Origin of the sequence: Runella zeae DSM 19591 (assembly GCF_000423565.1) — a bacterium.
GTDB classification, from domain to species: Bacteria; Bacteroidota; Bacteroidia; order Cytophagales; family Spirosomataceae; genus Runella; species Runella zeae.
The window spans coordinates 97,982-155,652 of record NZ_KE384041.1 but is presented as its reverse complement, the minus strand read 5'-3'; the positions used below and the strand labels follow the sequence as shown (position 1 = coordinate 155,652).

Sequence of the window (57,671 nt, the reverse complement as noted above, 5' to 3'; positions counted from 1 at the left end):
GCATCAGGGGTTTTGATTGATGATGTACACGTAAGTGCCATTACGGGCTCAACTGGAGCAGGGCAGGCTTTGAGTGCTACGACTCATTTTACATGGCGCAACAACAACATCTCTATCTACAAAGCTTTTACACATCAACACCTCAAAGAAATCAAAATGAGCTTGACTGCTCTTCAAAGTGGTTTCGATAAAGAAGTAAATTTCATCCCTTATCGGGGAGATTTTACCAGAGGTATCATGGCCAATGTGTATACCAAATACAGCGGCACGCTCCAAGAAGCATTAGAGCTCTATCAGGCGTATTATGAATCTCATCCTTTTACTCACGTTAGTACCCAGGATATTGATTTAAAACAAGTAGTCAACACCAACAAATGCTTGATTCAACTCCAAAAACACGGCGACAATCTATTGATTACGAGCGAGATTGACAATCTTACAAAAGGAGCTTCGGGGCAAGCAGTCCAAAATCTCAACCTGCTTTTCGATTTTCCCGAAGATACAGGTTTGAGACTCAAAGCAGCCGCCTTCTAGCACCGCAGAGCTGCTCATTGTTTTTCAAAATTTGCCTATTTTATACCCATAATCAGCATGAGTAAATTCGCTTTATCATTAGGAAGTGTAGTGCTTATGCTGATTTTTATTGCTTGTGGTATCATTGATGGTTTTAATAAGCCTCCAAGTACGTGGGAAAATGAGCGATGCGATACCACCCTCCGCCTAGCGCAATGGGACATCATTGATTTGGTCTCTCCTTTCTCGCAGGCTGATACCCTCAAAGATGCACTCATTCTTCCTCCTCAAGTCTGGTTAGTAATCATAAAAAATGGTAAAATACAGCAATCAAATGCTGTTTTTGCTCCCACTTTTCAAGCTCTTCCCGCTGAACTTATTTCATTGACTGATAGCATCCGATCAGATACGCTTTCGTGGCTCGACCGAGCTTATTTATGGACACTTGCGGATCGTCCTGATTACCCTTATCATCGTTATGAACGGTTGTTGGGGTCAACAAGAAAGAGATTTATCGAAAAGCGGGATTCGATGATGAGTGATTATCTAGGACAATATCCAAAGTATAAACTTCGAATAAACTCTGATTTACGAGGCAATCGCTCCCAAAAACGGCACCTCACAATGGGTAAGAGTGTATCACCCCTTTCGCAGCATCAGTTTGGTTTTGCCTCAGATGTGCCCATTATTTACCGAGGGCGTCAGCTCCAAAACATCCGTTATTATAAAACTTTCATGGACGAAATAGGTGGAAAATACGGCCTTACTTGGGGTGGTACTTTTCGGGGGTTTATTGACCCTAATCATGTCCAGTATTTTAAAAATTCTTCGGAAATGCTCAAGCAATTTCCAGAACTACGATATGAATATGAGGCTTTTGGGAAGTATTTTAAGAATCGGGTCAAAACCATGACCGCAGCCGGAAAAGCCGACAAAATAGAAGACACCCAAGCGCTTTTAGCGACGTTACACGATTTGCACAAGGGTAAAGCTTGCGTATGTGATAGCTTGGCAGAGCGCCCCACTCCTACCAACATCACTAAAATTAGTACGGATTTTTATGCCTCAAAATTACAATCTCAACGAGACATTCTTTTAATAGGAGACCTTGATAGTCAGACTATTACTCTTTTTCATCCTACAGGTATTATCAAAACATTCAGATTGGGGGTGTGGCAATAACAAAAAACACAGCCGAAGCTAATGCCTCGGCTGTGTCAACTCAATCATTGATTATTCAAACCCACCAATATATAATCTAAAATGAGTTCAGCATCACGTTAAGTAAGGATAAAATCGAATCGTTGTTGATGAAAAAACGTCCACAAATCCTGCGACACCAATTACTCAGATTATTCTACTTAAAAAGCACCAAAGTGCTTGTACTCCAATTAATTTGCCTGCAAACGAGCTAGTTTAGCAAACGATTGGCTTTTGTGCGTTCCGGTCAGGGTAAGTGATACTGTAGACCCTGCTTTGGGTGCTGCCACCCCTAAATCCGCCCAAGTTTTGGTAAGCGTAGCTTTCCCACTAGCATCTGTGGTAATATCAGCAATTTTTACGCCGGCACGCGTCGTTACTGAAAGTGCCAAGCCAGATACCGGAATTGAATCAATTCCTTTTTTATAATCTAGGATATTGGTCTTATCCAACTCATAAATCCGTACACTTAAGGTAGCGCTTGCCAAAGTAGCTTTGGAAGTGACAGTAGGCTCGGTCGTAAAACCACCTCCATCTCCAATGGCATTGTCAAATACCAAAAGTACAGGTGCTACTACCCGATCTACAAAAGGGTCATCTACTTTACAAGAAGCCACCGCAAAAGCAGCCACAACGAAAAGGAATATTTTTGCAGTCTTCATAGTTCTCATCGGTTTTTTAAAGTTTGTTGAATAAGTGGTCAATGCGACAACAAGTGTAAATGACTTCAAGAATAAAAAAACAAAGGCTCTTTATTGTCGAAGAATATTAAGCTTTAGAAAACTTTACAGATGCTTTACCGATTAAGTTTGGGATGATGCCAATACCGATAAAAATCAAACCTGTAATAATTAAAGTGGGCAAGTGAGCAAAGAAAGTACCCGCCGACAAAATCCCAAGAATCAATAAGGTGGAGAAGGGCAACGAAAAGGCCAATACCAACACCGCAAGTTCGGCATCGAAGGTGCGACGTTCTTTGGGTAGTCCACTGTTTTCTTCTCGCAAGTTGAAAGCCGAAATATGCGCAAAAGGCCAAAAACTAGCCGAACTAAGCGGAATAGCTACTGCCAAGAGCACCATAGTGGGGTCGTGGATACCTAATACCGAAATCACAGCCGCGCTAAAAAGCATGGTTACGCCAGCTCTAAATATCAACAAAGAGCTGATAAGGCGTTTCTTACGCTGCTTTAGTTGAACCGCTAAACCAATGAAAATCAACACCAAAGGGGTCATCATGGCACTAGTTTTATCAAACATATCGGCAATGATAGCGGGTAACGATTTGAAACTTACGCCCAAACTCAACAAAATAAGGGCAGATGCAATGATGATGTTTATAGGTTCTTTGACAAGGTTCAAAAGCAAACTTTTGATTTTGGTACTGAGATTTGCTTCTTCGCTTTTAGCATTTTTAAGAAACATATTCAAAGCCACTATGTACAAAAATATCAAGACAAAAAACTTGTTTCCGACATCACCCATTGCAGCCATTGCGACGCTTTCTTGTCCCAAAAACTCTGCGATAAAAGGAAAACAAGAAAGACCCGGTGCTAATGAAGGCAACAGCATCACCAAGGTACGGCCCGTGGGGCTGTCTTTTTCGACGCCAAAAAAAGATAAGGCAAGCGGCGTGATAAAGTACATAAAGAAATTAAATACCAGCGTCAAAGCAGGGACTATAATCAGCTTTGAATCGACTGTTACTTTCATCAAAGCAATAAAAATAGTAGAAGGTAGTGCTACTGAAAGCACCATTTCTTTAATCCCGTCGGTTTGTTGTTTGTTCTTGAATTTGGAACGTAATACTAAGCCCAATACAATCAATAACAATAAGGTAAATGCTTTTTGTAGAGCGTCACTCATAACTTTAATGGATAGTGGTTAAAATAGCAATGAACTTTCAGGTAAGTATTGGGAGAGAAATTGTCGCTCCCAATACTGCTTACTCATTGCCAAAAATTAACTTATTGATTCTAGGGCGCTTACAAATTGCTTTATTTCGTCCATAGTCCCCATACTTACACGACACCAAGGCTTACCCTGAATTTCATACCCTCTTACCATGATTCCTTTTGCCATCATTTTTTGGAGCATTTCTTTACCAGGCATATTGATTGGGAAAATCACGAAATTGGTATATGAGGTTACGTATTTATAACCTAAGCGATCTAAGTTTTTGCAGAGATACGTTTTTACTTCATGATTGAGTTTACGAGTCATATCCTGAAACTCGTTGTCGTCCATACTTGCTACTGCCGCTGCGATAGAAGTTTGGGTGATACCCATACCACCACGTGTGATTTTCTGGATGCTATCGAGAGTTGCAGGCAAAGCAGCAATGTATCCAACGCGCAACCCTGCCATTCCCATGATTTTAGAGAAAGTACGAGCAATGATGACGTTTTTCTTTTGGGTCAACAGCGACACCATACTTTGCGTATCAGCTCCTACCGCTAATTCAAGATAAGCTTCATCTACGAAAATGGGCACTTTTTCGGATACACGCGAGCAGAAATCCAACAATTCCTTCCCAGAAGTAATACTTCCCATGGGGTTGTTGGGGTTACAGATATAGACAAGCTTGGTATCTTTGTCAATAGCCGCTTCCATAGCTTTCAAATCATGCGACCAATCCCCTTTGCATGGTACGGCTTTCCACGTAGCGCCAGTAGCTTCTGCTACTTTCACAAGCGACATATAGGTAGGGTCAGCCGATACTACATTTCCACCTTTTTGGAACAATACGATCGCTACTTTTTCCAACAAATCCGAAGAACCTGGCCCCATCATGATATGGTCAGGAGTCACGCCTTCTTTTTTGGCAATTTTCCCAACCAAGTTTTCCAACTCTTTCCATGAGTAGCGGCTTCCCGTAGCTACCGATTCGGCTACTGCCTTACGAGCAGTCATAGGAGGGCCGTATGGGTTTTCGTTGGCATTGATACGCACCATGGTAGGGGGAGTCTTGGGAGGGTTTTCCAAGAAAGTCTCACGAAGAAGAGGACTGTGAAAAATATTGCCGTTGGCATCAACACGTGAGGGTACGTTGGCGAAGGCACCTACAGCAGGCATAGCTGCCATGCCTCCTAGGGTCATCAATCCTGATTTTAATAGACTGCGGCGGTCAATTTTCTGGATCATTGGTATAAGTGTTTTTTTTAATGGAAAATGGAAAATGATATATAATGTACAATTTAAGACTTATTTTTCGGCCCACCAAAGCTTTGTTTTCATATTGTCGGCGCCGCCATTGAGGGCAATACCTTTATCCAAATTAGCCTTGTTGAGTGAGTATTCACTTCCTGGATAAGGCAGGCGAGTTGGGAGCACTCCGTCGTTTTCAAATACTGCTCTTGGGTCTTTGGCAGGCATTTCGGGCAAGCCAGTGCGACGGTATTCGGTCCATGCTTCAATACCCACTCCATAAAGAGCCAGCCATTTTTGTTCAAGGACTTTGGCACGAGTCACTGCACCTACTGTGGCAAAATACGTAGCGGGTACAGTAAGGCCATATTGTTCGAAAGAAGCAGTAATACCTGCCTCAAAATAACCTTTAGCAGTACCCACAGTAATGTCACCGTCGAGGGCGGCTTCTGCCAAAATGAGATTTACTTCCGAAGCCGTCATCAACACACTAGGAGCATCAATTCTGGTGAATGCACTTCCTACAGTGGAGCTAGTCGCCAAATAAGTAGTAGCAATGGCATCGGGAAGTCCGTTGGCATGACCTACATATTTACCCGCTACAGGGTTGGCGTAAACTGTAATGCGAGTATCTCCCAAAGCGTTCATTTTATCAGCCAATGTACTGCTGATGTTCCAGTCAGTACGGCTCTCTTGGATAAGTACTTGGTGCCACTCATTGTTGCTTGGCAATACCGAAGTACTTCTCAAAACGGCATTGTCGGCGTTGGAAGTAATAATAGGATACTTAGTAGGATCGCTCAAGATTTCATTCATGATAGCCCGCGACTCATTCGGCTTTTTGGCAGCCTGACGATTGGCCAAACGCAATCTTAAGGAGTTAGCAAATCTTTTCCAGCGCAAGATATTACCATTATGCACAATATCTCCAGAAATGGCTGGACCTGACACGCTTAGCTTCTCATTGGCGATTTTAAGGTCATTCAGCAAAGCTTCGTATATTTTTTCTTGCGAATCATAGGTTGGCGTATAAATAGCCTCACCTGCGGTACCTTTAAGGGCATCGTTGTAAGGAATAGCCCCCCAAAGATCAGTTATCACTGAAAACATCCACGAGCGCATTACCAAAGCTACTCCTTCGTAGTTGGTATTAGGTGCTGTACCTTCTGGCGCACTTTCAGTAATAATCCGTTGGAAATTTACTAAGCCATCGTTGAAGAAAGCTTGCCAGTTGTTGTTTTGCATCGCTGGCGAAATCCCGTAATTATCGCCCTCGTTGGAATAAATATTGCGAGAAAGATATTGCATCCATAGCATAGCTCCGTCGAGGTTGAGACGCTCAAAACGGGTTCTCCCTCCCCAATAGCGATCAATCGAGCGCTCCAGTGCATAAGGCAGCAGATACTGAGCACTGATTTTGGTAGGGTTGTTGGGGTCTACGTTCATTTCGTCAAACTTCTCAGTACAAGACGTAGCCGTAAGAATCAAAGCCAAAGAAAGTAATATGTATTTTTTCATAATGTAAGTCTGTTTAATAAAACTTCGATGGACTTCTTGATAGGGGCAGCCCCTATCAAGAGATCATTTAGAATCCGAAAGTCAAGTTAAATCCTAAGCTTCTTGAATTAGGCAACTCGCCATATGCAAATCCTTGACGGTTTCCGCCGAAACGGTCGACCTCTGGATCGATATGGGTGGTGTTGCTAAACAAAATAGCAAGGTTACGACCCACTACTGAGAACTTCACCGAACGAATCATATAACGCTTAAGCAATGCCTCAGGAACACTATAACCAAGGGTCATCTCGCGTAATTTTACATAGCTACCGTCATAGATTACTGCTTCATGATAACGACGGGGGTTGTTGTAGCCATAAAGCTGATTGGCAGCTACAATGATATCGTTGGGAGCATATACTGCCGAACCGTCGGCATTAGTACTTACTACTTTCACGCCTTTACCGATGATACCCTCTTCACGACCTACGGCAGTTTCTTCATATTGACCTGTCCAACGGGCTGTTCCGGTACCTTCATCAAAGAAATCACCTCCCATACGTACATCAATCAAAGCTGAAAGAGAAAGTCCTTTGTAAGTAAATGTATTGCTGAGACCTCCCGTCCAGTCGGGCTGAATATTTCCTAAAATCCGAGGAGTCGTAGATACGACAGGTAGCCCGTTGCTATAGATAATCTGCCCGTCGGGACTACGTTCAAACCCAATTCCATACAAGGCTCCATAAGCTTCTCCTACGCGAGCTTCGGAGTTAAGGCCACGTTGCTGATGCAAAATCAAAGTGGTCAGCCCTTCGGCAAGTGCAATTACTTTGTTGCGGTTACGAGCAAAGTTGGCCGTAACATCCCACGTAAACCCTTGAGGAGATTTGAATGGTGTACCACTCAATACAACCTCTAGCCCTTTGTTCTGGATTTCACCCGCATTGAGGATACGGTTGTTGTACCCACTTGCTTTTGAGATTTCTACGCCTAATATCTGATTGCGTGATGTTTGGTTGTAGTAAGTTACATCTAAACCTACTTTGCCGCGCAAGAAACGCAAGTCTAAACCAAATTCAAGCCCTGTGGTGATTTCAGGTTTCAAGCCTGAGTTAGGAATCGTGGTGTTTTCATAATATTGTGGAATAGAACCATTCCATGCACCTCCCGAACGATACACTTGGTTTAATTGATACGGACGGGCGTCGTTTCCTACTTGTGCCCAGCTAGCCCGAACTTTACCAAAACTCAAAACTGAACTTTGAACATTAAACAAGTCGGTCAATACCGCACTTACCGAAGCCGAAGGATAGAAATAAGAACGAGCATCGGCAGGCAGGGTACTCGACCAGTCGTTGCGACCTGTAAGGTCTAAAAACAAAGCATTGCGCCAGCCTAATTGGAAAGTTCCAAAGAGCGATTGCATTTCGGTTTGTTCGATACGGCTTTCTACCGTATTGAGGCTAGGAACTGAGTTTGAGAGGTTATAAACGCCATCTACTACCAATTCCCCAACTCTTGTAAAGTTACGTTTGTAGTAATTTTGGCGCAAAATCCCTCCTCCTTGAGCAGCGATTGAAAAATCGCTCGTAAGAGATTTGTTAAAACTTAAGATAACATCCGAGTTAGTTTCTTGAGCGCGCAATACCTCTTCAGAATACTGTCCTGGGGTACGGTTTCCGTTGCGAACGCGTTCAAAATTGATAACATTGATACGAGTATCCGACCAAAAATCAGTACCCGAACGTGCCAATAAACTTAAATAAGGGGTAATTTTATAATTAAGTGCGATATTGCCCACAAGGCGATCTTTGACGTTGCTTAGCGGCAATTTATCATTGATAAAGAATGGGTTTGTGAAGAAAGTGTGCTGCCAGTTTGGCGGATCGCTATCAGGCAAACGCCCGGCAAGTGCCCGTTGAATGTGCGTACTTGTATAATCCTCATAGCTTTTGTGTTGCTCCCATGAGATATGGCGGTGCGCCCAGATAAATTGCTGCCCTTCTTGATAGCCACGGTTTTTGGAACCTGATTTAATATATTCAGACGATAGCGTTACGCTCAATTTGGGAGTAAAGTTATATCCAGTATTGAGTTTAAAGTTGTTACGATAAAAATCATTGCTGCGCATGATACCATCTTGTCCCATACGGCCAATCGAAAGGCGGAAATTCCCTTTTTCATTAGCTCCTGATATGGCGATGTTGTTGGTACGAGTTTGACCAGTTTCCCAATATTGCTCCCAGTTGTTTGGATTAGGTGTAAGAGGCGCGACCTCTGTACCCGACCACCAGTGACGAATCAGACGCCCGTCCATAGGTGCACCCCAGCTTTCGTCAGTACCTTCAGTCCCAAAAAGAGGAGCAGTAGGACCATAAGCCGCACGGTACTGCGCAATGGCATCGCCTGTAATTGCCCCTGACCATCCGTCAGCATACCAAGTACGGTATCCATTACCACCACCATAAATATCTTGGAAATCAGGCTTTACAAGTGGTCTTTCAAAAGTTATGTTTGAATTTACTTCTACGCCAATACCTTTAGTACCTGCCCCATTTTTGGTAGTAATCAAGATTACCCCGTTTGCAGCACGCGAACCATACAAGGCAGCGGCGTTGGGTCCTTTTAAGACACTAATGTCTTTGATATTGTCAGGGCTTACTTCCGAAAGCCCGCCTCCAAATTGTTTCTCTCCACTAGTCATGGAGTTAGAAGTACTTTGGTCGATAGGCACCCCGTCAATTACCACCAGTGGCTGGTTGTTGCCTGATACTGAGGAGGCACCCCTAATCTGCACCGTAGAACCACTACCGGGACCACCATTGCTTTGGATTCTTACCCCAGCGACCCGTCCTGCGAGGTTATTGACGACGTTGTTGGAGCGAGCTTCCACTATTTGTGAACCTTTTACTTCTTGAACTGTATATCCCAGTGCTTTTTTCTCTTTTTCAATACCAAAAGCGGTTACAACTACTTCTTGGAGTGCTTTGACATCCGGCAAAAGCTCAATGTTTATTGTTGAGCGAGAGCCCACAGTGATTTCTTGGGTGCCATATCCAATAAAACTAAAAACCAAAACAGCATTATCGTCAGGAATCGAAACTTTATACCCCCCGGTGCCGTCAGTGGCTACCCCAGTTCTCGAACCTTTAAGTAGTACGTTTACACCTGGAAGCGCTCCCTCATCTTTGGAAGTAACCGTCCCAGTGACTATCCGCTGGGCGTATCCTGCCCAGCTTATCGCACACAAAGCAGAAAATAGTAGAAGTCTTTTCATCTGGTAATAGTTTGGTTGTTTGTTTAAGTTAAGTGTAATTCACGCTATGCACCGACCGCTCCGAAACTGCTAATACAGGCCGCATAAGTATCAGCAACCGTTACGGCCGGGCAAGCGTGGCCAAGCAAGAGGACTTTTCCTCCTTTATCGTTTAGAAAATCAATTACTGAGCTTTGAGCAATTGTCTTTTCTATCCAAATTTTTTACCCTGATTTTGGCAGATTTAGTTTAGGTTAAGCTACATCATCCATCTTCTCGAAAGATGGCATTCCTAAAATGAGAAAAGTCTTGTTACTCCTCCTTTATGTCTTTTCTCAAGTTGATAAGCCTCTACAAGTGCGGCTAAAGAAGTTTACCAACGTGAAGCAAATTGTACTTTTTTTGTAAATACCGCTCGAAAGTATGTCGTTAAAAACAAATAATCAAGTTTATTCGATAGTTTTTTTTAAAATATTCAAAAATTATACAAAATATACAATTTTTTCCAATTTAAAGCAAAATTATATTCTATTTTATGGTGTTTATACCAAATTTTAAAACATGAGTTCACAAATAGCTTTAGTTACCATAAACGTTATAAAATCTATTTTTTTTGAAAAAAATTAGATTTTTAGTTTTAAAATCACCACAAAATAGCCATTAGTTTGACTTTTTTTATTTTTTTAATATATTTATATAGACAAAATATTGCATAAAAAATTATCTTTTTCTAATTTTGTTAAATGTAAATGAGTAATGAGTCGTTGCCAAGCGAGTATCCTTTTTCCTTCCCGAAAAGAAATCATTCACCCTTTACATCTTCGCCTAATGTCATCTATCATCAACCGCCGTGATTGGCTCAAATCTGGCCTACTAGCATCCGCAGGTCTTACTTTTGGTCAATCAGCCCCCTCCTATGCTAGCCAAACTTCTCAGCTGGGCATTATTAATGTATATGCCGAACGAGAAATGGAGCTCGCCAAAGAAGCTATGCTAGCAGCAGCACCTCAAATCAAGGCTAGGTTGTCGTCCAACGAAAACCCTTGGGGGCCTTCTGCTTCTGCTATCAAAGCAATCACCGAAACTGCCCCTAAAGCATTTTTGTACGCTGGTGCTATTACAATGGAACTCCGCAAAACCATTGCAGATATGCACGGAGTAGCTCCCGACCAAGTCCTGCTAGGGGCAGGGTCTTCAGAACTACTCATGGCTAGCTTAATGATGGCTGCTACCAAAGGAAAAGTCATGATGGCGGAGACTTGCTATATTTCGGGAAGAGATGCCCGCGACGAAAGCGCCAAAATGCCCACTGAAAAAGTAGCCCTTACTAAAGATTATCAGTACGACTTAGATGCAATGGCTACGCGTGTGGGTTCAGATACTGCCATGATTTATGTTTGTAATCCAAACAACCCGACCGGTGTCATGCTTCCTTCTGCAAAACTTAAGTCATTTTGTGATGCCGTATCTCCCAAATCAACCGTTTTGGTAGATGAAGCATACATCGATTATGCACCAAACCCTGCTACCGACAGCATGGTAGATTGTATCAAAAAAGGGCAAAATGTCTTAATCCTACGAACATTATCCAAGCTACACGGCTTTGCAGGGCTTAGAATCGGATATGCCCTAGGTCAACCTGAGATTTTGAAAGAACTCAGAAAATATTGTTCTGGAGGTTTTACGGTATCCGCTACTTCGGCGGCGGCGGCGGTGGCAAGTTTCAAAGACAAAGCCTTCCAAGAGATGGTGATCAAGAATACCGCAGAGTCTAAAAAGTTCCTTTATGAGACCCTGAAGTCAATGGACTACACTTATTTGCCTTCCGACGCCAATTTTGTATTGTTTCCTATTAAAATAAAAGGGCAAATGCTCGTTCAAAAAATGATGGCCGAAGGGGTTAGTGTAAGAAGTTGGGCTTTTGACCAGCAGAATTGGTGCCGCGTAAGTATTGGTACGATGGACGAAATGAAAGCATTCAAAGAAGCCTTTACCAAATCTGTTAGTTAAGCCCCTTTAAAGATGAAGTTTATTTTTATCCTTTGCTGTGCCCTATGCCTGAGTGCATATGGGCAAGAATCAAAACGTGCGCTCACTCTTTCAGAGTATGACCTCATCAAAGGCATTTCGTTTAAAAACATTGATAAAAAAACATCCATCAGGGAAAAAGGATTCTTATTTTCACGGCCTTCTACCAACGGCGTATTTTCAGTAGCTCTCAATGACGGTAGCGAACGAAAAATCTTTTTGTACAAAATCTCTGAAGGCACTACTCCCAAAGGCCTTGGATTATTGGCGGTTTTTAGTACTCCTACTAAGCAGATTCAGCAGTGTATCCCCAATACCCTCGCTCCCAAAGAGGTATGGGCTAAGTACGTAGAAGACCTCAAAAACAACAACAAAACGACCGACGGCTTTGCGGTTTGTATGGCCTATGTTTTGAGTCAACTAGGTCCCGATTTGGCTACTGAGAGTATAAAAGAAGAAGAGGATTCAAACGATTTTTGCTTTCCTGCCGAATTATTCGTCAATCTCGCCGATGGAACCGAAAAATCGATTGCAAGTATCCAAGTAGGAGATATAGTTTCGGGAATTAAGGAAGGTAAAGTAACTCAGGTAAAAAAGCACCAAGGTACATTCTCACTGACTCGCTTGCTCATCAAACCCAACAGCCAAGCATGGGTGAGTCGTAAGGTACAAAATGGGTTGATTGCCCTTGAAGTTACTCCTAATCATCCCATTCTGACCCTTCTGGGAAAAACTTCCGTAAATCGGTTAAAACAGAAAGATTGGGTGTTTGTGCATGATGTAGTCTCTGAAAGGTACGTGACTGCCGAAATTGTGGATATCCAACAAAATGCTAGAACGGTGCCTGAAGTCTATAGCCTCAGTACCGAACACGGTATTTATGACGTAGAAGGTATTGTGGTTTTGGATAAACACTAAACTACAAACTACACTTAATATTTACATTCACTTAACCACGCAGATAGCAAAATAGTGCGAATCACTTTTTCTTGATAACTAATAGTTACAACCTCTAGAAATGGAAAAGCCCTGATTTTCATCAGGGCTTTTATAATGGAAACCTAAATCTAATTGATTGATTAGAAGAATTTAGCACGATTGTCAACTATCTTGGCGCTTTCGCGGATAGCTTCATTGAGTAGGAAACTAGCCTGAAAGCTTTTCGATTGTAAGTTAGCCTTATACATCGAATAATCCCCAATCGGCGGCGCAGGAGTACTGCTAATTTGCTCCATGATAAACACGCCATTCTCACCGGTAAATACTTTTGATTTTTTACCTGGTTTCAAGCCAAAACCCCTACCCAACGCAATCGGGTCAAGTCCCGCACTTGTGAGGAAGCCTGTCGCCAATGAAATATCGTTGGCTGTTTCGACCAAAGCACCTGCGCCATATTTTTGGGCAATACCTTCTAAAGTAGGTGCTTGAATAGACGACAACTTTTTAGCGATTTGCTCAGCCTTCAACTCATTACGAACCTTCAACGTCAATTCTTCACGGAAATCGTCAACCTTAGGGGTATTTTTATCTGACTTACCAGTCAAAATCGCTACTACATACTGTTCGTCGGTCTCAAAAACAGGAGATACTTGATCTATTTTAGTATCATCATTGAAAGCCCACCGAACGATTTCTCTAGCATTTTGCATTGTATTGATGTTGGAAGCACCTTCTGGAATCCGATTTGCGGTTTGTACAAGCAAAGACTTGTCTTTCTTTGAGGCTTCATCAAAATCTGCTTTTGACTTTGAATCTAGTGCAAATTGATCAGCTTTCGCATAAATCGCATCGCGAGTGGCTTGGCTTGGGGTCATCGTTTTGCCAATTGCTGCGATTTTATACAACACATTGGTTTTGGCCTCGGTTACTTTGATGATATGGAATCCAAAGTCAGATTCAATCAAACGACCAATCAATCCCGTGCCACTCATTCCAAAAACGGCATCATTGAAAGGTTTCACCATTGCACCTTGACGGAAATACCCTAAATCACCACCACGCTGGGCCGAAGCTTGGTCTTGGCTATTGGTAGCGGCTAGTTGTTCAAAGCTAGCACCACCTTGTAGTTGTTTCAACAAATCTTGCGCTTTGGCACGAGCCACGGCTTTGGCCGAATCTCCCGTACCCACAGGACGAATCAAGATATGACTTGCTTTGGCAGTGTAGGCAGTATCTAATTTTGTACCATCATATTTATAAATAAAGTACGTATTTCCTTCACGATAAGGTCCATTGACACTACCTGGAATAAACCCTTTCACCGCAGCTTTCAATTGGTCTGGCATTTCGGAAAGCGACCAGTAAAGTTTTGTAGGTACATCAGAGTTGATTCTGGCGTAAGTCGAATCATTGGGAGCAGTAGCCAAGCCACGTGCCAATTCTTTAATTCTGTTGTATAAGTCTACGCTATCTTCTTTGGTAGGTACCACAGGAAACGAAATATACTGAATAGTGCGCGAGTTAAAGCCTTTGTATTCGTCTTTATGCTTGGCCAAATAATCCTCTAATTGAGAATCTGTCACTTTGATAGTGGTATCAAGTACAGAATAAAAAGGCACAAACAAATAGCGCAATGAAGCTTTAGTAGCTTGGGCTTGGTATTCTTTCTCCGCTTCGGCACGCGTTACATAAGTACCCAAACGTACTAGGTTTTCATATTTTTGGCGAAGACGGTCTTCTGCTAAACTCTTTTCAAAGTTTGCCCAAGCTTGCTGTTGTTCAGGTGGCAAATTTTTGAGGTTTTTGAGATAGCTAATGACCGAAGTTTTGTCAAAAACGCCCGTTTGAGGATTAGTGAATGATTGCTGAACCGCAGGGCTTACGTTGTTACCCTGCACCATGTCAATCAGCTCTTCGTTGCTCACTTTCAAACCTAGCGCTTCGTATTCTTTTTTGTAGGCATAATCTACAATGTACTGATTCCAGACTTGCTCACGCAGCGACTGCTGTTCGGCTTCAGAAGCAGCACGACCAGTTTGGGCCTCAAAAGCCTGACGTGCTTGGTCAAGTTTTTGTTGGAAATCTTTGTAGTCAATGTTTTCGCCGGCTATTTCACCTACTTTTTGGCTATTTCCACCTAGCAATGAATTGGGCCCTATAATATCTCCCCCTACGATAAAGAGAATTAAACTGACAGCAATGATGAGAACTGCAATACCTGACCGCTCCCTAATTTTGTTGATTAACGCCATAGTTGCTTGCGCGTTATTTAGTTAAAGTTAATTGTTTATTAGTTGATTAAAATAAGTAATCCTGTGGATTCCAGAAATTGACCCGCAAAATAACATCTTTTACGTCTACAATCCAACACTGATTGATTCTTTGTCAATTTTCATGCCAACGATTTATTGATTTTTAACGTATCACCCACAATTTTTGGGTTACAGCCGGAAAACGGCTACCATTGATTCTCAACATATAGAAACCTGAAGGCAAGTCTGTTACTTTGATGGGTTGAGATTTGGTGAAAGAAGGTAAATACTGGTAAAAAATAACTTTGCCTGTAGCATCAACTACGTAGATATTAGCATTTTCGATATTATTGAGGCTTTCTACCGAAAAAGCCCCATCCGTACTTGGGTTGGGATAAACAGCGATTTGGCTAACCGAGGATTCTAAAATATATTGATAATCGTCGGAAGCAGGAGAAGCACACATATGTGCATCATCAATATAATAAAAAGCCGTTACGGAATATTTGCCCGCATCAACGGCCTTTAATAAATTGTCGGTAGTAATGGTATTCTTATCTCCATAAGTCCACTTAAACTGAATATTGGGGAGGTATTCGCCAGTTGCCTCAAGCGTAAAAGGGCTATACTTTGTAATTTTAGGGGGAGCAGGAATAGGATTTACCTCTACCTTTACTTCGGGCGATGGCAAAGAGGTGCATCCCAAAGCATCTCTGGTACGGGCTTGATAGCTCCCCGAAGCAGCAACTTTTAATTGCTGACTGCTGACTTTGTCATTCCAGATGGTGGTAAGAGGAGTGTTGGCCGATAAAGTTACGGTTTCACCTTCGCAAAAGCGCAACGGGCCACTCGCTACAATAGAAGGCGTAGCAGGCAGTGGATGCACCGTAACACGGAGAGGTGTAGAATAGGACGAATAACAATTGTACTGGTTCATCGCTCTCACTGCATATTGTCCAGAGGTATTGACGGTAATAGTACCTGTTTTTTGACCACTACTCCACTCTATACTTCGGTTAGTGGCCTGGCTAGTGGCTCCTTGGACTTCCAACTCTACGCTTGCGTCAGCACAAAAATCAAGAGGGCCTTTGGCTACGACCGTGGGAACCTCCGGTACTGGATTCACTACCGCCGAAACCCCCGCTGAAAAATCAGACCAACAACCGTTTTGGTCTTTGATTTGAACCCGGTAGGCTTGATTGTCGCCAATAAATATATTTTGTGAAGTAGCTCCATTGCTCCACCGAAAACCTGAAGCATCCTGAACCGTCAATTCGGCTTTGTCTCCGGCACAAATCACCAAATTGCTCTTCGCAATGATAGTTGGCTGATTGGGTTTTGGTAAAGCTTCAAAGGTTTTGTTGGAAATATTGATGGTAGGAGAAAACAAAAAATTTCCAGCGGCATCACGCGCCTTCAATCGATAAGAACCAGGGCCAGTGTTAAAGATGTGCTCGTTCCAACCCGTGTTCCAACTGTAGGAAGAAAAATTTCCTTGCACCGTCAGTTTTACCTGACCATTGTCAGCGCATCCAATTTTGACTATAGGAATAGGTACAGGGGCTTGGGGCTGCGAACGGTTAAAAAAGTCTTGCGTCAGGCTAGCGTTCCACAACTCAGCCAAGGTTGACAAAGCTTGCCCTTGGATATGCACCCCATCAGGGCGAGGTACTTGCAGGTTGTCGGTGGCAGGCCCTTCAAAAACATTGTGGGTGGTCTGAATGACTCTATTTTGGGCATTAATCACTGCCGATTCAGTACGTGCATTATACGAAACTTTGGCAATCATCCAACTTATATCGTGTCCCGAATCGTTGCGACTTTGACTCACCACTTGCTGTAGATTAGAGACGATTTCTCCTTCTGACAAAAAAAACTGCGTATCAGCTTCGCCCTGATGCCAAAGCACAGCCCTAATCCCTGTCAAAGAAGCGTATTGCTTAATCGTAACCCTGAGTTGCGAATAGGGAAGCTGATTGGTATAAGTACCTCCAATGTAGGGGTTAGTAGCCCAGCCTGTGGTACTTTCGCGCCATGCACGACTAGTGGTACCTTCCAAAGCCGCATTGAAAAATAAAACCGGTACATTGAGCCGATTGGTGAGCATGTCTCCTAATTTACCCCAAGACCAAGCCGAATACCCATAAGGAGCGATGTAGCTATCAGAATTGAGATGCGCAAAATTTGGCTCTGGTAATTCATTTGTTTCAAAAGAAGCATTCAAAAAATTGAAGCAATTGACGCGGTCGTCGTTGGCACTAGGAGCACCGTAATTTTGTAATCCACGTGCATTGGACTGTCCTGCCACCACAAATACCTCCCCTATTCCAATTCTCTCTGTTTCGGTTTGTTCAGCAACTTGACCATTTCTGATTACCCTCACCTTCAACTTATACCACCCTCCTTGACCAGTGATTGTTCCCGAAAATATACCTCCAATGGGATTTGCCTCTAAAAGCTGCCAGCTTGTTTCGGTACCTTGCCCAGCTGCCATCGGTACCAAAGACGCCTCTACCCTTTCGGGGATTCCTTGCTGATAGGTACCAGAAACGACGAAGGTAGCAGTGTTGGCATTAGACCTTTGAAAAACGATACGCGATAATGGAAAAGTAATATTGACTTGGGCAAATGAAGTAGCTTGTGCAAACAATAACGCAGCAAATAGGAAGAAAGTAACAAATAACCGCTTATTTTTCAGGGGTTTTTGGAAATTAATCATTAAAATTTTCTAATTCTCAATGAGGTAAAAGCTTCAAAATTACTCAATTAAATCCTATTGATAAGGATAAAATGCAAAAATTATCTTTATCCACCTTTATTACGCCCTCCTAACGCCTATCGTTGCAATGAACAAGCAGGTGCTAAAGAAAATGAAAAAACGTTGGTGAAATTAAGTCAAGCACAAAATTACGAGTGCTTCCTTAGTCACCAACGTTCGACTTATTTAACGGGCCAAATCGCCCTTAGAAGTTATTTAACGGGATACGTAACGTTTGCCATTAGAGTATTTAAAATCTACACTACCGTCAAAATCTGTTTTTTCAAAAGCGACTCCATTATGAAAGTCAGCGTATTTGAAATCGGCATTGCGCTGAAAACGAGCATTGCGAAAGCTCACTTTATTACTAAAATTTGCGTATTTAAAATCGGCATTATCACGGAAACGAACTTCATCAAAATGAGCTGTAGCCGAAAAATCCGCATATTTAAAGTTGGCATAATCGCCAAAAGAGATGCCCGTAAAATCGGTTCCTTTCCGAAAGTTAGCATATTTGAAATTAGCTTGCTGCGCAAATTTGCTACCTCCAAAACGGGCTTCCTTCGAAAAAGTAGAATATTTGAATTCGCTTCCGTTTTCGAAAGTACAATTCTCAAATACTACATTTTCCCGAAAATCCGCTGAATAAGTAGTGCCTCCACCCGTAATTTCGACGACAAATACTTTGCTGCGACGACCGTTTTCTTCAATATGCTTATAGGCAATGACATCCCCTTTGAAGATACAGTTTCGAAATACCACCGGTACTTCTACCACCGTTTTGACTTCGGCCCATGCACTTTTCTCTTTTTTTACTTTACGATTCGACAACTCCGTAAAGTCTAAGTCTCCTGTCACTACAATCCCGTCGTATTGTACTGATTTGTTTTGGTCAATAGCCCTAAAAATCTCAGAAGCAGGCACTTCCTTTTGAGCATATCCTGAGGTGGCTACTACTACTGCTAACATTAGGCCAAGTAAACGTTTCATCGCTGTATGAGTTTTGTTGAATAGATAATTTACTAAATACAACCATAAGATGCCACCATGAGGCGGAAGGTTGCATGTCTCTCTATTTTTTTAAATTTTATTTTTTCACCAAAACAAATAAAATCTGACCTTTGGGAATCAATCTCGGCATTATATGATTACAGCACGTCGCATTTTATACTTTGCATTTGTACTATTATTAGTTGAAAGTTGCGCTCCCAAAAGCTTCGTTTCTTCTACCAATAGCATCCACTTAGCTTTGGGCAACCCTACCCAAGCTAATGACTCCTCTCCCGACAACTACCTCATTGTCAAACCTCAATACACGCTTTCTTATAATCGTACAAAAGGCCATGCCAATTGGGTAGCATGGGAGTTATCAAGAAATTGGCTCGGAAGTAGCGACCGTCAAAATGATTTTAGACCCGACGATAATCTGCCCCAAAGCTGGGTCAAGATTGTCCCCAGCGACTACTCCAATACAGGTTTTGACCGTGGGCATTTGTGTCCTTCAGCCGACCGAACCAATTCACCCACCACCAATTCGAGTACTTTCTTGATGACCAATATCATCCCTCAAGCACCTGAACTCAATCGAGAATCGTGGGCTTATCTGGAGGAATTTTGTAGAGATTTGGCGTTGCAAAAATACAAACTCTACATCACAGCAGGTACTTATGGAACAAGCGGCGAAGGAAGCAAAGGAAGCGCACGAAAAATCAATGACAAAGTGAATGTTCCGGCTCGTATCTACAAAATCATCGTTGTTTTACCAGAAAATGGTAGTATCAGTGACCTCTCTGCCGACACGCCCGTTATTGCAGTTGATTTTCCTAATAAAAGTAACGCCTTACAGAATACTGGTTGGTTTCGTTTTGTAACCACAGTTGCCGAAATCGAAGAAAAAACCGGTACTCGTTTTTTCTCAAGTACTACATCTTCAGTGCGTAACTCACTTATTAACAAACGTTTTGATTATCGTAACTCTAGCATCGACATTGATACCAAATGCAGTGTATACAAAGGCAACATCCTTTTTGTGGGACGAAGTGGGGGGTGTTATTACTTCAATGCCAAAGGCAACAAAACTTATGTAGAGCGCAATTTATGCGACTGTAAATAAAACGGGGGCCTATTCGCCCCAAGCCGTAATCATAAGTGTACGTGAGCCACCGTAGTTGCGGTGCTCACACAGGTAAATACCTTGCCAAGTCCCCAGCGCCAAATGACCATTAGTAACTGGTATCATCACCGAAGCACCCAACATTGATGCCTTCAAATGCGCAGGCATATCATCCGACCCTTCATAATCATGCCGATAATCGGGGTCATTTTCGGGGGCTATTTTACTAAAATACATCTCAAAATCTTTGCGAACGGTGGGGTCGGCGTTTTCGTTGATTGTCAACGAAGCAGAAGTATGCTGAATAAAAACTTGACACATACCTACTTTTAGCTCTCTCAGTTGGGGCAACGCTCTCAGCACTTCGTCCGTAATAAGATGAAACCCTCGTGAGCGTTCTCTAAGTTGTAATCGTTGTTGAAAAATTTTCATTCAGTTTTTTTAGGCTTATTAGCGTGGTTTTTAATTCCTAAACGCTGTAGGAGTCAGGTTAGTTTGTTTTTTGAAAAAGTGGTTAAAGTGCGCGGGTTCTTCAAAACCCAAACAGTAACTTATCTGAGAGATATTCCAATCGGTATGTTTGAGAAGGGCTTTGGCTTCGCTCGCTAAACGCTCCGCGATATGTCCGGTAGTAGTTTTGCCCGTACTTAGCTTGATGGCGCGATTGAGATGATTGACGTGGACATTGAGCTGACTAGCAAAGTCTTTGGCCGACCGCAACGAAAACTTTTGCGAGGGCGATTCTATCGGAAACTGTCTTTCAAGCAATTCTGTAAACACATTGGTAAGCCGCGTATTGGCATCAATGTTTTGGTATAGTCTTTCGGAAGGCTGCATTTTCAACGCATAATGAACCATTTCCATGATATAATTTCGAATTAAATCGTACTTAAAACGATAGTCGGATTGCAGCTCCTCTAGCATTTTTTCAAAAACCTGAGCCACATTTTTATCTTGCGTCTCGTTGAGCGGATAGGCAGGCTTTCCTCCAACGGCGTACATGGGCAGTTCGCGGAGGTTATTGCGCATGTATTCACTAAAAAACTCCTCTCTGAAAATACAAAAAAAACCACTGCGCGTATCATCAAGAGGCTGCATCGTGTAGGGGACTTGCGGATTGAAAAACAACAGCGTTGTTCCCTCCACCTCCAAACTTTTGTCGGCATAGTGATACACAAAATGCCCCCGAATCAATGATATTTTGTAATAATCACGTCGCGCATATTGTATAGGTGCTTTTCCGACTTTATGATAGTCTTCGAGTCGAAAAGCATTGAAATGTCCTAAATCCTGCGACAAATTAGGGGGTGTTTCGTTGAGCTTTTGCCGATAAAAATCCTCTAGCGTTTCGGTTTTTGACATGACGGTACATTTTTGATAACAAAAATAAATTAAGGCTTCTACAGAAAGCTAGCCGTATCGTTACCAAGAATAGTTTTGGTAAAGATACGGCAGCATGCTACAAACTAGGTTAACTAATTAATCTTTATACCTTACGGTCGGTGCTTTGACGCTCAATCATCCAAGCGGGATATTCGGGAGCTAGTTTGCTAATTTCGTCCAACTGAGCAAGCTCATCTGCTGTAAGCTGCACTTCTGTGGCCTTTAGATTATCGTCCAATTGAGTGGTATTTTTGGCTCCAATGATGACACTCGTCACCACTGACTGGTGTAAAAGCCACGCCAATGCAATCTGTGCAACCGAAACACCCTTTTGAGTGGCGATGATTTGCATCACATCTATGATGTCATAAGCTTTTTCTTTATTGACTGGCGGGAAGTCGAAATTGGCACGGCGCGCATTTTCTGGTGTTTCGTGGCGTCCATATTTACCACTTAGCAGCCCTCCTGCCAATGGACTCCAAACCATCAAACCTACTTTTTGATCTTGTAAAAGCGGGACAATTTCCCGTTCTAAATCCCGGCCTGCTATTGTATAATAAGCTTGTAGAGAGATAAATTTAGCGAATTGTTTTTGCTCCGAAATCCCCAAGGCTTTCATGATATGCCAAGCCGCCAAATTGCTACATCCAATATAACGCACCTTTCCGCTGCTTACTACACTATCGAGGGCGGCGAGGGTCTCTTCGAGCGGCGTAAGAGGGTCATACCCGTGAATTTGATACAAATCAATGTAATCCAACTGAAGGCGTTGAAGACTTTCATCGACCTGTTGTAAGATATGCTTGCGACTCAAGCCCGATTCATTGACTCCCGCGCCCATTTTCCCCCGGACTTTGGTAGCAATAACGAGTTCGTCACGGTGTAGTCCTAGATTGCGAATGGCCGCTCCAGTCATTTTTTCGCTGAGTCCTTCGCTATAGACATTGGCAGTATCGATAAAATTAATCCCAGCATCTACCGATTTTTTCACCAAAGCATCCACTTCATCTTGGGGGAGCATTCCGATGGCAGTCCACATTCCTTTTCCGCCAAAAGTCATTGTTCCGAGGCACAACTCTGAGACTTTAAGTCCCGTATTTCCTAACAAATTGTATTTCATGGTAATTGTATGATTTTGTGTTCAATAGATTCAACAAGTCTTACGATATACCTCATTTGATTTTGATTCATTATAAAAAACAAACAAAAGTATTTGTGAGACATTCCTAAAAAGCACATCCTGCATGCTCGGCGGTGCTTTTTAATGTCACAAAAGTACACGATTAGAGCGCCTATCTGTTTGCCTGAATCAAACGGATACTTGCGAAATTCAAACAATTAATAGAGATACCGAATTTAGGAGAAAAAACAACATGAGTCACCCCCAAGATTAGAGGGCGTAACAGCTAAGGCGAAGGACGGCCAAATAGAAGCTCAAGGTTTGTAGTCAAATAAGTTAAAGTTTGACCATAACTTGCCCCAAACTATAATTTGGGGCAAATTTGGTATTGCGTCTCCGACGCAAAGCATACAAGCACAACAGTTTATACTACTCTACTACACGCACGCCTACGTAAGAAGAAGCATTGCCAGAACAAAAAACTTTATGTACTGCTTTCTGAAAGTCGCTGGCGTCGGCTTTATAAATATTGACAAATTTTTGGGGATTGCGATCTACCAACGGAAACCACGTACTCTGCACCTGCACCATTATTTTATGACCTTTTTTGAAACGGTGCGCCGCGTCTTGCATATCAAACTTCACGTGTTCTATTTTGCCAGGTTTCATAGGTTCGGGCGTTGTGAAGCTATTCCTGAATTTGGCACGCATCACTTCACCACGAACTAGCAATTGAAATCCTCCCATAGCTTTGCGGGGATTTTCGGGGCTGTCGTTGGGGGCATTGCCGGGATAGACATCAATCAGTTTTACCACAAAATCGGCATCTGTTCCGGTCGTTGACACAAACAAATCAGCAAATACATTTCCCGAAATGGTCACATCTTCGGTCAAAACGTCCGACTCATACACCAGCACATCAGGGCGCTGCGACGCAAAACGCTGGTCTTCATACATAAAATCACTTCCCCTAATCACCCGAATCTCAGATGTATAAGGAACGGGTTTGGAAGGGTCGCTGGTATATTCATTGTAAGCAGGTTCTTTGCCTTTTGAAGCGGGGGAATTAAACGACAACTTGCCATCTGCATGAAAATACAATTTTTTCTCCACCGAATTTTTAGGTGGCCATTGGTCATAAGTACGCCATTCGTTGGCACCCGTCTCAAAAATATAAGCTTCGGGCAATTGCGGGTCAGGAGTATCTTTTAGGTGATGGTTAAAAAATGGCAATTCAATATTTTTTTGGTAAAACTCACTCGTAGCCGATCCAAAACGAATATGACCTAATGACTCGCCTTTGCCACGCGCCCAGCCTCCATGAATCCACGGCCCCATCACTAAACGATTAGAAGATGAAGGGCTGTTTTTTTCGATGCCTTCATAAGCTTTCAGCGGCCCATACAAATCCTCTTGGTCAAACCATCCTCCTACTACCATTACGGCAGGTTTTACGTTTTTAAGGTGCGGAACAGGCGTGCGAGATTGCCAAAACTCGTTGTAGGTTTCATTTTCCATCAACTGATTCCAGATGCGATTTTCACCTTTAAAGATTTTCTCGTTTACATTTTTTAAAGGACCTAGTTTCATATAAAACTCATACCCATCTGGTGTACCATAAGCCGAATACCCCGGACGCCCTCTAGGAGAGGGAACTGGCCGAGGTGCTCCGTAAGAAGAAATAAACGAAAAAGTCCCCATCAAGAAAAAGGCGCCATTGTGATGGCGATCGTCGCCTATAAACCAATCGGTGACAGGGGCTTGTGGAGAAGCTGCCTTCAAAGCTGGATGCGATTCAATGGTCGTCATGGTTGTATAATAACCCGGTGCCGAAATCCCCCACGTACCCACGCGGCCGTTGTTGCCTTCTATGTTTTTGATAAGCCAATCGATGGTATCATAGGCATCTGAACTTTCGTCGTTGTCGGTTGCATTTTTCTTTTTAGAAATAAAAGGGCGATAAGCTTCAAAATCTCCCTCTGACATGTATTTGCCACGCACATCCTGATACACAAAAATATACCCATCACGGGCAAAAAGCATTGAAGGACCCAAAGATGTTTTGTATAAAGTATCCCCGTAGGGTGCCACACTGTAGGGAGTACGATTGAGCATAATCGGAAATTTTTTCCCATTAGCTACTTCTTTTGGAACATAAATAGATGTAAATAGCTTTACCCCATCCCGCATTGGAATCATACGTTCCATTTTGATGTAATTTTTACGGATATACACCGAATCTGCATTGATTTTTGGGGCTTGTGCTAGACCGACTTGCATCAAACCTAGCATTAACAATGAAAAAACTAACTTCATTTGATTTTTTTGAAAGTGATGAAGAAAAACACTGGTAGAATAAACTATTTGATGCATAAAAACGAGGGGATTAGGATGTATTACAGAAAGGTTTGGCTCTAATAAGGAATAATAGGCTTAGGAACGGCTCTTTCTTTTGCGGCTATGAAAATACAAAACGAGGCCGATAATCACATCATTTTTTGCTAAAAACGAAAAAGCCCTCACGAAGAGGGCCAATAGTTTTAGAGGATAATCTAGCGAATCAAAGCAACACATGGTTTTTGGGTTGGATAGGCTTCGGGATGTTTGGGTCGCCTATTATCTGAAGCATATCAATCTCAATAGTTCGGCAGATGGTCAGCATCGGAGTGTCATTATGCAAGCCTTCGAAGGGATTTTCGGAATAGTCACCAATCATCTCCATCACTACATAAATCCACCCTATAATCACCCCCACTGGTACACTCAACCATGAATAGGCATCTCCTAATTTTCTAAATTCACCCACAATACCAAACGGAAGTAAAAAAACAAAGATGCAAACAAACACAAAACTAAAAGTGGCGTATTTTCGAGGAAAAGGGAAGTTTTTGATTCGTTCGGCCTTTCCCTGCTCGTCATAAAAGCTATTTAATACCTCTTGTAAAGTCGTTTGCTGCATCATATTGATGGCTCTTTTTTCGTAAAGCCATTGCACTTGTTGCGTTTGCTTATCTAATAGTTGCGTTGCTTTATTGTTGAATCCTTCTAGGCTATTTTTTTCTTCTTTTGAAAGATAATTATTACGGGCTATTTCATCTAGCTCTTCTTTGAAATCATGAAAGAATTTATCCCGTCGAATCTGATTAAAACTTCCAAAAACCCAACTCAAACTTACATGTTCCCATTGAGTAGGCTTCAAGAGCTGTTCGCGCAATTGGTATAAATAAGCAATATGACGATAAACAATCTGTTTTCTGACTTCCGTGCTAAAGTCTGAAGGGCTGTCTTCTGAGCGGAAGTGTTTGATCATAGTAGCCAACTTTCTACTGTTGTTTGTCATTGCGCCCCATATCTTTCTCGCTTCCCAAATTCTATCATAAGACTGGTTGTTTTTGAAGCCTACATAAAATGCCACCGCCGTACCAATGAGAGAAAGCGGCAACCAAGGCAAAGTGATAAACGTCCAATCTGTAAAATAATACATAGAAGTAACCAGCAACATCCATCCCGTGAGCCACGTAAGATGATGCCCCGTAAACTCATAAATTGATTTTAGCGAAAGCGTTTTCCTAACAATCATATCTTTTGTTAACGATTAACCTTGCATTAGCACTTACTTTCCGATACAAAAAGTAATTAACATTGAAAATCAGACACTTACAAAAAATAGGTACAAATAGGATACAAAACCAACATAAACTTAAGAAAATACACCTTTCTTGTAACAACCAAACTATACTTTAACACCTGTTTTACAAGTACGTTTTTTTATGTTCTATGTCCGTTTCTCTGGTTCTTACACCTGTAAATTACCTGCTTTTATTATTTTTCTCTCTTCTTTGGCTCTACCCCTGCATACCACTTACAAAAGTATCAACGTAGCTTAGTATCTTTTCTACAATGCGTTCACCAATCGATTTTCTTTGCAGTGTCTTTGGCTGAACTTCCATTATTTTAACTACTTCGTTTCTCAGCGGCTTATTGCCTGAAAACAAATACTCTCCTATCACCTCTTGCAGTTTGACAGGGTCTAACTTTTCTTCTCTCCAAAGTGTTTCAAAACCCTTTTGGCGTTCGGTTTCCCAAAAATCTTCAAATACTAACTTTACATCATCAGGGTCTTCGATAGCGGGTAGGTTTTCATTGATAAACTTCTCTATCAAACCGCGTTTGCTTCGTAGCTGTACCTCTCCTGAAAGTATATCCATAATCTCTTTACGCTGCTTGGCTTCTTCGGCAGGTGAGAGGGTTTTTAGTTTTGCCAACAACCTAAGTATGTATGCTACGTTTATTTCGTCGCGGTGAATAAGCTCTAATTCAAAATCAACGTCGTTTAGGATAGATACTGATTCTTTTTGTGTGCTGGTCTTTACTTTATCATGTAGGTCTAAATACTTGCTTTTGTAGTCTTCAAAATCCTGCTCCTCCATCTGTAAGCCATCAAAGGTGAAGTCGGTAAAGGTGGACATGATATTTTTGATTCTCATCAGTTCCCTAAATGCCTTCACAAATTCCAGTTCTTCGTCTTCGCTTGGCAGTTCGTCCACACTGTCAACTGTCGGGGCTAATTGCTTTAATTTATCATACGCCTCGTCAAACTTCTTTACATAGTCTTCGTAGGGCTGCATGATAATTACCTCTATGGCATCTTTGTTTGAAAAAAGCGTAATAGCGTCGTCGGTGGCGGTTTTGAGGTTGCGAAAACAAACCACATTGCCCTGTGACTTCTTTTCATTTAAAATACGGTTGGTGCGCGAATAGGCTTGTATCAGTCCATGATATTTGAGGTTTTTGTCAACATACAACGTATTGAGTTTTTTGGCATCAAAACCCGTTAAAAACATATTCACAACCAACAAAATATCTAAGCGGTCACTTTCTTTGCTTCCTTCCTTTTCCCGTTCTTTGAGTCGCTTGGCAATGTCTTTGTAGTAGTTATAAAAATCCTGGGTGTCTTTGGTGGAGTACTTTGTGCCGTACATTTGATTGTAATCGGCTATAAAGCTATCCAGCATTTCGCGTGAGTGTTTGTTTACGGGTGCGCTTCCTTCACTTCCCAAATCTTCATCGGGTAGCATCCCGTTTGCGTCTTTGTCGTCTTCGTTGGCAGTATAAGAGAAAATCGTCCCTATCCTTAAATTATGTTTACCTGCTTCTTTCTTAGCTTTAAAGAGTTGATAGTATTTGATAAGGGTCTCAACATTGCTTACGCAAAACATCGCCGAAAATTCTTTGTTATGCGTTTTGCGTTCGTGATTGGCTAATATATAATCTACAATCTTTTCGAGTCTTTGCGGGGACTCCATCAGCTCTTTGGTGTCAATGTCTTCTACTTCTATGTCTATCTCGGTGCGGGTGTCGTCTTTGCGACGATAACGCCCTACGTATTCGACCGAAAACTTTAAAACATTTTCGTCTCTGATAGCATCCGTTATTACGTACTTGTGTAGGCACTCATCAAAAAGCTCCTTGGTGGTACGTTTGCCGTGTTCGTTTTTTATGGCATTGTCCGCAAAAATCGGTGTACCTGTAAACCCAAAAAGTTGAGTATTGCCAAAGAAGGCTTTTATTTGGTTGTGGGTTTTACCAAACTGGCTACGGTGACATTCATCAAAAATAAATACCATCCGTTTGTCTCTCAACGCTTCCATGTGTTTGAGGTGGTGCTGCTTGTTGATAGCGTTGGATAGTTTCTGAATCGTGGTTACTATTACTTTGGTATCATCCGTAAATTTCTTTACCAAATCACCCGTGTACTCGGTGGCATCTACACTACCTTTTGAAAAGCTATCAAATTCTTTTTGGGTTTGGTAGTCTAAATCTTTTCTATCTACCACAAAAACCACTTTGTGTACTTGTGGCAAAGTGGCTAATATCTGACTGGCTTTAAATGAGGTCAATGTTTTGCCCGAACCCGTAGTGTGCCATATATACCCGTTTTTGTTGGTGTTTTTGACGCGTTCTATGATTGTCTCGGTGGCGTAGTACTGATACGGACGCATGACCATCAAGATTTGCCAAGTCTCATGCAATACCGTGTAGCGGGTGAGCATTTTGGAGAGGTGGCACGCTTCCAAAAATGCAGTGGCAAAGGCTTCTAACTGGCGTATGGGTTTGTTTTGGGGGTCTGACCAATAGAAGGTTTGTTTGAATGATTGTTTGGGGTTGTTGGCGTAGTATTTGGTATTGACCCCGTTGCTAATAACAAAGAGTTGGACATACTGAAACAACCCATAGGACGCCCCAAAAGAATGTTTTTGGTAACGGTTGATTTGGTTAAATGCTTCTTTGAGTTCCAGCCCTCTTTTTTTGAGTTCTATCTGTACCAGTGGCAGCCCGTTGATAAGTAGCGTTACATCATAGCGGTTTTGGTATGTACCGCTTTTATTAGTGACTTGGCGCGTAACTTGGTATTGATTCCTACACCAAAAATCCATGTTCAGAAACTCAATGTACACACTTTGCCCGTTTTCTAAGGTAAGTTGCATCTTATCGCGGAGTATCTTGGCGCGTTCAAAGATGTTACCTTTGTTGAGGTGGTTGAGTACCTGCCCAAACTCCTTTTCGGTTAGTTTGAGGTTGTTGTGTTTTTCTAACTGTACTTTGAGGTTTGCCAATAGCGCGGCCTCATCTTGGATAGTTACGTAGGTGTAGCCTAAATCTGTGGTGAGTTGTTTGATTAGGTTATCTTCTAGTAATTGCTCGGGCTGTGTGGTCATTTCAAAATGGCAGGGTTTAAATAAACATTTGCTGTAATAGCCCCTTTTTGTAGGCTTGGGTTTGTTCTATTTGCTTATTGATAGATTGTATTTTAACCTCAACTGAGTTTAAAAAATCAGTAATCTTATTTTGTTCAGCTATTGAAGGAAGTTTTAAACTTAATAATGCTAGCTGGCTTGAGTACAAATGAACAACTGATATACCTTGGGCAAGGACAGCAATATCCATTTTTTTAACGTTGTTCAAGTAGTATGAAAGGAAAACACCATTATTTTTAGTCTTAATGATGTTCAAATCACCTCCCAGCGCAATTCCTGACTTAATTACGCAAGAGGCCGTTGCAATATCTATTTGTGTTTCTCCAGAAGCAGGAATAATAACATCATTAGCTTCACTAAAAACCAATTCTTTAGTATTTGCGTTAGTTTTTGAATACACCTCATTTATTACCTCACCATAACGAGTATACAATTCACCGTATCGAATACATTCAGTAGCTCCATTCTCAACAATATCACTTTTAGATATTCCTTTCCCTTTTGAAAACCTTGCAATATCCCCTAATCTTTTCTCCTCCCAATCAGGATAATCCTTTCCATTTTCATCTTTAAAGCGTATTTTTTGGCTAAAAAGCTGCTGCATTACGCCTTTTTTGTACTCTTCCAGTAGGGTCTTCTTTTGGGTGAGTTGTTGGATTTTGGTATCTATCGCGGTTAGGAAATTGGCTATTTTGGTTTGTTCGGGGAGGGTGGGAAGCCTTTTTTTAAATTTAATAAAATCTAAATAGTGAACTCGCTTTTTCTCGATTAAACTACCCGAAGCCATTTTATTGTAATAAAGAAGCATATTATAACTGGTTAAATATGCCTCCATAAATCCAGCATTTGCAGTATCATTACAATAGAAAATATTGTAATACTTTGATACCAATACTTTACCATCATACTTTAGTTTTGCCAAAGCACCAAATCTTAAATTCATTGGATTAAATGCAAAATCGTCCTTTTGCATTACTTTATAGGCATCCTCTAAATCATTGACCAAATAACTCCTTTCATATCTTTCAGTTTTTGGTACAACTCCATTTTCAATAGTTAAACTATATAAAGGAAGTTGTTCATCGGTTAATTCGTTTCTTTCAATAAAGAAATCACCTAAAGTCTTAACTTTCCACTCTCCCACAAATTCAGGAAAACGCAAGTCAGGTACATTTTTTTGCTTTTCCATCGGCTTAAAACGGGGTTGAAATGTTGAGTTCTTTACAAAAATCGGCAATGGTTTTATCTGTATCAGCTATATCGGCCTCTAAGCTTTTCAATTGTGCCGCAATGAGATTTATATCTATTGTGCTTTCGGCTTCAAAGGTATCAACATAACGCGGGATGTTTAGATTGTAGTCGTTGGCTCGGATGTCGCTCAGGCTTGCTTTATGGCTGTATTTTTCCTCCTCGGTACGGTTGCGGTAGGTACTTACTATTTTTTCAATGTCGGTATCCCGTAGGTAGTTTTGATTTTTGGCCTTCTCAAAGTGCTGGCTAGCATCAATAAACAAAACATCTTCGGGGTTTTCGCGGCATTTTTTCAGTACCAAAATACAGGTAGGGATAGACGTACCGTAAAAGATATTGGCGGGGAGTCCTACCACAGCATCCAAATAATTACGGTCTTCAATCAGGTATTGGCGTATGTGTCCCTCTGCTCCTCCTCTAAACAGTACCCCGTGAGGTACTACTACGGCCATTGTGCCATTGTCGGCCAAGTGGTGTATCATGTGTTGCACAAAGGCAAAATCAGCCTTAGAACTTGGGGCAAGTTTCCCGTATTGGCTAAAACGGTCGTCGCTCATGTGTAGCGGATTGGCTGACCAAATAGCAGAAAAGGGGGGATTTGCTACAATTGCCTCAAAACGAAGGTCTAAATGTTGGGGGTGTTCGAGGGTATCATCTTGGCGTATGTCAAACTTTTTGTAGTGTACCCCGTGCATAATCATGTTCATCCGCGCCAAATTGTAGGTGGTACGGTTGAGTTCTTGCCCGTAGAAATTAGAAACTTCGGCCTCTTTTTGCAACCTCAACAACAACGAACCCGAACCGCAAGTAGGGTCATAGGCTGACTTTATCTTTGTTTTGCCCGTCGTCACGATTTTTGCCAAAATAGTAGATACCTGCTGAGGGGTGTAAAATTCTCCTGCTTTCTTCCCTGCACCACTGGCAAACTGTCCAATTAGATATTCATAGGCATCGCCCAATACATCGGCCTCGGTGTTTTGTAATTCAAAATCAATCGCGTCTAAGTGCGAAAGTACTTTAGTAATAACCTCGTTTTTGGCGGCTTCGGTGCGTCCTAGTTTGGTTGATGTCAGGTCGAGGTCTTCAAAGAGTTTGTTAAAATCCTCCTCACTATCCGAACCCATCGTACTTTGTTCGATATTGGTAAGGATATTGCTCAAATCATCCAAAATAAAGTTATCGGTTTGGGCTTTTCCTCGTTCGGCTATTTTGTGAAATAGTTCATCAGGTTTCAAGAAAAACCCCAATTGCTCCAAAGCTTCTTCTTTGATAGCTTCTAAATATTCTTGTCCTTCTTCGGTGGTTTCGTCTATTTCATCATACGTCATGCTGTCTTGCTCCAAAATCTCATTGGCAAAGAGGTGCATTCGTTCCGATAAGTATTTATAGAAAATGAATCCAAGAATATAATCCCTAAACTCATCGGCATTCATTTTGCCCCGTAGGGTGTTAGCAATGTTCCAAAGTTGCTGTTCTAGTTGTTTTTTGTGTTCTATCGACATTGATTAATCTTACACTAAGATTTTTAAATTTTATCATTTTCTCTTTATCCCAAAGGGGGAGAATGTGCAAGTATAATCTTTTTTTGGGGGAGATAAAAAGGCAAAAACAACAAAAGGGGGTAGTATATAGCCTCCCCCTGTGTTACTTATTGTAGCTTACTACGTCTAATCATTACAAAGTTTCACAACCTGCCCCAAAGAGCGTTTTAGCGCGTTTTCTCTTTGTTGGTAGCTATCCCCTAATCAATCCGTTTTTGTTCGGTTTTGAGGCATTTTTAGGGCTTTTTTTAGTTGCTCCACCAATCATAAGCACCTGATTTACTTATTATTAAAGGAAAGTTGCAAACTATCCCCCCCTATGTCATTTTTGCCAACGTGTTTCTATGGCAGGGCATCGGGTAGAAAAACAAAAACAGATAGACTTTTACCTACCCCCTCCCCCTGTTGTGTACCAAACCTTTGGGTTTCCTCATAGCTTGAAAAAAGAGATAACTATTTACATGACTTTTCCGATGTCATACACGCGTGTATTGACCGTGTTAAAATCTTCTACAGCTCAGGAAAGGGCTTTTTAGAACAATAAAAACTTAGGTTTTATTAGGTTTTACCGCTTAAAAGTTCAATTAAATCTTTTTCGGTGAGAGGGGGCGTAGTTGCTTCCTTCAATCCTAAACTTTGGGGAGTATATTCTTTCCATGTGGGTACATAGTCCTTTGGGGGGAGTTCGTTCCATTGGTGGGGATAAGGTATTGGCTCAAAAAAAGAGCTACTTTTAGATGGAGGTATGGGGGTCTGTTTGCCATATTCTATACCATCGCAAATCGTTTTTAAAGGCTTATAAGTTGGCTTATGGCTTGCCTGATTGTATATTTGATTGTACTCGTTTAACGCTACTATTGCTTTGTCTTCATCTAATAAACCTGATGCAATATATCCACCTGCTAATTTTGAAGCTTTTAACAGGTTATTGTGTCTTTCACCATCAACACTATTCTTAATTATTTTATGGCATACTTGAAGAGGGTCAAATTTATTCCAATCATATTGAATTAATACTTGCTTAGGTGTGTGGAGTATAGGAGTATCAAGCCCTTCAAATGGTACTGCTTTATCGTTCAAATATACACTATCATCATAGGTATATCCTCTTAGCCTTGTAACATCGCGGCAAGCCGCATCAATATTAATTTCAAGGTACTGTAAAAATATCTTTTTTAGAGCTTCAAAATGTAACACGTGTTTATCAGGGTATCGTATCGGGATACCCACAGCATATCCCATACCCGACACTGACTTTATACAAAAAGCGATATTAGGTATCTTGACAAGTTGCTCTTTTAAATCATCAAAATTGCCTATTGACTCATTTCCTTTATAGTCTATATCAAGACAAATTAAACCACTATGCTCTACTAAATTCTTAGAAGCTCGATATGTAAAAACACCACTTGGGGTAATTGCTGGCAAAGTTGCCTTTATTATATCTCTCTCAGGTTTGGTTTTTAATGCTCTGATATATTCTACTTTGTCTCGATATTTTGTTGAAGTCAAAAACTGCCTTATTGTAACTGTTTTAGGGTTGTGAGGGGTATTGTAGTTAGCAAAAATACTAACAGCTCTATCTAATATACTCATGGCTATATTTCTCTTAAATGTGTACTTTATTGAACCGACTAAACTGACTAAAGTACTTTTGTCGGTTTAGTCGGTACGATAACTACGCCTTTTTGTAAAAATCTTTTGTTCGGGGATTCACAATATACTGCGGGGCAGGGGGGCGTCCTCCTGTTGGCTCTGATTTGATTTCCGTCAACCAATCTAAAGCAACAAGCGTTTTAACAGCGTCATTTATTGTAGCGTTATCAGTCAATAAATACCACCCTTTTCTCTGTATTTCGCGAACCGTAAAAGTAGTAGGTAAAATGCCTTCGGCTATTTTTTTACTTAATTGATAAACGGCCTGTTGTCCACTATTACCAATTTCTGCGTATATCCGATAGGCATGACTCTCTAAATATGAGGCATATTTTATTGCTTTTTGCAAAGCTTTTAGCGAAACCCCTTGTTTGCATAATTCAATATTAGATGAATCATCAGCGGTCAATGAAGCGTAGTCGATTAAGTGAAAAATTAGTGCCAATGACGGTACTAATGAGCGATATTTACCCAAATGCTCTTCTATTAAGTTGGGCAGTTCTTCGCTTCTTAATTTTTCTTCTAATTGTTCTAGCCAATTTTTAAATAGGGGTTGAGCCTCATAAGTAAATTTTATATAAGGGATGCGGACATATTCATCTTTTGAAACCAAATCGTTAGGGTCAAAATTCGCTAATTGCTCAAAGATTCTATATGCTTTTTTTCTTGCTACTTCCTCAGGATATGAATCCACGTAATTCCAGTTGTTTAAACGGTCAGGATATACAGCGATTTGAAAACGCTGAATCATTCCATCATTACCATAACTGTTAATTAAATTTTGAAAATACCCTGCAAGTTTTGACGGTTGGATACCACCAAATATAGAAAGACACAGGTTTGGTATTGAAAGTGAGGGACGCCCAACCCTATCCACTTGAAACGAACCCATTCCGTTCCATGCTTCCAAATAAAATGCTCTGTCTTGTTCATGGCCTGAACGTTCCCACGAAGCTAATAAACCAGCTAATTCATCTCTAATAATAGTAATACCAGTAGGATTATCATTTAGGATAATACCTAATTTCTCAATGGTAGCATCATTGGCTAAATATCTTTTTTGAATGGGCATTGGCTGTTCTTCATTCAGTAAAGCCTCAAGTTCAGATAGGTCAGATTGGCCTCTTTTTAATTTAGCCTTCAGATTTTCTTTCTTTACTTTATGTATTTCAGTAGCATTTTCAACTCTTTTACATTCTGCTTTGTAGGCTTCATTTGCATTTTGCTCCAAAAACTTAATAGGTTTAGACACCTCATTAATAATAGGACTTTTTAACATAGAAGGCGAACCAATCAACATACCCCAAAGATTAGGTATGACAGTCCAATCGTCGTATTGTTTTGGTCTAATACTTATACGCGCCCCTATTAATCCACTGGTTAAAGTAACAACTGTTGCAAAAGCAAAATCAGGGGGGGTCTGTGTTCGATAAGAAATATCTTTTATCCAATCCTTCAACCCTTCTGGCAAAAAATCGTAATCTATTTTCTCAACATTAGGCAACGGTTTTTCTATCGACTGCGGTTGAGGGTGTCTTTCCCCTAGCTCATTGAGGTTAAAATTATCAGGAATAATTACATTTTTTTTCGTATCTTTAGCTCCAGATTCCTTCAAAATCTCAGGGCTGTGGTGTGGTGTTGTTTCCATAATCAGCCCTTATTTTTTCCGTTTTATAATGTAATTATCAGCCTCGGCAGCGGTTTCTGCATACGTCTTTTTACGGCCTTCCTTCAACCAAAGGTCTATTTCAGACTTTAGAAAATAAAGTTTTTTCCCTCGCTTATGTACTGGTATAACCCCGCTATGTACCCATCCATATATAGTAGGCTTTTTAGCTTTGTCGGGTAGGTAATCACAAAGCTCGGATAAGTCAAACCAGCGTTCTGGCTCTTCGGGTTGCGACTTTTGAAGCAACAAGGCTTTTAGCTCTTTTACTTCTTGGTGGAGTTGGTAAACCGCCTGTGGCAGTTCATCGAAAGAAAATTTCATGGCTATTAATGGTTAAAATTAATAGCGCAATATTAACAGGGGCATTTAGGGGCAAAAAGGAGGGAGTACTCCCTATTTTAATAAATTATACTCCTTTATTACGCTTTGTTTATGTTTATAAGCAGTATAACGCTTTTTATTTTCCTCAGTATATTCGCTCATAGAATTTATATTTCCTTTTATTGTCCTTTCATTCGTATTTAACAAGTCACCAATTTTTTTATCTCTATCTCTTTTCACTGTGCAAAAATTCTTCTCTAGGCACGCTAAAAACCCTAAGAAATCTAACATCGCTATAGCGAAAGGAATAGGTTGTGATGTTATCAAATGAATAAGGTTTTGTTGATTATTCTTAGAAAGGGCTGTAACTTTAGGAAGCTCAAAAAAACCATACTTTACCAATTCTTCTGTTATTCTATCGGGCTTTGTTTGCTCCCTTGGTATATTTTCCAATAAAACTTTTTCAGTATCTGCTATATACTCTTCTTTTTTAAAAACATATTCTATTTGCTTACAAAACTCTTTTTCTGGTGTAGCTTCGGGGTAGTTCAAAAACTCCTTTTCAATCAATTTCATTATCAAGTTATGATTAGGGGTATTGGAACTTTCAGCAACTGGATAACCTCCTACCTCAAATTTAAGTAGCATTCCATACAAAATATGCCTTACTTTATCATTGATAGGTAACAATTTTAAGTGTGTTATCACAGAATGGGGCTTGGATTCATTTGTTCTTATATAAATACACTGTTGCCACATCAAGTTTAAAAACGCTAGTGGCTCAATAAATCCTCCTCGGCTACCTACCTGAAAATATTTCCTCACAGGCAAAACCAAACCTTTTTGGTTTGCGATATTGTCCACATTATGATAAAAATCCCAATCATATTTTGTACTAATCTCTTCAAAGTCTTTAGCGTTATATGTATATGTTTGGGGCAGTTCTTCTAAAATGATATATTCACTATTGGTATTACCGTGTAAGACTTTACTATTGTGGCAATATTTTTTCTCTGGCGTATCTCCTGTATATCGTAAAAAAGCTTCTTCAATCAATAGTAAGCAAATCCCTTCTCCCTTTCTACTATTTATTTCTATGACTGGATAACCATTATAAAACTTTAATATAAACCCAAACAATACGTGCCTTTGTTCTTCTGTGATAGGCAAACTTTCATAATGCTTCAATGTACTATAGGGTTTTTTACGATTACTTTCTAAAAAGTCTATCTGCTCCCATAGTAAGTTCATGAATTGCAATGAATCCATAAAACCAGCTCTTTCCCCTGTCTCAAAGTATTCTTTTGTTGGGATAATGAATCCATTTACTATATCATCACTTGAATTACCTACATTGAAATAGTAATCCCAATCGTTGGCATATAAAGTCATACTTTTAGATAAACTTTTCATTGAAATAGGTGTAGTATTTTCTATTTCATTTTTCACTTTTAGTAAATAGGGTAAAAACAACCTACAGAAAGAGACCACAATACAAGGCATATTTCCATAAATATAATCTACTTTTTTGTGTTCATAATATCCGTTTTCAACCCTTAAGTATTCGTAATAAGCTTGTTTAATTTTATCTATTTCCCATGTCTTAGGGTCGCTGTAAGCCTTAGATATAGGTTGTAGCTCTGCCTCATTTATAAATTCTTCTATCGCCTTAATCTCTTCTTGTACAGCTTTTAAGGGAGGATTTGTACCATATTTGTTTTTAAATTTCCACTTCAAAAACTCAAAGTACATTACTCCTGTAACCTGTTTTAGACGCTGAGAACATTCTGAGGCAGTTTGAGGAATAGGCATATAACTATACTCTTCGTTGACTTTTCCTACTTCATCCCTTAAATATTCTTCTAATGTTTTATTTGGTCGTTCTTCATAGTACCTTTCCGTTTTTTGTTTTGTTCTTTCTTCTTGCTCTTCCTCTGTCAGTACGTTGAAAACGCGAAAAGGTCTTTCTATTTCCTCATACTTCTTCCTATCCAATAAATAATAAGCTCCTAATTCTCTTAAAAAATTTTGACTTGCAAATGCTTCTACTAACAATGTTCCTTCAATGTTATCTGAAAAATTTCTGTTATTCATCTCTTATTCTTAGTTAAAATTCAAAATGGCTTTAAAATTCCAATTTTATTTTGTCGGCTGCATCCCGTTTGGTTTGGTCTAAAACCTTTGCATAAATCATTGTGGTTTTTAAATCCTTGTGAGTGAGTAGTTTTTGTAGGGTTGTTATTTGAGTTCCCTTTGATAGTTGTAAAACTGCGTACGTATGCCTAAAACAATGAAATTTTATATTCTTTGTTACTCCTGCTGCTTCAATCCATTGGTACAGGTGTTTGTTTTCGTATGCTGAATACTTTAGCCCCTCAAATACTTTGTCTGTAGGTTCTTTGCGTTCACCCAGCAAACTGTAAGCCTGTTCGGATATTGGTATATTTTCAACACTTTTTGTTTTTTGTGTTGTAATTTTCAAAATATACCCTTCATTGCTTATATATTCTATTTCACCCCAAACAAGTTTTATTACATCTGAATGTCTCAACCCTGTGAGGGCTGAAAACAGGGCTGCACTCTTCAATAGGGGATTTTTACATTCCGTTTTTGCAAGTCTATTCAGTTCCTCAATGGTTAAAACCTCCCTTCGGGTCTCTGCCTGTTTCACAGATTGAATCCTTACATTTAGGTCGTTTTGCAAATATCCGTCTTTATGTGCTTGTTTTAGGGCTGCTTTTAGCTTATTGAAATAAGACACAGCTGAATTTTGAGAAAGAGGTGCTTTACTGCTCTTATTACTTTTAGTAGTGAGTAAGTACTCTTTAAACTCATTACAAAATTTCTCATTAAGGTTAGCAAACTTTAAATTTCCATTTGTGAATGTTTTAAGGTAATTGTAAGCAGAAACCCAATTATCATAGTTTGACTCTTTACGTTTGTTAACAAGGGTTCTAAAATACTCAACAAAGTTTTGTTCCCCCAACTCTTTGATTTTTAGTTGTTGCTTTTCGTAATCTGTATAGATTTCAGGTTTGTTCAATTGATTTTCCCGCTTCTGCTTTATCTGTTCTGCCAAAAGCGTCGTTTGTTTATTATGCTCCTTCTCTATTTGATTCTTTGGTTTTTCATAAATGTAAATTCCCAAAAATTCGCGACGGGTAGGTTTACCGCTTTCAGGGTGAGGTATAGGTGGGTAAAAATCCAAATAGAGGCTTCTACGCCCTTTAGAAATAGGTTTTTGCCGTAGCGTTACTTTCGTTGCCATTGTATTTTACGATTTGGGTGTTTTACTCAACAGTTTATCAATTATCGCTTTCGGAACATAGGCATACCAGCCCTTTTTTATTTTGGGAACCTCGTGCCGTTTAATCAAATTTTGTAGCGTCGTTTCTGAAATATTGTATTTGTCCTGAACCTCGGTAATTGTGTAACAGTCCGCAATGTCAAACGCCCCTGCATCTATCCATTCCTTTATTTCCTGTACTTGGGTTTGCGGTATGGGTGAGCGAATTGGCTCAGTAAATAGTTCATCAAGGTCGCAACGCCTTACTATGGTTTTCTTTAAAAGAATGTTTGTCGCTTTCAATTTTCCAGTATTGATAAGACTATAAACATTTTGACGGGAACAGCCTATAAGTTTTGATACTTGCGTAACGCTTAAAAATTCTTTAGTCTTTAGTTCTTCAATAGGTTGGGCTTTTACTCTTTGGGTGTGTTTGTTACTTTCCTCAACCTTACCAGCCCTTTTTTTCGCTTTGTATGCTGCACTATTGCAACGGTGTGAACAGTACATCGTGGTAGTAGTTCGGGCTGTGAACTCATTACCACAATGCTGGCAAATACGTTGTACCTTAATATTGCTACTCATTTGTACTAATGTGTATGAAAGTGTTTAAAAGTGTAAAATTTGTAAAGTAATTAAGGTACAAATTTACCCAAAAAAAATACCGCTTACAGAAACGGTACAAATAAGGTACAAATATAACCTTAATAAACTAATAATAAAACAAAACAACCATTAAGTAAAGATAAAATAAAAGCCCTATTATCAGGGCTTTAGCATAATTTGTTAAGTATTTAATATTGGGTTATTTTGGTCGGTTACTTTCCGATACAAAACTTAGAGAAAATATTTGCCAATAAGTCATCATTAACTATTTGGCCTGTGATTTCACCCAAATGGTGCAATGCCAGTCTTATATCTTGCGCTAAGAAATCGCCCGTTATGCCCATATCTAAGCCATTCAAAGCATCGGTAAGGGCTTCTTGGGTTTTGAGCAAATGCTCGTAATGTCGTAGGTTGGTCACAACAGTATCATCAGAGGTCTTAGCGGTCATCACCATAGCAGCCAATTCCTTTTTTAGTTCTTCAATACCTGTACCTGTTTTGGCTGAAATAGCAACCCCACCCCCAGCCCCTCTCCTTACAGGAGAAGGGGGATTAAAGCCCTCTCCAGAAAGGAGAGGGTTGGGTGGGGTTACCCTTAAAATCTCTTGCAATACCGCATCGACATTCTCTAACACCTCTTCATTTGTGAAACGAACAAGGGTTATACCATATATTTTATTCAATTCTTCTGAACGTAACTTATCATACTCCTTTTGTTCTGAGTCCGTATGAATACCCCCGTCTACTTCAATACCCAAACGGTGTTCGGCACAATAAAAATCCAAAACAAAGCCTTCCTGAACAGCATGTTGTCTTCTAAATTTTAGATTGTTAAACTGCCTATTTCTCAAAATTTGCCATAGGAACTGCTCTGCATCTGTTTCTTTTTGTCGCAAATACCGCGCATTCTCCAAGACTTCTGGGGGAATTTTGTAGTTCATTGGCTTATACCCTTCTTCAATAAGAAGTTGTGCTTTGGATTTAACCTCACCCAACCCTCTCCTTTCTGGAGAGGACTCCAAACTCCCTTCTCCTGCAAGGAGAGGGGCAGGGGGTGAGGTTAAATCCGCTTTATTCTTCACCCATAATACCTTTTTTCCTTCCTCTAACCCCTGCGCTAAATTTTCGACTTCAGCGTAGGTTTCGTCTCCATCAAACAACAACAGTACAATATCCGCCTGATTCATAGCGCGTTTAGAACGCTCAATACCCATCGATTCTACTAGATCGTCGGTATCGCGGATGCCCGCTGTGTCTATGATTCTAAATTTGATGCCCTCAATATAAAGTACATCTTCGATGACATCACGAGTAGTACCCGCAATAGCCGTCACTATTGCTTTTTCTTCGTTAAGGAGCGCATTGAGCAACGTAGATTTACCCACATTGGGAGCGCCAATAATCGCCACAGGCACTCCTTCTTTGAGGGCATTTCCGAAGTCAAAAGAATCGATAAGCGGTGTAATGGTACTTTGTAAACTTTGAATGAGCTTGCGCAGATCGTCACGGTCGGCAAACTCCACATCTTCTTCTCCAAAATCCAACTCCAACTCTACAAGCGAAGCAAAATGGATTAGTTCTTCGCGCAAGGCACCCAATTTTTTGGAAAATCCTCCACGTAGTTGGTTTAAAGCGGTACGGTGACTTGCCGCCGAATCGGCCGCAATCAAGTCGGCTACGGCTTCTGCTTGTACTAGATCAAATTGCCCATTCAGGAAAGCACGTTGCGTAAACTCACCCGGTCGAGCCAAACGAGCCCCGTTTTTTACCAACAATTTTAATATTTGGCGGATGATATAATCCGAACCGTGACAAGAGATTTCGACGGTATCTTCTTTGGTAAAAGATTTTGGGCTTTTAAAAACCGAAACTAGTACCTCATCTATGATAGTAGCGCCATCGCGAATCGTACCAAAGTGAACCGTATGACTCTCCACTTGGGTAAGGTTTTTGCCGCGAAAAAGGCGATTTACAATTTCAAACGTACCTTTTCCTGATACCCGTATCACACCCAATGCCCCCACTCCCGTGGCGGTAGCCAAGGCACAGATAGGTTCTTGCTGTATCATCAAAAAGTAGCTAAACGTTTAAATATAAAGAACATCTTAGAAGTAGCACCATGCCCCACGTTCATATCCAAGGAGTTGACAAGTTCCCAGCCTTCTTGCGCCATTTTATTCAATTGGACTTCAATATCTGCCGCATCAAGTTTCATACCCCAAAATCCACCGGGCTTCAACTCAATGACTTTGTATTCAAATTTTGTCATTTGCGCTAAGTTTAAATTTAGGGCAAAGATAAGGATTTCGGTTTTCTTGGCCTAAAAGCATATCCCAATGCTATCCCCGCCGAAATCCCCAAGGTGGTTCCATAATTGCCGGGTCTATTAGTTCTAAAAGTAAACCACTCTGAGCGGGAAGTGGAAGCACCTCCTACATTATCGCTCACCACCAAACCTCTTATTCCCATTCCCATATAAACATCAATAATGACACCTTGAGCTGTTTCCAACACACACCCCCATTTGAGATGGGCAGCTGATACTTTTCGATTGGTACGTATGGGCATCTCCTGAAAATAGGCACACGCTCCCGTAGCAGGATTGCATCCTTGGCCTATGCCCATCAGACTATGGGTAACAACATTTTTGTGATAATACTCAAGTGCTAGATAAGCCCCTGTGTTTTTTTCAGTTAGATAGTACCTCATCTGCGTTCTAAACCGCCAAGTTTCGCGATTTGGATAAAGCTCTCTTTGACGAGAATAAATATTGAACGCATTGTCCCCCCAGCCCAGTTCTTGCTGCACGCTCCAATGTTTACTAAAAGGTACTTCAGCGGCCAAAGTAAGCGAATTTTCGACGTCGAGGAGGGTACTCGGAATCGTCTTCAAAATCAAATAAGGAGATGCTTGCTCTTGAGCAATGCTGTTGTTTGTCCATAGCATCAACCCTAAAAGTATCAGATGTAACCTTCGACATAATCCATTCATGAGTACATTGGTCAAAATCACTAAAATAAAGAAGTAGGTTTTATTCAACTTCTATTTTACTGATTAGCTCTAATTTACCTTCATTTTGATAAGAATATTGCAGAAGCCCGCCGTCGCCGGTTACGAGCAAAGTCTTCGGAAGCGGAATCACATCAAAAGATTTGACATCCGACAAGGTATATTTTAGCGTTGGTTTTGTAGGGTCTTGAATATCAAACACTTTGAGGCCGTTGTTGCCTTCACATACAAAAAGCTGATTTTCTATCACTCCTAGCCCATAAGGCGTTTGCATAGTTTGGGTATAAACCAACTGAGGATTTTTTAAGTCTTTAATATCAATTACATCCAAAGAGCTTGTAGAGGTAAACCGACGACAATCTACGCCTGCCCGCAATGTAACATAAGCGTAATTTCCCTGAACCACCACAGGGTCGCAGCTCTGTACATGTCTATATTGTGAAAGAAGCGTAGGCTTTGAAGGTTGTTGATTGTCAAAGATATACATACCGTCGTTGGCCCCAATAAAGAGGTTGTTTTTATACGGAAAAATCGTCTCCAATCCCATGTTAAGCTCTACTGCATCTTGTTTTACGGGATTGGTGGGAGTGCTAATGTCGTACACCTGAAGTTGGTTGGGCAAAACACAATAAAGGGCATTGCCCACAATTGCAAATCGCGCCATTGAGCCACCCGTACCTGTTTGTCCGTTGGGCGATATATCGGCACTTTTGTCACTAGAACAGGCAAGCACCAAACTCCAAAGCAAACTAATCCCTAAAGCGTATATTACATTTTTCATGATTATTTCCTTTTAAATACCCTAACGATAGCACTTTGGACGACTCATTTTTACTTTCTCCCAACCTATTACAACGCCCTTAGTTTCATCAATACACTCAAAGTAAGTATTGATGTAAGGAGGAAACGATTGAAGCGGAAAAGCATTTTCTATTCTTTTTTGAATAGTCACCTGAGTAGGATCTGAAATATCAAGTACCACAAAATCCCGCCCATTGTCGGCATACATGAGATTACCTTTCACGGCAATGTCCACATTGCCCGGAATATTTATAAAAGAAAGTTTGCGAGGAGAGGCTGGATTAGCATTGTCGATGAGATGAATCCCTTTGCCTTGCTCATTGATAAATAGATAATTACCTTTTACGTATATTTTACCCGGCTTACGAAGAGGCTGAGGAGCCACAGTGGTTACTTGTTTTATTTGCTCGGCTGAAACATAAATAGGTCGATAGCCTTCGCCACTAAAAGCAGGTGCTCCAGGAGGAGCCGTATCGGTATCTACAGTGCAGCCTACCAGGCCACCCAAACCTACCAACAAACAACGTGCAATTGTTTTCATAATCAGCCTTTTATAGTTATAAAACTTTCTTCAAAATGCCAGTTTTAATATCAACTTCCCAGCTTTCGGTCACTACTATTTTATCCTCAATGTCGCGGTATTCGATGTCGAGTTTTTCATTGGTAAATTTCAACCACGCAAATCCATTATATCCTACATCTACCCGTCTCAAACTCTTACGTTTACGTTGGTCGTAAAAAACAATCGAATCGGTATCAATTTTAGGAGCATCTATTTCAACGGGCATTCCACCATGCCCGATACAACGCCCATGAATCGGCAATTTTGCCACTTTAGTTTCTTGATAACCCACCAAACGATGTTCATGCCCCCACATCCACAATACAGGACGTAAAAAATCTCCAAACAGTTGGCTCAACTGCTGTGCAGGTTTGGGAAAAGCTTTCCGAAACAATGAAAAAGGCGGATGATGACTCAAAAATATAATCCCACGGCGGTCATTAGGATTGCTTAAATGAAGTTGGTTTTTGAGCCAATTGAGCTGTTCTTTTCTCAAATGACAGTTGGGCGGAGAAAGTATTTCAATCAAAGGCCGCTCCACCGAAGTATAGCCCGTGTCTAAACCAATGATACGCCAATACTCATTTTCTAGGCAAAAAAAGCCCGCTTTTTGGGTACTGACACTATCTCCTTGCCGTACGCCCATCGTGGGGAGCAACGTCTTAAAAAATGCATCTCCATTAGAATACATTTCATGGTTGCCAGAGAGCGCCAAACTCCCCCACTTACCGCGCGGCCAAGAAGCCTTAGGACTGATGAAATTATCGTGTACTTCGGAAGGTGCTCCTACAAAATAAATATCCCCCAAATGAATCGAAAAATCGGGCTTATGAGCCGCTGCAATCGCCCCTATTTTATCAGACTCAGGCGTATCAGAAGCCCAATCTGACAACAGAGCAATCTGTGTAGTCTGGTTTTCAAGTGGCATCTTAAAGACACCCGTCTCCTCCCCCACGGGATAATATTGGTAGGCATGACGCGGCCCAAAACGACTTTTGAGATAATGGTACGCAAACCCAAAAATATTAAGCCACAGAAAATCAGTTAGTTTACGACTGGCGTCGGCATCGTCAGCTACATTTTGAAGTTGGGCGTTTTGGGTACGTAGGTGATTTTCAAGTTCTGAGTGCCCTACATCTACGTATTCGTTGAGTTCGCGTTTGGTCTTTTCTGCCATTTGACTTGTTTAAAAGTCAGCTAATTAAGCAAAAAAATAACAAAATCACACTTTCAAAATCGTAAACTCTACGCGGCGGTTTTTTTTGCGGGTTTCTTCGATTTCATTACTCGAAACAGGTTTAGTAGAACCCCAGCCTTTGGTCTGAAGTCGCGTTTCGGCAATTCCTTTGTTTGTTAAGTATTTTTTCACCTCACCTACGCGCTGTTCGGATAGCTCCATATTTAGCTTAAAATCGCCTTGATTGTCGGTATGCCCTTCGATGAGTATTTCCATCGTGGGGTATTTGAGCATCATATCGGCTATTTTGTCTAAGTCAACCAGTGATTCGGGTACCAGTTCAAACTTGCTTTGCTCAAACATCACCCCGTGAAGCACTATTTTTCTACCTTCTTTGATTGGAACCAACAGTATGTTGCGTTTTATATCCCTAAACCGACGGTCTTTGGATAAATCAACGATTTCGTCAATAGGAAAGAACCCTTCTTTGAGGGCACTCATTCTGTATGACTCTTGGACGGGCAGGATAATTTTGTACTCGCCTGTCTCAGGGTCATATTCTACCTTAGACACATTCGTATTGTCTTTCAACAAATTAGCGACAATTTCGGTATTGACTGGTTTTTTGGTATCAGCATCCAACACATTCCCCGAAATAATCGCCACCGGCTCGGGACGAATCGCCGCATATACTTTAAAGCGAAAAATATCTTCGCCCCCTAGGGAGTTTTGCATAGAGCTCACGTAGGCATATTCGCCAGAAGCAGGAATACTCAAAAAACCGTCCCACTGAGGCGTATTAATGGCCGGCCCTAGGTTTTCGGGTTGAGTCCATTTGATCCAACTATCATCAAGGCGACGACTGATAAAAATATCGCCTCCACCATATCCTGCATGACCATAAGAAGTAAAATAAAGTGTTTTGTTGTCGGCAGCGATAAAAGGTGCACTTTCTACTTCAGCGGTATTCACAACCGACCCCATATTGGTGGGTTTGGTCCAAGTTCCGTCATTTTTTAGAAAGCTTACATACAAGTCGCGGTCACCATTGGTATCTTCTCTTTTGACGGACATTACCAACACATTTCCTCTAGGCGATAGCGCAAACTCGGTATTGTTTTTCTTATCGAGGTTATAGATATTTTCAATTTTACATTCTACGGGTGAGTTCCAGCCAGTTTTGTTACGCGTTGCTTTCGAGAGCCCAAATGTCATGGTACCGTCAGGGCGATAGACGTTCATAAGATAGAGCGTTTTGCCGTCGGGCGAAATACTCACAATAGCATTATTGTCGGCATTGTTGATAGGGGCGCCCATATTTTGAGCTTCGCTCCATTTATCGCCCAAACGGGTAGCATACCATACATCTTGGTTTTCGGCCCCTCCGATATTTTGTTCGTATTTTCCGCGCGTAAAATAAATCGTTTTACCATCGGGCGAAATAATAGGTGCTACTTCTTGGGCTTTGGTGTTGACAGTAGAGCCGATATTTTCTTTTAAAATTTCCTTAGGGGCGTCTTTATAGACATTGATATTGAGTTCAAAAGGTTTATCGGAATTGTTAAGACCAATCGCATCGATTTGATTGTATCCTTTTACTCGCGCCGGATTAAGTACTATTTTGACCGATGCAATCAGCATGGTAGTATCAGCTACTGCCAACGCCAGGACTTTGCCTACTTCTGAAGTCACCGTGAGACCGTTTTCGAGCACGGTCATTTCTTTTCCGGCTGGGTCATAGGCATATACCCGCGTAATACAACCTTGATTAAAATTTTCGACAATTAAGATTTGGCGCGCTTTTTGTGGCGTTTCAAAACCGACCCGTATCCATTCTTCTACGTTCGAATCGGCATTGTACGGCGACCATGCACAAGCTGTTTCGCCAAAAGGAGGGAAAGTATTAGGGTAGCCTAAGGCTTGTACTGCACGGTACTCTTGCCCATGAGTTTCTTTCCTAAATTCTGAAGAAAATCCCACTAACTTGCTGGCCCACTGAATCTCTTGGGCTTGGCTTGTACCAATCGACACTAAAACAAACCACAACCAACCCGCTAGCTTGGTCATCATGAGAGGTGTAAAATTTATTTATGGAGTGTAATATTTCGTAAAAATAAACAAAAATCATTCCATAAGCATGGCTAAAACACCAATCTAATAAGTTTATTAAAGATATCGAAAGTTGTTCATGTCACTTACGACCTACGTTTCCTAACAACAACAGCCAATCATCCTCAAGCGTAGGTGGGATAAGTTCGCGAGTTCCTTTAGGTTTGAAATATCCTCCAATCCAACGCTTATTGGTGCGAGGGCTAATCCAAAGCGCCCGGATACTCGTCCCATTTATTTTTTCTACATTGACTTGAATGCTACGCCCCGTCGGCAAATAAATAGCCGCCATTCGGTAATTGGGCAAAACCCCTACGGTGGCATAATCATCTCCCCCAACCTTCCCTCTACCTTCTACCAATACTTGGCTAGTAGTATCTGCCTTAAACAAATACCACGGCAACGCCCCCATAATTTTAGAGAAATAAGCCATTTGATTAGCTCCCGGGAGATTGAGTTTTTCTTGCCAGTTATTTTCAAAAGCCCAAACCGAACTGCCATAACAATGCCCTGCTCCGCCACTTAGCATTGTCCAATAAGCCTGCCGACGAACCATTTGGTCAGAGCCTTCGTTTTCGTCTTCATGTTGAGCTTCTCCCAACACAAACGCCCGTCGAGGTATTTTTTGAGCTTCTGCCAAAGCTGATTCGTATACTTGAGGCCTGTCTTGTGCCTGACCTTCTTTTTTATCCTTAAAATAGTGATGAATCATACTAAAATCTAGCCATTTTTCGGCAGAAAACACATCGGTACTTGAATGAGTGTTTGCGGCATGATAGGTGAGTAATTGGAAAGGTGCGGCGCTTCTCAAACCTTCGGCTATCGCTATTTGTATTTTCTCTTCACGAAGTGGATCACGAGTACCGCCCATTATCCAGAGTACATTTTGGTGCTTTTTGAAACGATTGCCTAAGTATTCGCCATAAAGCTTGGCTTTTTGTTCCCCATTTTGAAACTGTACTTCATCCCAACCCGCCAACCAAGCCGGTGCCAACGCTACTAACAGATGTAACTGCGAAGCATGATATAGGATGTCTTCTACATACTGAAAATACCTTTCGTTGGGAGTGGCAAAATCATTGTTTTTCCCAAAAGGGCGTTCGCCATAGGCATTGGACTGAGTAGGACTAGGCGGTAGTAATTGAATAAATATGGTATTGAAGTTTTTGTTGGCTCGGTTGGCCATGTATTCTTTGGCATCATTGAGGGTCAACTTATGCAAAAGCAACCATCCTGCATCGGCATTCATTAAAAATGGTCGATAAAAACGATCTACCAAATAGCGGCCATTAGGGCTTACTTTGATAGGAAACACCCCTTGGCTAGTGACCACTACCGAGGACGGTGACTTTTTTACTGCTTTTTTCTTTTTTTGGGCTAACAAAGTAGGTAATATGCTCCAATAAAGCAGAACAACAATGCTTAACAAACGAGCCATAAAGGTTTACATAGATTAGGAAACGGCAAAACTAATAAAAAAGCCATTGCGTTTTGGGTTTCCTAATCTAAAGAAAGTCCCTTTTTAGGCTATTTAGCTGCCATTCTAATGGCTCCGTCTAATCGGATCACCTCGCCATTGAGCATTTGGTTTTGGATGATATGCTTGGCCAAAGAAGCATATTCTTCGGGCTTTCCTAAGCGCGACGGAAAAGGCACTTGCTGCCCCAAGGAGGCTTTGACCTCAGCGGGCATCCCCATTAGCAAAGGAGTTTCGAAAATACCGGGAGCAATCGTCATTACTCTAATCCCCATCTTGGCAAACTCTCTGGCTATGGGTAAAGTCATGGATACAATTCCCCCTTTGGAAGCCGCGTAAGCAGCTTGACCAATCTGACCATCAAAGGCCGCGACCGAGGCTGTATTGATGATTACCCCACGTTCACCACCCTCTTCTGGTTCGTTGTTTTGAATGACCGCCGCCGCCAACCTAATCACATTGAATGTGCCGATAAGATTTACAGCTATTACTTTTGAGAATAACTCCAACGAATGTGGCTGTGTTTTGCCCACTACCCTTTGCGCTGGGCCAATCCCTGCACAATTGATAACTCCATGAAGCCCTCCAAAAGCATTTATAGCAATATCAATGGCGTTTTTGATGCTATCTTCGTTTGTTACATCCGTCTGTACAAACAAAGCATTCTCGCCTAGCTCTCCTTCGTTTTCTTCGCCAGCAATGGTATTTACATCTACCAATACCGCATTGCCACCACTCTCTACTATCATTTTGGCCGCGGCAGCCCCTAACCCTGAAGCGCCGCCCGTTACCAAAAAAGTTTTATCTTCAATATTCATTTTAATCTATGTTTTAGAATTTAAGTTGAATAATTGTTGTCAAAATAGTAACATTATTTCAAAAAACGAATTTCAGGCTCTTTCATCTCTTACCCTATTTTTCATTTTGCTGGCTGCTCAAGGCATCCTTTGAATCGCTCTCTTATTAAAGTTTTGTGCTCATTATCCTACCTCTAAAATAGATAGTATGATAATGAACAACTTACAACTATGAGAGTATGCTTCAAATATGCCCAATTCCGCCCCTAAAATTTCTCGTATTAGATACTTTCTACAACTATTTAGCAAGTTTTTGCACGTATTTTGCTTTTCAGTTCGTAGTTTTATGCCTGAAATTAACTCATCCCTCTAAATACTATGGCGTTATTTGATTTGGATATGATCAAGGGGGTCTATGCTCGCATGGGCGAGCGCGTTGACTCCGCACGTAAAGCTGTTGGTCGTCCGCTAACACTTTCTGAAAAAATCCTTTATTCTCACCTCTGGGAAGGCACTCCCTCTAGTCCTTATACTCGTGGCAAAGATTATGTGGACTTTGCCCCAGACCGCGTAGCTATGCAAGATGCTACCGCTCAAATGGCGCTTTTACAGTTCATGCAAGCGGGTCGTCCTAAGGTTGCGGTTCCTTCGACTGTTCATTGCGACCACCTTATCCAAGCCAAAGTAGGTGCCGTAGAAGATTTGAAAATCGCCAATGATAAAAATAAAGAAGTTTACGATTTCTTAGCTTCGGTATCAGATAAATACGGTATTGGCTTCTGGAAAGCAGGAGCGGGTATCATCCACCAAGTAGTGTTAGAAAACTACGCTTTTCCGGGTGGTATGATGATTGGTACCGACTCTCACACTCCAAACGCTGGCGGTCTTGGTATGATTGCGATCGGCGTGGGTGGAGCTGATGCTTGTGATGTAATGGCTGGCTTGGCATGGGAACTGAAAATGCCTAAGCTTATTGGGGTTCACCTTACTGGTAAGCTAAGCGGCTGGGCTTCTGCCAAGGACGTTATCTTGTGGGTAGCTGGTAAACTTACCGTAAAAGGTGGTACAGGCTACATCGTAGAATACTTCGGAGAAGGTGCTGATAGCCTTTCAGCTACAGGAAAGGGTACTATCTGTAACATGGGTGCCGAAATCGGAGCTACAACTTCTATCTTTGCTTATGACGAAAAAATGGCCGACTACCTCCGCTCTACTGAGCGCACAGAAGTAGCCGAAGCTGCCGATGGCATCAAAGAGCACCTCCGCTCCGATCCAGAAGTATATGCCAACCCTGCTCCTTATTATGACCAACTCATTGAGTTGAATTTGTCGGAGTTGGAGCCTTATGTCAATGGTCCTTTTACGCCTGACTTGGCTTGGCCTCTTTCTAAATTTGGACAAGCAGTTAAAGAAAACAACTGGCCTACTCGCTTAGAAGTAGGGCTTATCGGCTCATGTACCAACTCTTCTTACGAAGACATGACCCGCTCAGCATCGTTGGCTTCTCAAGCAGCGGCCAAAAAACTCAAAGCAAAAGCAGAGTTTACCATCACTCCAGGTTCGGAGCAAGTTCGTTATACAGCCGAGCGCGACGGTATCTTAGCCAAATTTGAGTCTATTGGAGGAATTGTACTAGCCAATGCCTGCGGACCTTGCATCGGCCAATGGGCACGTCATATGGATGACCCTACCCGCAAAAACTCCATCATTACTTCATTTAACCGTAACTTTGCCAAACGTAACGACGGCTTTGCAAGCACTCACGCGTTTGTAGCTTCTCCCGAAATCGTAACGGCGTTGGCAATTGCGGGTGACTTGACCTTCAATCCTATTACGGATACACTTATCAACGAAGAAGGCCAAGCCGTCAAATTAGATGAACCCCAAGGTATCGAATTGCCACCTGCTGGCTTTGCTGTTGAAGATGCTGGCTATCAAGCTCCTGCCGAAGACGGTAGCAGCGTACAAGTAATCGTGAGCCCTACTTCTGACCGCTTACAATTGCTTGAGCCTTTTTCAGCTTGGGAAGGTAGCGATATCAAAGGTTTGAAACTTTTGATTAAAGCCAAAGGTAAATGTACTACTGACCACATTTCTATGGCAGGGCCTTGGTTGAAATACCGTGGTCACTTAGACAATATCTCCAACAATATGCTCATCGGGGCGACCAATTTCTTCAATGAAAAAACCGATAGCGTCAAAAACCAATTGACCGGAGAATATGGCCCTGTGCCAGCGGTTCAGCGTGCGTACAAAGCTGCTGGGGTGGGTTCTATCGTGGTCGGTGACGAAAACTACGGTGAAGGTTCATCACGCGAACACGCTGCTATGGAGCCACGCCATTTAGGAGTCCGCGCTATCTTGGTGCGTTCTTTTGCCCGTATCCACGAAACCAACCTCAAAAAGCAAGGAATGCTTGCATTGACTTTTGCTAATCCTGCTGACTACGATAAAATCCAAGAAGATGATTCTATCGACATCGCTGGGTTGAATGATTTTGCTCCGGGTATTCCTCTTACAGTAGTGCTCAACCACGCTGACGGAACCTCTGAAGCAATTTCAGTAAATCATACTTACAACGAGCAGCAAATTGAGTGGTTTAAAGCTGGTGGCGCGCTCAACATCATTCGTGCTCAAGTTTCTAAATAAGCTAGATCAAACAACTACTTTTTATAGTTGAATAGCGAGGTCAATGACCTCGCTATTTTTTTGTTTCTTTTGCCATTTGCTATCCTTCAGTGGCGTTCTTCTTAATCGCCGCTACAAGAAATCGGGACATAAAAAAAGCTGCCCTAGGGCAGCTTTTCAAGTAAATTTCTTCTATATATAACTATTTTTTATTTGCGATTGGCTTTCCAAGTCACAAAATCAGACATATTAACTTGTCCACGGATTTCACCTTTTGGATAGGCAACTGATTTTAAATTTACATAAAACAACCCCGCAAATAGTTGGTTTTCTCTTTGTTGGTTAAGTACCAAACTTCCTGATATAGGGGAAGTAGGATTTGCGCCAAAACCGCCTGGCACCTCTGGACCTTCCTCATAGCTTTGTCCTGTATGAAAACTTCCAGATGTAGGAGTAAGACCAGAATAAGTAATAGTATAAGTAAGGGTTTTTGTATCTTTGTTATAAACCCCTTCCATACGTCCTGTAGCACTACTCTGTACTGGTGGAACTGCATTAGCACCACTTAGCGTCGCTTCAAATTTAACCTCAGGATTGGTGTGTGGCCCCGTGTCTTTACAACCTATCATTACGCCTACCGTAAAAAGGGCGACTAAAATGGGTAAAACTTGTTTCAGTTTTTTCATGGAAATTGCTGCTTTTATTTTGTTTGATTGCAATTTTAGGATTTTATCTGTGAATATACAATATTTTCACAAAAAATCTCACCTACTGCACCGCCCATACGTCAAGTTTTCGGACGTATAAAGTTTGGTTTTCCCACCAAATACGCAGCCATTGGTCCGACTGCCCTATCACGGTCACCTTATTTCCTTGGGCTATCCACTCTTTTACGGGAGCCGCTGCCGAGGGAGCTTCGCGTAGGTACACTTTTTCTTTATTGACAATACCAATTTGGTAATTATCAGGAAGATTGAGCAGTAAGAGTAGCGTCAGTAAGTAAATCACCACTACCCATTTATGACGATTTCTTATACTTTCTCCCTTTATTTTTTTTTGAATTAATACCCCAAAGGTATAAATACCCACCACCAACAAAAACAAAGTAAAATAGAGGGAGTATTTTCTAAAAAAAAGGAAGACAAAACTAAAATCATCGACTTCATAACCTTCCAAATTGTGAGCAGCTGCAATCTCATTGATTTTGTTGAGGATATTTTGCTGAGGCTGCCGATTGTATATCATACTCAGATAGTACAAAGCCTTCGCATAATGATTCTTTTTTTCGTTTATGAAAGCCAATTTATAATAGATAGTGAGCGGAACTGCGGTCGTATTTTTGAGTTCAGACAAGTACTTTTCATAAAGTACTTCCGATTCGGCATGTTTGCCCTGCCGAAACAATGAATCGACTTCTTTAAGATCAATGGGCTGTGCTTGTGTTTCGACTATGATACCTATCACAGCCCATCCTAAAAGAAAAAAAACTCTTTTTAGTCTTGGATACAGTTGCTTTATCTTTTTATTAATTTTCAACGTCCTCTTGCTCAATTGTTGAGTTTTACAAAACCGCCATCAATCAAGTAATCACAACCCGTAATAAATCCTGCTTCATCTGAGCACAGATACAACGCCAAAGCCGCGATTTCACTAGGTTTTGCCATTCGCCCAATTGGTTGGGTTTTTGAAAGCTTTTCAAACATTTCTTGCTCTTTCCCTGGGTAATTTTTTGCAATAAAACCATCCACAAAAGGAGTATGCACGCGAGCCGGCGAAAGGCAATTGCAGCGGATATTGTCGTGTAAATAATCTTTGGCTACCGAGAGTGTCATCGCAATCACGGCACCCTTACTGGTCGAATAAGCAAAGCGATCGGGAATACCCACCGATGCGGCAATCGATGCGGTATTGAGAATCACCCCTCCCCCTTTAGATAAAAAATGCGGAATAACCGCAAAAAGGCAATTGTACATTCCTTTGACATTGACATTGATGATACGGTCAAAATCGCTTGCTTGTGTCGTGTGGGCTTTCCCAATATGGGCGATACCCGCATTATTGACCAATATATCAATCGGATGTTTTTGGGTAATTTCGGTCACTACCTGCATTACATTCTCTTGATTGGCTACATCCAAGGCATGTGCTTCGGCCTGTAATCCTTTATCGGTGAGTTGGTTGGCTACTTGTTGTGCTTGGTCGATGTTTAATTCTAAAATATGTACATAGGCACCTTGCTGGGCAAAAAGCTCAGTAATCGCTAGACCGATTCCGCTAGCTCCACCAGTGACAAGGGCGACTTTATTGGTAAGTGAAAACATAAGGGTTATTTTTTTGCTATTTAAAGCCCCAAAGTTGGTAAAATTACCGCGATTTTGATAACTCCTTTTACATTATCTTCTTCTTCTTTAAAATGCGCCCTAGCCTTAAAACACTTAAAATGAAGCACCTAAATTCATTCTTATTGTTACATAAAGAACCTACTCCTAAAATTAAATTTCATCCCAAATCAGTTAACTCACTTATTTCGTATATAAACATGAGTACTAGCCGTACACTAACTTTCTATTGCTATTTTTTAGCTTTTCCATAATATTGCCCTTGAAATTGCATAAATCTATGAGAATCGTAAAGTATCTAATAGGAGGCTGGCTACTATGGGGACTGATAAGTTGCCATCTGAATGATGTCACTCCCTCTACTATTGATGAAGAAATTACAGACTACCAAGGTGATTTCAACCAACCCTATGGCTCCGACCCAAGCCAACGATACGATATTTATTATCCGTACAGTACCAATCAACAACCTTCTGAAGTTTTGATATTGCTTCATGGTGGTGCTTGGGGCGCAGGCGACAAATCTTTTTTACTTCCCACGGTCAGGGCTTTGATGGCGCAGAAAAAAAACCTAACAATCGTCAATGCTAACTACCGGCTCACTTCTTCCAAAGGCATCCGTCTGGAGCAGCAACTCAACGATATAAAGCTCCTCATAAATCATTTACACCAAAAAGCAACCAATTTTAATATTACGACAGGAGCTTTTGCGATTGGGGGTGTAAGTGCCGGCGGGCATTTAGCCTTAGAATACGCCTATGCCAGAGATACAACACGCCAAATCAAAGGTGTGGTTGGGATTGTAGCTCCTACTGATTTGTCTTCTGAGCCTCTACGTCAAACAGGTCTTGATTTATCAATTCAACAATTGTTGGGAACTACATTTGAGCAAAATCCAGATGCCTACTACCAAGCGAGTCCTTTTTATACAGCCAAAAGCACCGCACCTACCACTTTGCTTTTTTACGGTGGTAAAGATGCGGTGGTACCTAGAGAGCAAGGCGAGCTTCTAAAGTTCAAACTGACAACTATGGGCGTCAAACACAGATACTATTTCTATCCTGACGAAACCCACGATTTTACCGCAGAACTGCTCGCTGATAAAATTATCGCCCTTTTTGCGATGTAATTTATTTGACCACGGTCAGTGTGCCTTTAATGGTTTTATCTGTGAATCTTAATCCATAGAAATAAGTCCCTGTAGTTAGTCCTTCGGCACACCATTTGAATTTTTTATCGGTAGCAGAAAACACCAATTTACCCCAGCGATTGTAGATATCTACTTGCAAAAATTGGGGTCCACAAGCCACATCCGAAATACCGTCAACGGTAAAACAGTCATTTTTACCGTCGTTGTTGGGAGTAATTACATTGGGTATCTTGGACTCTACAATTTGTACATCGGGAATATTGGCCATGCGTAGTGTAACGGCCATAGTATCGGTTTTGACGGGTCCACAACTATTGTCTTCACAAATAAAATTAATGATAAGGTCTTTGCCCGCTAAATCCGCAAATTGGCTGCAAGTAAGCGTCCAATCAAAGCGCGATGTCAAGCGCGGTAAGCCATTTTTAGCATCAAATTTTAAGGAATATTGACTCAAATTAAATCCTTTCCCTTGTGCGTATAGCTTGAGTTGGTCGGCTTTGTCAAGGTCATCGCCGTACACCTCGAAACTGATGGTATTGTCTCCTTCGCTGGTCGGATAAGGTACATTGATAAGTTGATTGGCGGGGAGATTGGTCGATACAGAGGGTTTATTATTAGCCCTAGCAAAGGCTTGTAACCTTACTGTTACGGTATCTTTTACTTGTCGGTTGCAGCCTACATCTGTTACTACAAAATCGACAACATACTCACGGTCAAGGGCATTACAAGGCGGATTCCAATTAAAGGGCTGTGTGATTGTGCCTTTTCCAGTGCCATTGCTAAACGACATACCTACCTGATTCAGCTCAAACCCTCTTCCTTTGGCTTCCAATATCAAATCATCGTTATCCTTATCCGCCCCTGTGACTTTAAAGGCCAGGTTGGTTCCTTGGGGTATACTAGCTCGGTTGTTGGCTAAGTCCGTAGAAGCTTCGGGGTTATTGTTGGCATTTCCTTCAATAAACACCCTCAAGCTCAGCGTATCGGTACGTGGCTGAGGGCAGCCGTCATCACTCACCACAATAGCTACAACGAGAGGCGTATTGTTGCGGCTTTCAAGGCATTTTTCAAAACAAATCTGGGCTTTAAGGGTATCTGTGGTAGATTTGGTAGTATAAGTTACGGGATTGACTGTCACGCTTTTATCATCAAAATTCACCCCTATAGTCTTGATAGAGAGGCGTTGATTGGCATCTCCGTCGGTAATCATGATATCCAAACATTTGGATTGGTCGCGTTTGATAGTCAACAGCTCTCCCTTTTTATAAAAGTTTATCTTGCCAGCTTCTCGAAACAACGCCACAGGACTAGCATTTTGGGGACAATCCACCACTTTCAACTGAAACTCTCGCCTCACTGCCCCAATCCGTACTCCTTGGCGGTATTCTTCAATCAGCACCGCAAACACATATAACCCAAGCCGCGAAGCCGTTACACCTAGCATTCCCGTTTGGGGATTGATGTATAAAGAAGGATTCCCCGGAATCATGTTTTGATTGTCTATTCCAGCCACCCATTGCACTTCGGGATATACCTTACTTCCAATAGGGATAGGTTGGGCAGAACTAGGACTACTGTAACCCGCCCACGGTTTGGTGAGTGAATACACTAGGCTATCCCCATCAGCATCTTTACCACCAAAATCGAAAGTAAAGGGCCGGTTCAAGCAAATATAATCACCTTTGAGTTCTTCAAACTGGGGAGAAGAATTGGTATAGGGTAGGCCATTTTTAATCAACGCAGGAAATTCGGTATGAAATGTCTGCCCCGTGTCACCCGGCCTAAAGATATTGGAGATAGTAGTATTGCGACAACAACGTTCCCAAACAATATAATAACCTCTAGCATCATCAAAATTTTGAGCATTAATGATTATTTCTGAAGAATAACGCAATAACAAAGTTTGTACTCCAAAGCTTCCACTTGTACAATTAGGGTTGGTATAATTGATTATTTTACGGGTTGTTTTGGGTAGTTCTACACTTCCCATGGGCTCATTGTCTGATTTTCTAAAAAAATAAAGACGAATGGTATTAGTTTCTGCGGCAGTATTACCGTTGATTAAATCAAAATAAAGATTAAGCCCTAAATAAAAACGGTTGGTAGAACGGTTGGTGGGATAAAACTCTATCTCTCCTCCTACTATGTGCGAAGCATTACTTATCAAAGGAATCCAAAACAAAATCCATACTACTCCAAGTATAATTTTTTTCATAAGGTTTTAGGGCTAAAGTTCTCGTTGTATTTTTGTCGCTTCACTTATCTTACGCCTCATCTACTTTACGCAACAATCCACCTTCACGTTGCTTACAGTATGAGAACAAGAGATTG

42 protein-coding genes (1 of these 42 cut by a window edge) are annotated in these 57,671 nt (G+C 41.2%); 7 read left to right on the top strand and 35 right to left on the bottom strand.

The features are described from left to right. Both argC and G563_RS0127590 read left to right on the top strand, forming a co-directional pair. Positions 1-534, top strand: the 3' portion of a protein-coding gene (gene argC, locus G563_RS0127595) for an N-acetyl-gamma-glutamyl-phosphate reductase (RefSeq protein ID WP_028668184.1). It extends 450 nt beyond the left edge of the window; the window shows 534 of its 984 coding nt (coding positions 451-984); its start codon lies off the left edge, out of view; the stop codon is at positions 532-534. Positions 535-591: 57 nt separating this feature from the next. Further along, positions 592-1,695 carry a M15 family metallopeptidase gene (locus tag G563_RS0127590; protein ID WP_028668183.1) on the top strand — a complete coding sequence of 368 codons (1,104 nt, stop codon included), beginning with the start codon at positions 592-594 and terminating at the stop codon, positions 1,693-1,695. A gap of 209 nt (positions 1,696-1,904) precedes the next feature. Here G563_RS0127590 and G563_RS0127585 read toward each other — a convergent pair whose 3' ends face one another. The 5 genes from G563_RS0127585 to G563_RS0127565 all read right to left on the bottom strand — a co-directional run bounded on the left by G563_RS0127585 (position 1,905) and on the right by G563_RS0127565 (position 9,631). Further along, entirely contained in the window at positions 1,905-2,375 is a 471-nt protein-coding gene (locus G563_RS0127585) for a hypothetical protein (protein WP_028668182.1), read from the bottom strand. A gap of 106 nt (positions 2,376-2,481) precedes the next feature. After that, positions 2,482-3,576: an AEC family transporter gene (locus G563_RS0127580; protein WP_028668181.1), complete on the bottom strand. Its 1,095-nt coding sequence runs from the start codon at positions 3,574-3,576 to the stop codon at positions 2,482-2,484. A 96-nt stretch (positions 3,577-3,672) separates the two neighbouring features. Continuing rightward, a complete protein-coding gene (locus tag G563_RS0127575) occupies positions 3,673-4,854 on the bottom strand; it encodes a pyridoxal phosphate-dependent aminotransferase (RefSeq protein WP_028668180.1) in 1,182 nt (393 codons plus the stop codon). 60 nt (positions 4,855-4,914) lie between these two features. Continuing rightward, entirely contained in the window at positions 4,915-6,375 is a 1,461-nt protein-coding gene (locus G563_RS0127570; RefSeq protein ID WP_028668179.1) for a SusD/RagB family nutrient-binding outer membrane lipoprotein, read from the bottom strand. Positions 6,376-6,442: 67 nt separating this feature from the next. Further along, positions 6,443-9,631: a SusC/RagA family TonB-linked outer membrane protein gene (locus tag G563_RS0127565; protein ID WP_037328376.1), complete on the bottom strand. Its 3,189-nt coding sequence runs from the start codon at positions 9,629-9,631 to the stop codon at positions 6,443-6,445. A 735-nt stretch (positions 9,632-10,366) separates the two neighbouring features. Here G563_RS0127565 and G563_RS0127555 point away from each other — a divergent pair. Both G563_RS0127555 and G563_RS0127550 read left to right on the top strand, forming a co-directional pair. Further along, positions 10,367-11,620, top strand: coding sequence for a pyridoxal phosphate-dependent aminotransferase (locus G563_RS0127555; RefSeq protein WP_051211250.1), 1,254 nt, complete (start codon positions 10,367-10,369; stop codon positions 11,618-11,620). A gap of 12 nt (positions 11,621-11,632) precedes the next feature. Continuing rightward, positions 11,633-12,556, top strand: a complete 924-nt coding sequence (locus G563_RS0127550; protein WP_028668176.1) for a Hint domain-containing protein — start codon at positions 11,633-11,635, stop codon at positions 12,554-12,556. A 161-nt stretch (positions 12,557-12,717) separates the two neighbouring features. On the opposite strand, the gene G563_RS0127545 is transcribed toward G563_RS0127550, so the two are convergent. From G563_RS0127545 to G563_RS0127535, 3 genes are all read right to left on the bottom strand, one after another. Next, complete coding sequence (locus G563_RS0127545; RefSeq protein WP_028668175.1) at positions 12,718-14,829, bottom strand: peptidylprolyl isomerase; 2,112 nt, start codon at positions 14,827-14,829, stop codon at positions 12,718-12,720. A gap of 163 nt (positions 14,830-14,992) precedes the next feature. Continuing rightward, positions 14,993-17,548 (bottom strand): sialate O-acetylesterase, encoded by a 2,556-nt coding sequence (locus G563_RS0127540; RefSeq protein ID WP_028668174.1) that lies wholly within the window; start codon positions 17,546-17,548, stop codon positions 14,993-14,995. A 255-nt stretch (positions 17,549-17,803) separates the two neighbouring features. Further along, complete coding sequence (locus G563_RS0127535; protein ID WP_028668173.1) at positions 17,804-18,577, bottom strand: pentapeptide repeat-containing protein; 774 nt, start codon at positions 18,575-18,577, stop codon at positions 17,804-17,806. 154 nt (positions 18,578-18,731) lie between these two features. On the opposite strand from G563_RS0127535, the gene G563_RS0127530 reads away from it, so the two are divergent. Continuing rightward, on the top strand, positions 18,732-19,700 hold the full coding sequence (locus G563_RS0127530; RefSeq protein ID WP_028668172.1) for a DNA/RNA non-specific endonuclease: 969 nt from the start codon (positions 18,732-18,734) through the stop codon (positions 19,698-19,700). Positions 19,701-19,709: 9 nt separating this feature from the next. Here G563_RS0127530 and G563_RS0127525 read toward each other — a convergent pair whose 3' ends face one another. The 23 genes from G563_RS0127525 to G563_RS0127410 all read right to left on the bottom strand — a co-directional run bounded on the left by G563_RS0127525 (position 19,710) and on the right by G563_RS0127410 (position 49,244). Continuing rightward, positions 19,710-20,132: a secondary thiamine-phosphate synthase enzyme YjbQ gene (locus G563_RS0127525; protein ID WP_028668171.1), complete on the bottom strand. Its 423-nt coding sequence runs from the start codon at positions 20,130-20,132 to the stop codon at positions 19,710-19,712. A 30-nt stretch (positions 20,133-20,162) separates the two neighbouring features. Then, entirely contained in the window at positions 20,163-21,062 is a 900-nt protein-coding gene (locus tag G563_RS0127520) for an AraC family transcriptional regulator (RefSeq protein WP_028668170.1), read from the bottom strand. 124 nt (positions 21,063-21,186) lie between these two features. After that, complete coding sequence (locus G563_RS0127515; RefSeq protein ID WP_028668169.1) at positions 21,187-22,203, bottom strand: aldo/keto reductase; 1,017 nt, start codon at positions 22,201-22,203, stop codon at positions 21,187-21,189. A 429-nt stretch (positions 22,204-22,632) separates the two neighbouring features. Then, positions 22,633-24,519 (bottom strand): CocE/NonD family hydrolase, encoded by a 1,887-nt coding sequence (locus G563_RS0127510; protein WP_028668168.1) that lies wholly within the window; start codon positions 24,517-24,519, stop codon positions 22,633-22,635. A 244-nt stretch (positions 24,520-24,763) separates the two neighbouring features. Beyond that, on the bottom strand, positions 24,764-25,783 hold the full coding sequence (locus tag G563_RS0127505) for a bestrophin family protein (RefSeq protein WP_028668167.1): 1,020 nt from the start codon (positions 25,781-25,783) through the stop codon (positions 24,764-24,766). A gap of 265 nt (positions 25,784-26,048) precedes the next feature. Next, positions 26,049-28,922 (bottom strand): type I restriction endonuclease subunit R, encoded by a 2,874-nt coding sequence (locus G563_RS0127500; protein WP_028668166.1) that lies wholly within the window; start codon positions 28,920-28,922, stop codon positions 26,049-26,051. A gap of 16 nt (positions 28,923-28,938) precedes the next feature. Beyond that, positions 28,939-30,150 (bottom strand): restriction endonuclease subunit S, encoded by a 1,212-nt coding sequence (locus G563_RS37300; RefSeq protein ID WP_051211249.1) that lies wholly within the window; start codon positions 30,148-30,150, stop codon positions 28,939-28,941. Between the two features lie 4 nt (positions 30,151-30,154). Beyond that, positions 30,155-31,714, bottom strand: a complete 1,560-nt coding sequence (locus tag G563_RS0127490) for a type I restriction-modification system subunit M (protein WP_028668165.1) — start codon at positions 31,712-31,714, stop codon at positions 30,155-30,157. A 597-nt stretch (positions 31,715-32,311) separates the two neighbouring features. After that, positions 32,312-33,349 carry a BT4734/BF3469 family protein gene (locus tag G563_RS37295; protein WP_051211248.1) on the bottom strand — a complete coding sequence of 346 codons (1,038 nt, stop codon included), beginning with the start codon at positions 33,347-33,349 and terminating at the stop codon, positions 32,312-32,314. 82 nt (positions 33,350-33,431) lie between these two features. Then, positions 33,432-35,057 carry a YfjI family protein gene (locus G563_RS0127475; RefSeq protein ID WP_028668163.1) on the bottom strand — a complete coding sequence of 542 codons (1,626 nt, stop codon included), beginning with the start codon at positions 35,055-35,057 and terminating at the stop codon, positions 33,432-33,434. Between the two features lie 9 nt (positions 35,058-35,066). Beyond that, positions 35,067-35,399 carry a helix-turn-helix domain-containing protein gene (locus G563_RS0127470; protein ID WP_084650993.1) on the bottom strand — a complete coding sequence of 111 codons (333 nt, stop codon included), beginning with the start codon at positions 35,397-35,399 and terminating at the stop codon, positions 35,067-35,069. 72 nt (positions 35,400-35,471) lie between these two features. After that, positions 35,472-37,493, bottom strand: a complete 2,022-nt coding sequence (locus tag G563_RS0127465; protein ID WP_028668161.1) for a hypothetical protein — start codon at positions 37,491-37,493, stop codon at positions 35,472-35,474. 31 nt (positions 37,494-37,524) lie between these two features. Continuing rightward, positions 37,525-38,667 carry a site-specific integrase gene (locus tag G563_RS0127460; RefSeq protein WP_028668160.1) on the bottom strand — a complete coding sequence of 381 codons (1,143 nt, stop codon included), beginning with the start codon at positions 38,665-38,667 and terminating at the stop codon, positions 37,525-37,527. A 6-nt stretch (positions 38,668-38,673) separates the two neighbouring features. After that, the gene (locus G563_RS0127455; protein WP_028668159.1) at positions 38,674-39,270 is read right to left on the bottom strand and encodes a helix-turn-helix domain-containing protein; all 597 of its coding nucleotides are present in this window, start codon (positions 39,268-39,270) and stop codon (positions 38,674-38,676) included. A 233-nt stretch (positions 39,271-39,503) separates the two neighbouring features. Then, the gene (gene mnmE / locus G563_RS37780) at positions 39,504-41,360 is read right to left on the bottom strand and encodes a tRNA uridine-5-carboxymethylaminomethyl(34) synthesis GTPase MnmE (protein ID WP_084650992.1); all 1,857 of its coding nucleotides are present in this window, start codon (positions 41,358-41,360) and stop codon (positions 39,504-39,506) included. Further along, positions 41,360-41,560: a DUF4177 domain-containing protein gene (locus G563_RS0127445; protein WP_028668158.1), complete on the bottom strand. Its 201-nt coding sequence runs from the start codon at positions 41,558-41,560 to the stop codon at positions 41,360-41,362. The genes mnmE and G563_RS0127445 overlap by 1 nt, the downstream gene beginning before the upstream one ends. 17 nt (positions 41,561-41,577) lie before the next feature. Beyond that, positions 41,578-42,330, bottom strand: a complete 753-nt coding sequence (locus G563_RS0127440; protein WP_157585646.1) for a DUF3575 domain-containing protein — start codon at positions 42,328-42,330, stop codon at positions 41,578-41,580. Next, on the bottom strand, positions 42,323-43,081 hold the full coding sequence (locus G563_RS0127435; protein ID WP_028668156.1) for an LVIVD repeat-containing protein: 759 nt from the start codon (positions 43,079-43,081) through the stop codon (positions 42,323-42,325). Before G563_RS0127435 ends, G563_RS0127440 begins: the two co-directional genes overlap by 8 nt. A gap of 21 nt (positions 43,082-43,102) precedes the next feature. Then, on the bottom strand, positions 43,103-43,642 hold the full coding sequence (locus G563_RS0127430; protein WP_028668155.1) for an LVIVD repeat-containing protein: 540 nt from the start codon (positions 43,640-43,642) through the stop codon (positions 43,103-43,105). A gap of 16 nt (positions 43,643-43,658) precedes the next feature. Further along, positions 43,659-44,840, bottom strand: a complete 1,182-nt coding sequence (locus G563_RS0127425) for a metallophosphoesterase family protein (RefSeq protein WP_028668154.1) — start codon at positions 44,838-44,840, stop codon at positions 43,659-43,661. A gap of 45 nt (positions 44,841-44,885) precedes the next feature. After that, positions 44,886-46,910, bottom strand: a complete 2,025-nt coding sequence (locus tag G563_RS0127420; RefSeq protein WP_028668153.1) for an OmpA family protein — start codon at positions 46,908-46,910, stop codon at positions 44,886-44,888. A 121-nt stretch (positions 46,911-47,031) separates the two neighbouring features. Further along, the gene (locus G563_RS0127415) at positions 47,032-48,387 is read right to left on the bottom strand and encodes a glycoside hydrolase family 140 protein (RefSeq protein WP_028668152.1); all 1,356 of its coding nucleotides are present in this window, start codon (positions 48,385-48,387) and stop codon (positions 47,032-47,034) included. Between the two features lie 89 nt (positions 48,388-48,476). Then, on the bottom strand, positions 48,477-49,244 hold the full coding sequence (locus tag G563_RS0127410) for an SDR family NAD(P)-dependent oxidoreductase (protein WP_028668151.1): 768 nt from the start codon (positions 49,242-49,244) through the stop codon (positions 48,477-48,479). Positions 49,245-49,601: 357 nt separating this feature from the next. Between G563_RS0127410 and G563_RS0127405 the strand changes: the two genes are divergently transcribed. Then, entirely contained in the window at positions 49,602-51,872 is a 2,271-nt protein-coding gene (locus G563_RS0127405; protein ID WP_037328371.1) for an aconitate hydratase, read from the top strand. Positions 51,873-52,060: 188 nt separating this feature from the next. Here the strand turns inward: G563_RS0127405 and G563_RS0127400 are convergent, their stop codons facing one another. The 3 genes from G563_RS0127400 to G563_RS0127390 form a co-directional block, all read right to left on the bottom strand. Beyond that, positions 52,061-52,537: a CHRD domain-containing protein gene (locus G563_RS0127400; protein WP_051211247.1), complete on the bottom strand. Its 477-nt coding sequence runs from the start codon at positions 52,535-52,537 to the stop codon at positions 52,061-52,063. Positions 52,538-52,619: 82 nt separating this feature from the next. Beyond that, complete coding sequence (locus G563_RS0127395; protein ID WP_157585644.1) at positions 52,620-53,315, bottom strand: SH3 domain-containing protein; 696 nt, start codon at positions 53,313-53,315, stop codon at positions 52,620-52,622. A gap of 83 nt (positions 53,316-53,398) precedes the next feature. Beyond that, positions 53,399-54,172 carry an SDR family NAD(P)-dependent oxidoreductase gene (locus G563_RS0127390; protein WP_028668147.1) on the bottom strand — a complete coding sequence of 258 codons (774 nt, stop codon included), beginning with the start codon at positions 54,170-54,172 and terminating at the stop codon, positions 53,399-53,401. Positions 54,173-54,470: 298 nt separating this feature from the next. Here G563_RS0127390 and G563_RS0127385 point away from each other — a divergent pair, with 298 nt between their 5' ends. Then, entirely contained in the window at positions 54,471-55,319 is an 849-nt protein-coding gene (locus G563_RS0127385) for an alpha/beta hydrolase (RefSeq protein WP_028668146.1), read from the top strand. Between the two features lies 1 nt (position 55,320). Here G563_RS0127385 and G563_RS0127380 read toward each other — a convergent pair whose 3' ends face one another. After that, entirely contained in the window at positions 55,321-57,555 is a 2,235-nt protein-coding gene (locus G563_RS0127380) for a T9SS type B sorting domain-containing protein (protein WP_028668145.1), read from the bottom strand. Between the last annotated feature and the right edge of the window lie 116 nt (positions 57,556-57,671).

Bases quoted from the DNA above. Each gene is read 5' to 3' on its own strand.
- G563_RS0127385 (WP_028668146.1), top strand. From the start codon at position 54,471: ATGAGAATCGTAAAGTATCTAATAGGAGGCTGGCTACTATGGGGACTG.
- G563_RS0127570 (WP_028668179.1), bottom strand. From the start codon at position 6,375: ATGAAAAAATACATATTACTTTCTTTGGCTTTGATTCTTACGGCTACG.
- G563_RS0127500 (WP_028668166.1), bottom strand. From the start codon at position 28,922: ATGACCACACAGCCCGAGCAATTACTAGAAGATAACCTAATCAAACAA.
- G563_RS0127580 (WP_028668181.1), bottom strand. From the start codon at position 3,576: ATGAGTGACGCTCTACAAAAAGCATTTACCTTATTGTTATTGATTGTA.
- G563_RS0127585 (WP_028668182.1), bottom strand. From the start codon at position 2,375: ATGAAGACTGCAAAAATATTCCTTTTCGTTGTGGCTGCTTTTGCGGTG.
- G563_RS0127455 (WP_028668159.1), bottom strand. From the start codon at position 39,270: ATGAGTAGCAATATTAAGGTACAACGTATTTGCCAGCATTGTGGTAAT.
- G563_RS0127575 (WP_028668180.1), bottom strand. From the start codon at position 4,854: ATGATCCAGAAAATTGACCGCCGCAGTCTATTAAAATCAGGATTGATG.
- G563_RS0127590 (WP_028668183.1), top strand. From the start codon at position 592: ATGAGTAAATTCGCTTTATCATTAGGAAGTGTAGTGCTTATGCTGATT.
- G563_RS0127425 (WP_028668154.1), bottom strand. From the start codon at position 44,840: ATGGCAGAAAAGACCAAACGCGAACTCAACGAATACGTAGATGTAGGG.
- G563_RS0127520 (WP_028668170.1), bottom strand. From the start codon at position 21,062: ATGTCAAAAACCGAAACGCTAGAGGATTTTTATCGGCAAAAGCTCAAC.
- G563_RS0127550 (WP_028668176.1), top strand. From the start codon at position 11,633: ATGAAGTTTATTTTTATCCTTTGCTGTGCCCTATGCCTGAGTGCATAT.
- G563_RS37295 (WP_051211248.1), bottom strand. From the start codon at position 33,349: ATGAGTATATTAGATAGAGCTGTTAGTATTTTTGCTAACTACAATACC.
- G563_RS0127525 (WP_028668171.1), bottom strand. From the start codon at position 20,132: ATGAAAATTTTTCAACAACGATTACAACTTAGAGAACGCTCACGAGGG.
- G563_RS0127555 (WP_051211250.1), top strand. From the start codon at position 10,367: ATGAGTCGTTGCCAAGCGAGTATCCTTTTTCCTTCCCGAAAAGAAATC.
- G563_RS0127445 (WP_028668158.1), bottom strand. From the start codon at position 41,560: ATGACAAAATTTGAATACAAAGTCATTGAGTTGAAGCCCGGTGGATTT.
- G563_RS37300 (WP_051211249.1), bottom strand. From the start codon at position 30,150: ATGGAAAAGCAAAAAAATGTACCTGACTTGCGTTTTCCTGAATTTGTG.
- G563_RS0127415 (WP_028668152.1), bottom strand. From the start codon at position 48,387: ATGGCTCGTTTGTTAAGCATTGTTGTTCTGCTTTATTGGAGCATATTA.
- G563_RS0127545 (WP_028668175.1), bottom strand. From the start codon at position 14,829: ATGGCGTTAATCAACAAAATTAGGGAGCGGTCAGGTATTGCAGTTCTC.
- G563_RS0127390 (WP_028668147.1), bottom strand. From the start codon at position 54,172: ATGTTTTCACTTACCAATAAAGTCGCCCTTGTCACTGGTGGAGCTAGC.
- G563_RS0127435 (WP_028668156.1), bottom strand. From the start codon at position 43,081: ATGAAAAATGTAATATACGCTTTAGGGATTAGTTTGCTTTGGAGTTTG.
- G563_RS0127470 (WP_084650993.1), bottom strand. From the start codon at position 35,399: ATGAAATTTTCTTTCGATGAACTGCCACAGGCGGTTTACCAACTCCAC.
- G563_RS0127380 (WP_028668145.1), bottom strand. From the start codon at position 57,555: ATGAAAAAAATTATACTTGGAGTAGTATGGATTTTGTTTTGGATTCCT.
- G563_RS0127535 (WP_028668173.1), bottom strand. From the start codon at position 18,577: ATGAAACGTTTACTTGGCCTAATGTTAGCAGTAGTAGTAGCCACCTCA.
- G563_RS0127460 (WP_028668160.1), bottom strand. From the start codon at position 38,667: ATGGCAACGAAAGTAACGCTACGGCAAAAACCTATTTCTAAAGGGCGT.
- mnmE (WP_084650992.1), bottom strand. From the start codon at position 41,360: ATGATACAGCAAGAACCTATCTGTGCCTTGGCTACCGCCACGGGAGTG.
- G563_RS0127505 (WP_028668167.1), bottom strand. From the start codon at position 25,783: ATGATTGTTAGGAAAACGCTTTCGCTAAAATCAATTTATGAGTTTACG.
- G563_RS0127420 (WP_028668153.1), bottom strand. From the start codon at position 46,910: ATGATGACCAAGCTAGCGGGTTGGTTGTGGTTTGTTTTAGTGTCGATT.
- G563_RS0127510 (WP_028668168.1), bottom strand. From the start codon at position 24,519: ATGAAGTTAGTTTTTTCATTGTTAATGCTAGGTTTGATGCAAGTCGGT.
- G563_RS0127540 (WP_028668174.1), bottom strand. From the start codon at position 17,548: ATGATTAATTTCCAAAAACCCCTGAAAAATAAGCGGTTATTTGTTACT.
- G563_RS0127490 (WP_028668165.1), bottom strand. From the start codon at position 31,714: ATGTCGATAGAACACAAAAAACAACTAGAACAGCAACTTTGGAACATT.
- G563_RS0127565 (WP_037328376.1), bottom strand. From the start codon at position 9,631: ATGAAAAGACTTCTACTATTTTCTGCTTTGTGTGCGATAAGCTGGGCA.
- G563_RS0127530 (WP_028668172.1), top strand. From the start codon at position 18,732: ATGATTACAGCACGTCGCATTTTATACTTTGCATTTGTACTATTATTA.
- G563_RS0127405 (WP_037328371.1), top strand. From the start codon at position 49,602: ATGGCGTTATTTGATTTGGATATGATCAAGGGGGTCTATGCTCGCATG.
- G563_RS0127430 (WP_028668155.1), bottom strand. From the start codon at position 43,642: ATGAAAACAATTGCACGTTGTTTGTTGGTAGGTTTGGGTGGCCTGGTA.
- G563_RS0127410 (WP_028668151.1), bottom strand. From the start codon at position 49,244: ATGAATATTGAAGATAAAACTTTTTTGGTAACGGGCGGCGCTTCAGGG.
- G563_RS0127515 (WP_028668169.1), bottom strand. From the start codon at position 22,203: ATGAAATACAATTTGTTAGGAAATACGGGACTTAAAGTCTCAGAGTTG.
- G563_RS0127465 (WP_028668161.1), bottom strand. From the start codon at position 37,493: ATGAATAACAGAAATTTTTCAGATAACATTGAAGGAACATTGTTAGTA.
- G563_RS0127400 (WP_051211247.1), bottom strand. From the start codon at position 52,537: ATGAAAAAACTGAAACAAGTTTTACCCATTTTAGTCGCCCTTTTTACG.
- G563_RS0127475 (WP_028668163.1), bottom strand. From the start codon at position 35,057: ATGGAAACAACACCACACCACAGCCCTGAGATTTTGAAGGAATCTGGA.